39 protein-coding genes and 5 pseudogenes are annotated in these 46722 nt (G+C 58.9%); 25 read left to right on the top strand and 19 right to left on the bottom strand.

Going from position 1 to position 46722, the window contains the following annotated elements:
- Nucleotides 1–560: 560 nt before the first annotated feature.
- From CK228_RS33225 to CK228_RS33175, 11 genes are all read left to right on the top strand, one after another.
- Nucleotides 561–842, top strand: a complete 282-nt coding sequence (locus CK228_RS33225) for an acyl carrier protein (RefSeq protein ID WP_029356603.1) — start codon at nt 561–563, stop codon at nt 840–842.
- The gene (locus tag CK228_RS33220; RefSeq protein ID WP_095790554.1) at nt 843–2051 is read left to right on the top strand and encodes a beta-ketoacyl-[acyl-carrier-protein] synthase family protein; all 1209 of its coding nucleotides are present in this window, start codon (nt 843–845) and stop codon (nt 2049–2051) included. It abuts the gene before it with no gap.
- An 853-nt stretch (nt 2052–2904) separates the two neighbouring features.
- Nucleotides 2905–3495: a NodA family N-acyltransferase gene (locus CK228_RS33215; protein ID WP_063169401.1), complete on the top strand. Its 591-nt coding sequence runs from the start codon at nt 2905–2907 to the stop codon at nt 3493–3495.
- The gene (gene nodB / locus CK228_RS33210) at nt 3492–4151 is read left to right on the top strand and encodes a chitooligosaccharide deacetylase NodB (protein WP_063169400.1); all 660 of its coding nucleotides are present in this window, start codon (nt 3492–3494) and stop codon (nt 4149–4151) included. Before CK228_RS33215 ends, nodB begins: the two co-directional genes overlap by 4 nt.
- Nucleotides 4152–4166: 15 nt before the next feature.
- A complete protein-coding gene (gene nodC / locus CK228_RS33205; RefSeq protein WP_063169399.1) occupies nt 4167–5492 on the top strand; it encodes a chitooligosaccharide synthase NodC in 1326 nt (441 codons plus the stop codon).
- 261 nt (nt 5493–5753) lie between these two features.
- On the top strand, nt 5754–6668 hold the full coding sequence (nodI, locus tag CK228_RS33200) for a nodulation factor ABC transporter ATP-binding protein NodI (protein WP_024505873.1): 915 nt from the start codon (nt 5754–5756) through the stop codon (nt 6666–6668).
- 3 nt (nt 6669–6671) lie between these two features.
- A complete protein-coding gene (locus tag CK228_RS33195) occupies nt 6672–7460 on the top strand; it encodes an ABC transporter permease (protein ID WP_063169398.1) in 789 nt (262 codons plus the stop codon).
- A 283-nt stretch (nt 7461–7743) separates the two neighbouring features.
- Complete coding sequence (locus tag CK228_RS33190) at nt 7744–8505, top strand: sulfotransferase domain-containing protein (protein WP_063169397.1); 762 nt, start codon at nt 7744–7746, stop codon at nt 8503–8505.
- 392 nt (nt 8506–8897) lie between these two features.
- Nucleotides 8898–10181: a dicarboxylate/amino acid:cation symporter gene (locus tag CK228_RS33185; protein ID WP_210326678.1), complete on the top strand. Its 1284-nt coding sequence runs from the start codon at nt 8898–8900 to the stop codon at nt 10179–10181.
- 275 nt (nt 10182–10456) lie between these two features.
- The gene (locus tag CK228_RS33180) at nt 10457–11518 is read left to right on the top strand and encodes a LacI family DNA-binding transcriptional regulator (protein ID WP_051695606.1); all 1062 of its coding nucleotides are present in this window, start codon (nt 10457–10459) and stop codon (nt 11516–11518) included.
- 164 nt (nt 11519–11682) lie between these two features.
- Nucleotides 11683–12486 carry a TIM barrel protein gene (locus CK228_RS33175; RefSeq protein ID WP_063169395.1) on the top strand — a complete coding sequence of 268 codons (804 nt, stop codon included), beginning with the start codon at nt 11683–11685 and terminating at the stop codon, nt 12484–12486.
- 48 nt (nt 12487–12534) lie between these two features.
- Here CK228_RS33175 and CK228_RS33170 read toward each other — a convergent pair whose 3' ends face one another.
- Nucleotides 12535–13452 carry a LysR family transcriptional regulator gene (locus tag CK228_RS33170; protein ID WP_063170390.1) on the bottom strand — a complete coding sequence of 306 codons (918 nt, stop codon included), beginning with the start codon at nt 13450–13452 and terminating at the stop codon, nt 12535–12537.
- A 701-nt stretch (nt 13453–14153) separates the two neighbouring features.
- Between CK228_RS33170 and CK228_RS35085 the strand changes: the two are divergent.
- The 5 genes and pseudogenes from CK228_RS35085 to CK228_RS33140 all read left to right on the top strand — a co-directional run bounded on the left by CK228_RS35085 (nt 14154) and on the right by CK228_RS33140 (nt 20933).
- Nucleotides 14154–15377 (top strand): annotated as a pseudogene (locus tag CK228_RS35085) (IS110 family transposase).
- A 1218-nt stretch (nt 15378–16595) separates the two neighbouring features.
- Nucleotides 16596–16877, top strand: coding sequence for an acyl carrier protein (locus CK228_RS33155; RefSeq protein ID WP_029356603.1), 282 nt, complete (start codon nt 16596–16598; stop codon nt 16875–16877).
- The gene (locus CK228_RS33150) at nt 16878–18086 is read left to right on the top strand and encodes a beta-ketoacyl-[acyl-carrier-protein] synthase family protein (RefSeq protein WP_095790553.1); all 1209 of its coding nucleotides are present in this window, start codon (nt 16878–16880) and stop codon (nt 18084–18086) included.
- Nucleotides 18087–18858: 772 nt separating this feature from the next.
- Nucleotides 18859–19902: pseudogene (gene nifA, locus CK228_RS33145) on the top strand (nif-specific transcriptional activator NifA); the annotation flags it as partial.
- A gap of 464 nt (nt 19903–20366) precedes the next feature.
- The gene (locus CK228_RS33140) at nt 20367–20933 is read left to right on the top strand and encodes a sugar O-acetyltransferase (RefSeq protein ID WP_024505228.1); all 567 of its coding nucleotides are present in this window, start codon (nt 20367–20369) and stop codon (nt 20931–20933) included.
- A 307-nt stretch (nt 20934–21240) separates the two neighbouring features.
- On the opposite strand, the gene CK228_RS33135 is transcribed toward CK228_RS33140, so the two are convergent.
- The 14 genes and pseudogenes from CK228_RS33135 to CK228_RS33070 form a co-directional block, all read right to left on the bottom strand.
- Nucleotides 21241–22134 (bottom strand): SIR2 family protein, encoded by an 894-nt coding sequence (locus tag CK228_RS33135; RefSeq protein WP_024505229.1) that lies wholly within the window; start codon nt 22132–22134, stop codon nt 21241–21243.
- A gap of 34 nt (nt 22135–22168) precedes the next feature.
- Complete coding sequence (gene nifT, locus CK228_RS33130; protein ID WP_024505230.1) at nt 22169–22381, bottom strand: putative nitrogen fixation protein NifT; 213 nt, start codon at nt 22379–22381, stop codon at nt 22169–22171.
- Entirely contained in the window at nt 22378–22698 is a 321-nt protein-coding gene (locus CK228_RS33125; RefSeq protein WP_024505231.1) for a nitrogen fixation protein NifZ, read from the bottom strand. Before CK228_RS33125 ends, nifT begins: the two co-directional genes overlap by 4 nt.
- Nucleotides 22699–22783: 85 nt before the next feature.
- Nucleotides 22784–22978, bottom strand: a complete 195-nt coding sequence (locus CK228_RS33120; RefSeq protein ID WP_024505232.1) for a 4Fe-4S binding protein — start codon at nt 22976–22978, stop codon at nt 22784–22786.
- A gap of 29 nt (nt 22979–23007) precedes the next feature.
- Complete coding sequence (nifB, locus tag CK228_RS33115) at nt 23008–24489, bottom strand: nitrogenase cofactor biosynthesis protein NifB (protein WP_063169393.1); 1482 nt, start codon at nt 24487–24489, stop codon at nt 23008–23010.
- Between the two features lie 273 nt (nt 24490–24762).
- Nucleotides 24763–24849 (bottom strand): annotated as a pseudogene (locus CK228_RS35080) (helix-turn-helix domain-containing protein); the annotation flags it as partial.
- Nucleotides 24850–25540: 691 nt separating this feature from the next.
- Nucleotides 25541–26257: an alpha/beta fold hydrolase gene (locus CK228_RS33105; RefSeq protein ID WP_063169392.1), complete on the bottom strand. Its 717-nt coding sequence runs from the start codon at nt 26255–26257 to the stop codon at nt 25541–25543.
- Nucleotides 26258–26512: 255 nt separating this feature from the next.
- Nucleotides 26513–26812, bottom strand: a complete 300-nt coding sequence (locus CK228_RS33100; protein WP_024505235.1) for a ferredoxin family protein — start codon at nt 26810–26812, stop codon at nt 26513–26515.
- Nucleotides 26813–26824: 12 nt separating this feature from the next.
- Complete coding sequence (locus tag CK228_RS33095) at nt 26825–28129, bottom strand: FAD-binding protein (RefSeq protein ID WP_063169391.1); 1305 nt, start codon at nt 28127–28129, stop codon at nt 26825–26827.
- Between the two features lie 10 nt (nt 28130–28139).
- Nucleotides 28140–29249, bottom strand: a complete 1110-nt coding sequence (locus tag CK228_RS33090) for an electron transfer flavoprotein subunit alpha/FixB family protein (protein WP_024505237.1) — start codon at nt 29247–29249, stop codon at nt 28140–28142.
- Between the two features lie 16 nt (nt 29250–29265).
- Complete coding sequence (locus CK228_RS33085; protein WP_063169390.1) at nt 29266–30117, bottom strand: electron transfer flavoprotein subunit beta/FixA family protein; 852 nt, start codon at nt 30115–30117, stop codon at nt 29266–29268.
- Nucleotides 30118–30305: 188 nt separating this feature from the next.
- The gene (gene nifW / locus CK228_RS33080; protein WP_063169389.1) at nt 30306–30683 is read right to left on the bottom strand and encodes a nitrogenase stabilizing/protective protein NifW; all 378 of its coding nucleotides are present in this window, start codon (nt 30681–30683) and stop codon (nt 30306–30308) included.
- A 179-nt stretch (nt 30684–30862) separates the two neighbouring features.
- Complete coding sequence (nifS, locus tag CK228_RS33075) at nt 30863–32074, bottom strand: cysteine desulfurase NifS (protein WP_063169388.1); 1212 nt, start codon at nt 32072–32074, stop codon at nt 30863–30865.
- Nucleotides 32075–32421: 347 nt separating this feature from the next.
- Nucleotides 32422–32742: an iron-sulfur cluster assembly accessory protein gene (locus tag CK228_RS33070; RefSeq protein ID WP_029356570.1), complete on the bottom strand. Its 321-nt coding sequence runs from the start codon at nt 32740–32742 to the stop codon at nt 32422–32424.
- Nucleotides 32743–32952: 210 nt separating this feature from the next.
- Between CK228_RS33070 and CK228_RS35070 the strand changes: the two genes are divergently transcribed.
- Together CK228_RS35070 and CK228_RS33065 are read left to right on the top strand one after the other, a co-directional pair.
- On the top strand, nt 32953–33276 hold the full coding sequence (locus CK228_RS35070) for a hypothetical protein (protein WP_126066777.1): 324 nt from the start codon (nt 32953–32955) through the stop codon (nt 33274–33276).
- A gap of 51 nt (nt 33277–33327) precedes the next feature.
- Entirely contained in the window at nt 33328–34464 is a 1137-nt protein-coding gene (locus tag CK228_RS33065; protein WP_082826587.1) for a ChuX/HutX family heme-like substrate-binding protein, read from the top strand.
- Between the two features lie 156 nt (nt 34465–34620).
- On the opposite strand, the gene CK228_RS33060 is transcribed toward CK228_RS33065, so the two are convergent.
- The gene (locus CK228_RS33060; protein ID WP_063169386.1) at nt 34621–35853 is read right to left on the bottom strand and encodes an MFS transporter; all 1233 of its coding nucleotides are present in this window, start codon (nt 35851–35853) and stop codon (nt 34621–34623) included.
- Between the two features lie 1487 nt (nt 35854–37340).
- Here CK228_RS33060 and CK228_RS33055 point away from each other — a divergent pair.
- From CK228_RS33055 to CK228_RS33035, 6 genes and pseudogenes are all read left to right on the top strand, one after another.
- On the top strand, nt 37341–38519 hold the full coding sequence (locus CK228_RS33055; RefSeq protein ID WP_063169385.1) for a cytochrome P450: 1179 nt from the start codon (nt 37341–37343) through the stop codon (nt 38517–38519).
- Nucleotides 38510–38671, top strand: a pseudogene (locus CK228_RS36185) (ferredoxin); the annotation flags it as partial. The gene CK228_RS33055 and the pseudogene CK228_RS36185, both read left to right, overlap by 10 nt.
- 138 nt (nt 38672–38809) lie before the next feature.
- Nucleotides 38810–39397 carry a nuclear transport factor 2 family protein gene (locus CK228_RS33050; protein WP_050580531.1) on the top strand — a complete coding sequence of 196 codons (588 nt, stop codon included), beginning with the start codon at nt 38810–38812 and terminating at the stop codon, nt 39395–39397.
- Nucleotides 39398–39545: 148 nt separating this feature from the next.
- A complete protein-coding gene (locus tag CK228_RS33045) occupies nt 39546–41147 on the top strand; it encodes an SDR family oxidoreductase (RefSeq protein ID WP_063169384.1) in 1602 nt (533 codons plus the stop codon).
- A gap of 138 nt (nt 41148–41285) precedes the next feature.
- On the top strand, nt 41286–42338 hold the full coding sequence (locus tag CK228_RS33040) for an LLM class flavin-dependent oxidoreductase (RefSeq protein WP_063169383.1): 1053 nt from the start codon (nt 41286–41288) through the stop codon (nt 42336–42338).
- The gene (locus CK228_RS33035) at nt 42325–42951 is read left to right on the top strand and encodes a nitrogen fixation protein NifQ (protein ID WP_063169382.1); all 627 of its coding nucleotides are present in this window, start codon (nt 42325–42327) and stop codon (nt 42949–42951) included. The genes CK228_RS33040 and CK228_RS33035 overlap by 14 nt, the downstream gene beginning before the upstream one ends.
- Here the strand turns inward: CK228_RS33035 and rpoN are convergent.
- Together rpoN and CK228_RS33025 are read right to left on the bottom strand one after the other, a co-directional pair.
- Nucleotides 42948–44381, bottom strand: a complete 1434-nt coding sequence (rpoN, locus tag CK228_RS33030) for an RNA polymerase factor sigma-54 (RefSeq protein ID WP_063169381.1) — start codon at nt 44379–44381, stop codon at nt 42948–42950. The two genes, CK228_RS33035 and rpoN, sit on opposite strands and share 4 nt — an antisense overlap.
- A 68-nt stretch (nt 44382–44449) precedes the next feature.
- The gene (locus CK228_RS33025; RefSeq protein ID WP_063169380.1) at nt 44450–44983 is read right to left on the bottom strand and encodes a peroxiredoxin; all 534 of its coding nucleotides are present in this window, start codon (nt 44981–44983) and stop codon (nt 44450–44452) included.
- 1173 nt (nt 44984–46156) lie between these two features.
- On the opposite strand from CK228_RS33025, the gene CK228_RS33020 reads away from it, so the two are divergent.
- The gene (locus CK228_RS33020) at nt 46157–46429 is read left to right on the top strand and encodes a hypothetical protein (protein ID WP_199489650.1); all 273 of its coding nucleotides are present in this window, start codon (nt 46157–46159) and stop codon (nt 46427–46429) included.
- A 161-nt stretch (nt 46430–46590) separates the two neighbouring features.
- Here the strand turns inward: CK228_RS33020 and CK228_RS33015 are convergent.
- Nucleotides 46591–46722, bottom strand: a pseudogene (locus tag CK228_RS33015) (IS481 family transposase); the annotation flags it as partial.

Here is a 46722-nt window from a genome sequence, read left to right as displayed (position 1 = left end):
GGCCGCACTCATGACCGGCTGGGCTCGGTTAATCCTGCATGCCGCGCCCATGAGGTTACTTGTCCGGAGTGCGTCGAGCACAACGAGGAGATGTAGTTCACGATCTTTGAAAAGCGTGGTCAACCATCCAAAGTGTGGATGCCTTTCATCGAAACAAACGATTTCATCAATGTTCTGGAATCCTGCATGGGCAGAAGCACCTGATGGACACCGATGCCCCCACTGCCTCATGGCGTGGCGAGCGTCTTAAGAAACCGCCCGAAAGGAGATTTTTCATGCGCTCTACCGGGCAGTGGAGTGCTGGGAAAGGGAGTTGCAACTGACCGGCCATGTCAAACTGTCCGACTTCTTCCGAGCCTATGGACAGACCGGGAGACGCGCACGTGTAGCGGCTCACATCGTCATACTGCACCTACGCCACACACCGGCCGGACCTGATCCGGCTTTATGAGCATTGGGCTTTGTCAGTTGCCCAAGCGTGATGGCTTTCGCGACGCGGCGCGCCTCAGGAACTGAGCCGCGTCCAGGTCGAAACGCGGGAAAGAAAGACAGGAAACAGAATGGCCGATCAATTCGCAACGGACGTCATTGCCCTGATCAAGAAACGCGCCGAGTCGGAGAGCGGTGAGGGAATGCCTGCGTCATTCGTCGGCGAGATAACAATCGCCACGGAACTGGACGCGCTCGGGTTCGATTCGCTGGGTTTGGCGGACGTCCTCTGGGATGTGGAGCAGGCCTACGGCATCAAGATCGACATGAACACGGCCGATGCCTGGTCCAATCTCAAGAATGTCGGCGACGTCGTGGAAGCCGTCCGCGGCTTGCTTGCGAAGGAGGCTTGAATGGACAGGCGCGTCGTTATCACCGGAGTGGGCGGCCTGTGCGGACTGGGCACCGAGGCCGCCTCTATGTGGAAAGAGATGCGCGAAGGCCGCTCCGCCATCGGCCCGATCGCCAATTCCGAGCTTCATGACCTGGAGGGCATGACCGGCGCTGAGATCAAGGCGCTGCCCCAGCACGACATCAACCGGGGGCATCTCATCTCCATGGACCGCTTCAGCTTGCTCGCCGTGCTTGCAGCGCGCGAAGCCATGCGGCAGGCCGGACTTTCCTGCGACGAGGGGAATGCCCATCGCTTCGGCGCGACAGTGGGCGTCGGCGGCTTGGGCTGGGATGTGATGGAGGAAACTTACCGGGCCCTCCTTTTGGACGGCGCGAGGCGAGTTGGCATCCTCGCTGTACCCAAAACGATGCCAAGCGCCGCCGCCGGCCAGGTGAGCTTGAGCCTCGGCTTGCGCGGGCCGGTCTTCGGGGTGACCTCCGCATGTGCCTCGGCCAACCATGCGATCGCCTCGGCGGTGGACCAGATCAAGCTGGGCCGGGCCGACGTAATGGTTTCCGGGGGCAGCGACGCACCCTTCGCATGGGGCGTGCTGAAAGCATGGGAAGCAATGCGCGTGCTTTCACCCGATACCTGCCGGCCCTTCTCCGCCGATAGGAAGGGCCTGGTGCTGGGCGAGGGTGCGGGCATGGCCGTGCTGGAAAGCTACGAGCATGCCACGAGGCGTGGTGCCACAATTCTTGCCGAGATCGCCGGCGTCGGCCTTTCCGCCGATGCCTTCCACATTGCCGCGCCATCTGTCGAGGGGCCAGCGTCGGCGATGCGCGCCTGCCTTGCCGATGCCGGGCTGAATGCCGAGGACGTCGACTACCTCAACGCGCACGGCACCGGTACCAAGAGCAATGATCAGACTGAAACGGCGGCGATCAAGCGTGTGTTTGGAAACCACGCTTATTCGATGTCCATCTCTTCCACCAAGTCCACGCACGCGCATTGCCTCGGCGCAGCGAGCGCGCTTGAAATGATCGCCTGCGTGATGGCAATCCAAGAGGACGTCGTGCCGCCGACCGCCAACTATCGCGAGCCAGATCCCGCTTGCGACCTCGACATCACACCCAATGTGCCGCGGGAGCGCAAGGTGCGCGTCGCCATGAGCAACGCCTTCGCCATGGGCGGTACGAACGCAGTTCTGGCATTCAGGCAGGTGTAGAAGCCATGCAAGACGCCTCATTTGAGGTCACCTGTCGTATCTAGCTGCTTGCCGGACCACTATGTAAAGCGAGCGCTATTGGCTGCCTCTGCGATGCGGGAATTGGCAGCGGACGTCTCTCGATCAAACAGGCATCTTGCTTGTAGAATTCTTTTAATCGTGAAGCGGCGCGAGTGCGCTATCCGTTGAGGTGAGCAAGGCCGGCGCCCTGGGTGAGCGCTGGTGTCGGGTGGTGGAAAGTACAGGGGGAGCTGTGTGGCCCCTCTTTCTCGGCCTCGACGATGTGCGAAGGAGCCTGCGCGGCGAACGGGCCAACGCCCCAGGCTCAGAACCTGGGCGAACCTAACTCCCGCCAAAGGACAGCCCAGAGCTGGATACACGAAAGAGATACTGAACCCGCGAATCAGATTCTGATCAATCGTCGTGTCTGAGCTCCACTCGGCTCTTACGGAGATAATCGCGCGGCCCGGCAACGGCCGCGCGTGCCGCGGGCGTGAGCTTTGCGCTTCGTCAGAAGTGCCTCGAGCGTGACGACGATAATTGACCAGCCATATGGAACGCATTCGCCCAGTTATCCAAAGCGTGGATACCTTTCATCTAAACAAAGGATTTTACCGTTTTTGCTGCAGGTCCCATAGAAGCGCTTCAAGTTGGAAAGATAGGTAGTTCCGATGGTTGCGTTGGATCTGAGGAGCATCATCTGGTGTGCGGGGCGTACAAAGTCAGTCGCATCTGCATTGCGGCTTGGTCTTTCGGCGGTCCCCACAAGTTACGCCCCGTTGGCGCGACGCCAATTATTTAATCAATGCTTGGACATTTATCTCAACCAGACAGCTACAAGGTGAGGTCTTCCATGCGTCCGAATGTCGAGTGGAAGTTGTGCTGGGAAAATGAGCTGCAACTGGCCGACCATGTCGAACTCTCCGACTTTTTTCGAAAGACCTATGGACGGACTGGCGCCTTCAACGCGGAGCCATTCGAAGGCGGCCGCAGTTGGGCCGGCGCGAGGCCGGAATTCCGCGCAATCGGCTACGACGCGCATGGGGTAGCGGCTCACATCGGCATGCTGCGGCGCTTCATCAAAGTTGGCGAGGTCGACTTGATCGTCGCTGAATTGGGCCTGTACGCGGTTCGTCCGGATCTTGAAGGGCTCGGAATCGGTTTTTCGATGCGCGTGGCGTACCCAGTGCTCCATCAGTTGGGTGTTCCATTCGCTTTCGGCACGGTTCGGCACGCGCTGCGAAACCATGTCGAAAGATTCTGCAGAGCCGGCCTCGCGAACATTGTGTCGGGCGTTCGCGTACGGTCGACCCGTCCAGATGTGCATCCCGACCTGCCGCCCACGCGCCTGGAAGACGTACTCGTGTTGGTTTCGCCGATCGGACGCTCGATGGACGAGTGGCCGTCTGGTACCCTGATCGACCGGAACGGTCCGGAACTATGAAGCCTCTGGACTACATATGCGAAGGGCAGAGTGACAATGCCGATCGCATTGCAGAGCGCAGCGTCTATCTGACGTTTGACGACGGTCCCAATTCATTTTTCACACCGCAGATACTCAATGTGCTGGCGCAACATCAGGTGCCGGCGACCTTCTTCGTTGTTGGGGCCTACGCGGCCGACGAGCCGGAACTCGTTCGCCGAATTATTACAGACGGCCACGGTATAGCCAACCACACGATGACTCATCCGGACCTAGCTAAATGCGGGTCCGTCGAAGTCGACTGCCAGATAGTTGAGGCAAACAGAGTCATAGGGATGGCTTGCCCGCAGGCCATGGTTCGGTACTTTCGTGCACCCTATGGCATCTGGACCGAAGAAGTAATCGCTGCATTAGCGGGTGAGGCATTGGCGCCCGTCCATTGGTCCATTGATCCACGCGACTGGTCTCGCCCCGGCGTTGACGCCATCGTCGACAGAGTGCTCGCCGATATCCGGCCGGGCGCAATCGTGCTGTTGCACGACGGGTGCGCTCCCGACGAATTGCAACCAGGCAATCAAGCCAGTCTGCGCGACCAGACGGTGACAGCGTTGTCACGCCTAATTCCAGAATTGCACGGCCGCGGATTTGTAATCCGATCACTTCCTCAACATCCCTGAACAAACAGAGATCCTATGGACCTTCTCACCACAGCCAGTACTGTTGCCGTTTCGTCTTATGCGGTGCTCTCGACTGTTTACAGAGGCATGCAAGCGGTCTACTCCCAACCGGAAAATGTTACGCCGCCGTCGGAAAGCTTGTTCGGATCCGACCGTTGGCCGAGCGTGGATGTCATTATCCCCTGCTACAATGAGGACCCGCGCACACTCGCGGCGTGTTTAGCTTCCATTGCAAATCAAGATTACTCCGGAACATTTCAGGTCTATCTGGTTGACGACGGTTCTGGAAATCGTAATGCCGTCATCCCGGTACATCACGCCTACGAGGGCGACCCGAGATTCAATTTCATTCTGCTCCGCGAAAATGTTGGCAAACGCAAGGCGCAGATCGCCGCCATCCGCCGCTCATCTGGAGATTTCGTGCTCAGCGTCGACTCTGACACGACACTTGCGTCCGACGTCATCACGAAGCTTGCAGTAAAAATGCGGGATTCCATGGTCGGAGCGGCCATGGGCCAGCTGACGGCATACAACCGCAGCGACACTTGGTTGACCCGATTGATCGATATGGAATACTGGCTGGCTTGCAATGAGGAGCGCGCGGCGCAAGGTCGCTTTGGTGCGGTCATGTGCTGCTGCGGCCCATGTGCAATGTACCGCCGGTCTTGTCTCCTTTCTCTGCTGGATCAATACGAGACGCAGCTGTTCAGGGGGAAACCAAGCGACTTCGGTGAAGACCGTCATCTTACGATCCTCATGCTGAAAGCAGGCTTTCGAACCGAGTACGTTCCAGGTGCCGTCGCGGCGACAGTCGTTCCGGACAAGATGGGACCTTATTTGCGCCAACAACTCCGCTGGGCACGAAGCACTTTCCGGGACACGATGCTTGCGCGAGGTCTACTGCGTGGCCTGGATCGCTATCTAACTTTGGATGTGATGGGAGAGAATCTCGGCCCATTGTTGCTCGGCATCGCGGTAGTAACGGCGCTCGGTGAGTTACTATTTTCACATACAGTAAATTGGTGGACGGTGCTGGCTATTGTCACGATGACCATAATCAGATCTACGGTGTTATCTTTCCGCACTCGGCAGCTTCGATTCATCGGCTATTCAATGCACGCGTTAATCAGGATATTCCTGTTGATCCCCTTGAAGGCTTACGCCCTGTGTACATTGAGCAATAGCGATTGGCTGTCGCGTAAAAGTGTTCCCCTGCCCAACAGCAGCACAAAGGAAATCACAAGCGCGATGCCGCTTGGCGGAGCAAATGCTGCGGGCAATTCTGGAATTGCGGAGTCACTTCATACTGCAGATCTTTCGCTCACAGCTAGTGAAGTCTGACGGCCTTGCAGCGCCGAGTGACCGAGTAAGTTGTGTCAGTCGACACGGGGTGAAGCTTGTCGAGTTACCTATGGTCAGAACGGGGACTATGTGGAAGCGACACGTGGCATCTTGACGTTATTCTTTGGCGGAAGCGATACACACGTCGCTCCGGCCGCGACTTTCCAAAGGTGTCATCTCAAGGCGGTGGCCTGCTCTGAACCAGAATTCGCAAGTAAGCTGCCGGTGGCCAATCGGACTCATTCCGCTTGAGATAGACGCATGTCCAATGTAGCAATCGACCTTACCGGCGTAACCAAATTATTCGGAAACAAGCTCGTTGTGGACGGGCTGTCCTTCACCGTTGCATCGGGAGAGTGCTTCGGTCTGCTGGGGCCTAACGGCGCAGGCAAGAGCACGATTGCGCGTATGCTCCTCGGTATGACCCGGCCTGACGCGGGTGATATAACAGTCCTCGGTCTACCAGTGCCGGCACGCAGCCGCTTGGCCCGCAAGGGCATAGGCGTGGTCCCGCAGTTCGACAATCTCGACCTGGAATTTACGGTACGTGAGAACCTGTTGGTGTTCGGGCGCTACTTCGGCATGAGTACAAGAGAGATCAACGCCGTCATCCCACGGCTGCTCGAGTTCGCTCGCCTTGAGAGCAAGGCGGATTCACGTGTCGGCCTGCTATCCGGCGGGATGAAGCGGCGCCTGACGCTGGCACGTGCTCTGATCAACGACCCCCAGTTGCTTGTGATGGATGAGCCCACGACCGGCCTCGACCCGCATGCCCGCCATCTGATCTGGGAGCGACTTCGTTTCCTGCTGGCGAGCGGAAAAACGATCATTTTGACCACCCATTTCATGGAAGAGGCTGAGCGGCTTTGTGATCGGCTGTGTGTTCTCGAGCGGGGACGCAAGATCGCCGAGGGCAGTCCTCATGCGCTGATCGACGAGTACATTGGGTGCAACGTGATCGAGATCTTCGGCGGTAATCCACAGGAGCTGATTTCGCTGATCAGACCGTACGTTCAGCGTGTCGAGGTAAGCGGCGAGACGCTCTTTTGCTATGCGCCTGAGCCGGAGGATGTGCGCATCCAGCTTCGCGGTCGAGCGGGTCTGCGTATTCTAGAGCGTCCACCCAGTCTGGAGGACGTTTTCTTGCGGTTAACCGGACGTGAGATGGAGAAGTGAGCAATGGGTGAACGTTTTGCGGCCGCTCTACCCGCCAACGCCTGGAACTGGATGGCGGTGTGGCGCCGCAATCATCTGGCATGGAAGAAGGTGGCATTTGCTTCAATGCTCGGCACCCTTGCTGATCCGATGATTTACCTTTTCGGGCTCGGCACTGGCCTTGGACTGTTGGTAGGCCGCATCGAAGGTGCATCCTACATCGCCTTTCTGGCAGCCGGCATGGTTGCGACGAGCGCGATGACAGCATCAACCTTCGAAACAATTTACGCGGTTTTCGGTCGAATGCGCGATCAGGGCACTTGGGAAGCAATCCTGCACACACAACTTACCCTCGGCGACATCGTTCTCGGTGAATTGACCTGGGCAGCCACAAAGGCTTTTCTGGCCGGTACGACAATTGCGATTGTTGCGGCCGCGCTAGGTTATGCCGCGTGGACGTCGGTTCTCTACGTGCTACCGGTCGTCGCTCTCACCGGATTCGCCTTTGCGAGCCTGGCCATGCTCGTCATCGCGCTCGCGCCCAGTTATCACTATTTTATTTTCTATCAGACGCTTGTCATCACACCCATGCTGTTCCTTTCGGGCGCGGTTTTTCCAGTCGGCCAATTGCCAGGAGTGTTTCAGCAGATTGCGGCCTTCTCGCCCCTGGCGAATTCTATCGAGCTAATCCGTCCGGTGATGCTCGGCCGCCTGGGCGACAATGTAGGGCTGCATATAGGCGCACTTTGCATGTTCGCTGTATTGCCTTTTTTTCTGTCGGCTGGACTGTTTCATCGACGACTAATGCGTTGACGCTTGCTTACACCCATTAACCAGAAGGAGGTCCGCAATGCCGGATGCAAACTGCCCACAGCGGCCCGGAGGCATGCGTATGCTAGGAATCGCGAGTGGTACAACGCCGAAGCCGGGCGCCACCCAGCCGCTGCAGGCACCCGCCCAGCTTCGCGACCACACCTCGAAGAACAGGCTGGATGGTGAGGCGCGGACCCACCCGGAGCGTTCAATCGATAGCAGCCAAGCTTCTTGTGCGCGTCCACAGACCGTCGCGGCCATTATTTAGTTGGATACACATGCAATGACCCACAACGAAGCAACTCTTGAGCCTTTTGTGATCCTTGCTATGCCAAGGACCGGAACACACTATTTAGAAGAATTGCTAAACGAGCATCCGACCGTTTTGAGTAACGGTGAGTTGCTAAACGAATATGATCCCAATTGGCCCAGCACTGATCGCCTGCTAGGCACGGATCGCGAGCTTCTTGAGCTTGCCTATGTGCGCTGCCCTATGCGCGACTACAAGAATGTGACGCATCTTGGATGCAAGATCAATGAACCTCAGTTTCGCGAGCGTCCCGCATTCTTTGCGGAACTGGCTCGTTGGCCAGCACTCAAGGTCATCCTTGTTGTTCGCCGAAACGTATTGGAATCGCTCCGATCCTTTGTGCAGGCCAGGGAAAGCGGTCACTGGCTGAAGTTCAGCTGGGACAACGATACCGCTCGGCCACCGAGCGTCAGGTTGTCAATCGCCGACTGTGAGGCTTATTTCAAAGCCGCCGACGATTTTCACGCTCGCGTTATGGACTCCTTCACGTCGACCAACCTGCTTGTAATGGAATACGAGAGCCTACTTCACGAACCTGCCCAATGCCTGGGAGCGGTTTGGGATTTCCTGGGCGTTCCAGCGCTTGAGCCATCAGATAACGCCATCCTGCAGCGCCAGGAAACGCGACCGCTGGATCAAACGGTGGAGAACTTTGACGAGTTGCGGATTCACTTCGCACGGGGACCTTATTCAAGATTTTTTGACCTCGGAGATTCAATGCGCTCCTACGCTTAATCGCTTGTACCGCGTGCTCTGATGGGCGTGTAGGATATCCTGCAGTTTGCGCGCATTCCGTCGCAAAACTGACAAACCAAAGTCACCAAGACGACAGAGATATCGGCCGGCAGTCGATCTGCGGCAGACATCAAAGACACGGCCGCAAGGCGACCTGGTCAATTCCCTCTCTGGCGAAGCACTTCTTCAGACGCGATCTTTGGCGAGCCTTGAGTGCAAATTCCGGCAAAGGTGGAGGGTTCCAGTGCGCAACCCGCACCAATCTCGCTGGACGGGACAGGCCTCCAGTTGGCACGGCGCTTGCTCCGAGATGACAGCAGCGCTCGACCGGAGCGCAGCATGGGAGAAGGAGGAGCCCCCACCCCGATCCGGTCAGGGAGAGAGAAACGGTGTTGGTTCCAAGAGTCCCCCGCGCGATCGCAGCGCCCCGCAAGCCCCATTTTGCCCGGACCTACGTGCAGGTGCTTGCCGCCATAGTCCTGGGAGCCGCAATTGGCTACCTCTATCCGGAAACCGGCCAGAGCCTGAAGCCGCTCGGCGATGCCTTCATCAAAGTCGTCAAGATGATTATCGCACCTGTCATCTTCCTGACAATTGCGACCGGCATTGCCGGCATGAGCGATCTGCAGAAGGTCGGCCGAGTTGCCGCCAAGGCGATGGTTTATTTCCTCACCTTCTCGACACTTGCACTCGTTGTCGGACTGATTGTCGCGAATATCGTTCAACCTGGCGCCGGCCTCAACATCGATCCGGCCTCGCTCGATGTCCAAGCCGTTAAGGGCTATGTGGCCACGGCTCACGAGCAGTCCGTGACCAGCTTCCTGATGAACATCATCCCGTCAACGATTGCCAGTGCCTTCGCGGAAGGCGACATCCTGCAAGTCCTGTTCTTCTCGGTCCTGTTCGGCATTGCTTTGGCGATGACCGGAGAGACGAGCAGGCCGGTCGTTACCTTTCTCCAGGCGCTTACCGCCCCCATTTTTAAGCTCGTCGGCATTCTGATGAAGGCTGCACCCATCGGCGCCTTCGGCGCAATGGCCTTTACGATCGGCAAATACGGAATCGGTTCGGTGGCCAACCTCGCGATACTGGTCGCGACGTTCTATCTTACCGCCTTCCTCTTCGTGTTCGGGGTTCTCGGCGCGGTCTGCCGCTACAACGGCTTCTCGATCTTTTCTCTCGTCCGCTACATCAAGGACGAGCTGCTGCTTGTCCTGGCAACGTCCTCCTCGGAGGCCGCGCTGCCCTCGCTAATGGAGAAGATGGAGAAGGCCGGCGCCGCCCGTTCGGTCGTAAGTCTCGTCATCCCTACTGGATACTCATTCAATCTGGACGGTACCAATATCTACATGACGATCGCCGCCCTCTTCATCGCCCAGGCGACGAACACAGATTTGTCAATTGCCGATCAGATCCTCCTGCTGCTAATTGCGATGCTTTCCTCGAAGGGTGCGGCAGGCGTCACCGGCGCCGGCTTCATCACATTGGCCGCTACTCTCTCTGTCGTGCCGAGTGTTCCCGTTGCCGGAATGGCTCTAATTCTTGGCGTGGACCGCTTCATGTCGGAATGCCGCGCGCTGACGAATTTAGTCGGTAATGCGGTGGCATCGCTCGTTGTCGCTCGCTGGGAAGGCGAATTGGACCAGTCACGGATGGAAACCGCTTTCCGCGGTTAGGGTTACATCAAACTGGCTCCCCGCAAGCAAGATCGCAACAGCGCGACGTGTAAGTAGCGGCCTTGACACAACAGTCGAATTGCCAGCCTCCAAAGAGCGCTGGAAATAGAGTACTAACGCAGTGAGTAATACAACACCATGAAGCCCCTAAGCAAACGAACGGTTCACGGAGACTCATCTGGGTGCGCATGGAGCGCTGTTCGTCGAATGCGCTATCCGCGGGGTGGGGGAACTATTTCAGCTTGCCGCCCCAAGCCGTCGCGGGAGCGCACCGGATGATGGAGGACCGGCCGATCAGAATCGCTAGGGGAAAGCGCGTCACAATAGCCGATCTCGCCCGCGAAGCCGGAGTCAGCGTAGCAACAGTCGATCGGGTTCTGAACGTCCGCCTTCCGGTGCGAGAGGAGACCGCCCAGCGGGTCCATGCGGCCGCGCACGCGATCGGCTATCATGCTGCCGGTCTCATCAAACAGCGCTTGCAGCAGCACCTGCCGCACTACAAGCTGGGCTTCATCTTGAGAAAACCTACCCACGATTTCTACCAAGATTTCGCTCGCAAGATCGAAGAGTCGGTCAGTATGGCTAAATCCTTCCACGGCCTTCCGATCATCGAGTTCGCGCAGTCACATTTGCCGCGTGACCTGCTCCCGCTTCTTAAGGACCTTGGGAGCCGCTGCCAGGCGATCGCCATGGTGGCGGCCGATCACCCGAAAATCACAGCATCAGTCGAGGAGCTCAAGGCGAAAGGTATCCCGGTATTTTCGCTGCTATCCGACTTCGCCGATGGCGTGCGCGAGGGCTACATCGGCCTCAACAACAGCAAGGTCGGACGGACTGCCGCTTGGGTGTTTTCCAAGGCCGCAAAACGGCCCGGCAAGGTGGCGGTGTTTGTCGGAAGCCATCGCTTCCAGGCGCATGCGACGCGGGAAACGGCCTTTCGTGCGTATTTTCGTGAGAACGCGCCAAAATTCGAGGTGCTTGATGCGCTCGTGAACCTTGATGAACGGCAGCTCACTTACGAAAAATTGCTGGATCTTATGCAGCGGGAACCAGAGCTCGTCGGCTTCTATATGGCCGGCGGGGGGATAGAGGGGGCAATTTCCGCGCTCCGAGAAGAGGGGAGCGGTCAGGATCTCGTCGCGATCGTGAGTGAAATGACGCCGCAGTCACGTGGGGCGCTTGCGGATGACATCTTGACGATGGCGGTCGGCACGCCAATGCGCCGACTTTGCCAGGAGCTGATAATGGCAATGGAGCGGGCCATCAAAGCCGGCGTCGCGGAGAGCCCGGGGCAGACATTTCTGCCGTTCGACATTTATCTTCCGGAAAATATTTGACCTTGATGGATTTCTATCATGAGCGCCCATTTTCCTTTCACCGATGAAAGGAAAGCTCGATTGACTCGGCCGTCTCTGTCCGATCTGTGAACCGGCGTGGTTCCGTCTTGAAAGAAGCCGGATGCCGAAATGGCAGCCGCGCTTCATGGAAGGAAAGTCAAGCAATGCGCCAGGTATCGCCCCGCTTTGCACTCGATCACATGGCGGCGCCCCGCCTTGACGTCAGTGCGCTTTTCGCGCTTGCCCGTGACCAAGGCCTGACCGACGTCCAAATCCGTTACCCTCATTTCAGCAATCCTGTCGCACGCGGCATTCCGGCTGCGGACGTTCGGTTGGCCGCTACCGAAGCGGGCGTCACGATCATCTCTGTCAACGCCTTGCAGCGGTTCAACGACTGGACTCCAACGCGTCAGGCCGAGGCAAGCAACCTCGCCGATTATGCGACGGCGTGCGGGGCGGAGACGCTCGTGTTGGTGCCGGCCAACCGCAGCTCGTGGCCCACCAATAGCGAGCGCCAGGACAATCTTCGTTTCGCTCTAAACGAGATCAAGCCAATCCTCCAGTCGCGGGGTCTGATCGGTCTCATCGAGCCGCTGGGTTTCCGAACCTGCTCGCTTCGATCAAAGAAGGAAGCGGCCGAGGCCGTTGCCGCGGTTGATGGCCAGTCCGTCTTTCGCCTCGTGCACGACACGTTCCACCACACCCTGGCCGGGGAGACATGCCTGTTCTGCGAGCTTACCGGCCTGGTGCACATTTCAAGCGTAAACGACCCGACCTTCTGGATTTACCCCGATCGCTTTCTTGCAGGTTCCGACAATGGCAGCCAGATTCAGGCGCTGCTGGATGGCGGCTACGCGGGACCTTTCTCATTCGAGCTGGTCGAGGAAGTCCATTCTCTGGACGATCTCGCAGGCGCACTTGCCGCCAGCATCGACTTTATCCGGCGAGGGCTATTGTCGTCAAAGTAGATGGTGACAGGAGTAGTGACTATAGGTGCGCCTGAATTTTCCGTGGGTTCACAGCGGGGCAGCCATCCGAGATGCCTCCTGTATCATTATCTCCCGCATCCAGATGCTTGCCGGATCGCTATTGTGGAGGGCCGGCCATTGGAGGGTCTCGGTGAATGTGGGAAATGGCAGCGGAAGTTCGATAACCCGCAGGGGGAACGTTTTTTCGAAATGCCTGACCAGCCGTAAGGGCATGGTCGCTATACGAGCTGTGCCGGACACCATAGGTGGAATCATGCTGAAGCCCTGCACGGCGACCTCGACACGTCTCTTAAGGCCATGCTCAAGCAAAAACCATTCCTCGATAGACGGCTTCATCGTACGCCCGAACCTGACCGCGACGTGCCTCATCGACATGTATCTCTCGAATGTAAGCTGCTGTGGCAGCTGCTTGTTTGTGGGACAGCCTACGCACACGAGCTTCTCGTCAAACAGCGCAACGCTTGAATGCACACTCGACGTGAACATATCCGGTAGAATTAGAAAATCGACGTCACCGCGCCGGAGAAGCTCATCGGGGCTATCGTCGACAGGCAGCAGTTCGAAGCTGACGGCGGGGGCTTCCCGTGAAATACGCTCCACAAGCTTTTCGAAAAACACGAGCGTGACGAAATCGGAAAGAATGATCCTGAAGAGGCGATCGGCTCGAGCTGGGTCAAACGGATCCGAAGAAATAATCGAGCACTGGATGTGCTGGAGAGCGTCGCGAACTGCGGGGGCAAATGCTGCCGCACGCGGGGTTAGAAATCTTTCGCGACCTCTTATCGTAAACAGTTCATCGCGGAAATAATCGCGCAGTCGGGCGACGGCCGCACTCATGGCGGGCTGACTCAGGTTAATCCTGCGTGCCGCCGCCGAGAGATTACGCTCCGTCAGGAGTGCGTCGAGCACAACGAGGAGATTTAGATCAAGTCCTTTGAAACGCATGTCATCAGCCATCCATGGGATGGATGCCTTTAACCGAAACAAACGACTTTAACAATTTAGCATTCTTGCAATCTTTTGTCGCAAAAAGTTTATGATGGATGACGTTAAGGTCCGACATATGAGCCGCGTGATCTGCCGAAGCGAGCAATCGTTCGTACTGTGCAGGTCAGAGATTGGCAGTTTGAAACGCCGGGCCGATGGCGCCGGTCTATCAACCAGCGTCTTCGGCGGCCCCGACCTAGCTAGGCGTGGAACCTAATAGGGTGCACCTTTCCAGTCCGAGGCGACTGATGGGCGGTTTGATCCTAAGCTGCCGTGAGGCCTGTGCCAATTGTATCGGCGAGCCAATGCAGCAGTCCGGCAGCGTTTTTGAGAGCTGTTGTAGGCTCGGCCTAAGCCCATTGGCGCAAGCCTATCTGAACGAAGCGCTTGGCCTTGCCGCTATCCGGTATGTGATCTGTGGTGCCTTCTCGTCCTGCTGTTCTTGTTTTGGAACGCCCTTATGGTGAGCCCATCCGGGACGTGGGGCACCGGGAGCACAAAGGTGCAGGCAGGCCGTCAATAGACCGTGGGCTGAGAGCCCGAGCTCGTTACATGGCCGCCCCTCGCGACTTTCCCGGATGCGCTGCGAGCGCGGATCAGTAGATGTCGTGTTGCCCGCCAGCTCCCGTCTTTGACCGAGCCAAGAAGGAGGAACGGGCATGCTTATCATCGGACTGGATATTCACCGCGCCTTCGCCGAAGCAGTGGCATGGGAGGAGGGCAGGCTCAGGCGACTCGGCCGCGTCGACATGCGGCGCGATCTGCTGGCGGCGTTCGCCGCGAAGCTGTCGCCGAACGATGTCGGGGTGATCGAGGCCACCGGCAACGCGACGTCCGCTGCAGCTGTGGTTGCGCCGCATGTGAAGAAGGTGGGGATCGCCAAGCCGAAACAGGTGTTTATCGTTGCCTATGCCAAGATCAAAACGACGATCGACGCCGACGTTCTTGCGCAGCTCTATGCCAGCGGCTTCTTGCCAGAAGTCTGGATTGCGGACGAGCCGACGCAGGCTCTGCGTCGACAGGTGACACGGCGCAATCAGATTGTCCGACAGAGATCTCGATTGAAGAGCGTCATCCAGTCGATCCTTCATAGCCACCTGATCCGTCCTGCCCGCATGCTGACCTGTGCGGCGCCAAGGGTCGGACCTGGTTAATCGAGCAGGTCGTACCGCAGGACGAGCGCCTCGCGATCGATGGGCATCTGCGCGAGTTCGACCGATTGGGCGAAGACCTCCAGGTCATCGAACGCGATCTTGTCCGCTCGGCTCTCGAGGATGAAGGCGTGAAGCGGCTGATGACCATTCCCGGCGTCGACATCACCGTCGCGCTGGCGATGAAGGGCGGCGATCGGCGACGTGTCGCGCTTCGACGATCCGCAGAAGCTCGTGACCTATCTCGGGTTGAACCCAAGCGTCCAGCAGTCCGGCCAGGTCCGGCCTACCATGGGCGGATCACCAAGCAGGGCCGTGGTCATGCGCGCGGCATGCTCGTCGAGGCGGCCTGGGCGGCCGCTCGTGCTCCCGGACCGTTGCGAGCCTTCTCCCTGCGGCGTGCGAGCCCGGCGCGGACAGCATGTCGCGGCCGTGGCAACCGCACGCAAACTCTCTGTCGTGATCTGTCATCTGTTGAGAAGGGCGAGAGTTACGCGTGGGCTCGACCCTCCCTGCATGCCAAGAAGCTTGCGCGATGTGGAACTCAAGGCCGGGAGCAAGGCTGTGCGCGGCCAAAAGGGAGCGCACGCCTACAACATAAAGAGCCACCGGGAAGAAGAGCGCCGCTGGGTGGAGCAGGCCGAGGGCGCCTATGCACGCCTCGTCGCCGGTTGGAACCCACGAGGTCCGAAGAGGGTAGGCACGGATGCCGCAAACGAGGCGCGACGATAGAAGCTGCGCGGCAGGGCTCTCATCTCGGACCCTGCTCTTCGCCACGCGGTCGTCCGTGCGCGACAGGAGAATAGCGCAGATTTATCAAAAAGGCTCTTGTCGATCACATCAGTGGTCTTGGGCGCTGTACGGCCGGGTGAAGACTTTGCAGGTGGCCCGGAAAGCGTTTGACCTGCAGCGAAGCAATTGTCGTCATTACGCGCTCGACCCGGGCGCCCAGCTTGGCATAAGGGCTACGTGGCCTCAGGAAGCGTCGTCGCCAATGCAGACCATGGACGAATTCCCAGCCGATGCCGAGATGCCGGTCGACCGTGCCTGTCGCCGTCCGGTGATGCGATGCCCCCGAGCGGATGAGTTCGCCCCGGATGCTCCCGGTCACGACGCACGGGTTCGGGTTCCAAGGCGCTCAGTTTTGTTCGCGCCCAATCGGTGTAGGACGCGGCAGAAATACGAGCGTGACGAAATCGGAAAGAATGATCCTGAAGCGGCGATTCGGTAGAGCCGGGTCAAACTATCCGACGAAATAAACGATCACTGGATGGGCGGGGGAGCGTCGCAAACTGGAGGGCAAGAGCTCCCGGACGCAGCGTTAAGTTTGAATACCTCCGCGGACATGGTCGCGAGCTTATCGCGCAAATAAATCGAGCAGCCGAGCGCCGGCCGCACTCATGACCGGCTGGGCTCGGTTAATCCTGCATGCCGCGCCCATGAGGTTACTTGTCCGGAGTGCGTCGAGCACAACGAGGAGATGTAGTTCACGATCTTTGAAAAGCGTGGTCAACCATCCAAAGTGTGGATGCCTTTCATCGAAACAAACGATTTCATCAATGTTCTGGAATCCTGCATGGGCAGAAGCACCTGATGGACACCGATGCCCCCACTGCCTCATGGCGTGGCGAGCGTCTTAAGAAACCGCCCGAAAGGAGATTTTTCATGCGCTCTACCGGGCAGTGGAGTGCTGGGAAAGGGAGTTGCAACTGACCGGCCATGTCAAACTGTCCGACTTCTTCCGAGCCTATGGACAGACCGGGAGACGCGCACGTGTAGCGGCTCACATCGTCATACTGCACCTACGCCACACACCGGCCGGACCTGATCCGGCTTTATGAGCATTGGGCTTTGTCAGTTGCCCAAGCGTGATGGCTTTCGCGACGCGGCGCGCCTCAGGAACTGAGCCGCGTCCAGGTCGAAACGCGGGAAAGAAAGACAGGAAACAGAATGGCCGATCAATTCGCAACGGACGTCATTGCCCTGATCAAGAAACGCGCCGAGTCGGAGAGCGGTGAGGGAATGCCTGCGTCATTCGTCGGCGAGATAACAATCGCCACGGAACTGGACGCGCTCGGGTTCGATTCGCTGGGTTTGGCGGACGTCCTCTGGGATGTGGAGCAGGCCTACGGCATCAAGATCGACATGAACACGGCCGATGCCTGGTCCAATCTCAAGAATGTCGGCGACGTCGTGGAAGCCGTCCGCGGCTTGCTTGCGAAGGAGGCTTGAATGGACAGGCGCGTCGTTATCACCGGAGTGGGCGGCCTGTGCGGACTGGGCACCGAGGCCGCCTCTATGTGGAAAGAGGTGCGCGAAGGCCGCTCCGCCATCGGCGCGTTCGCCAAATCTGAGATTCATGACCTGGAGAGCATGACCGGCGCTGAAATCAAGGCGCTGCCCCAGCACGACATCAACCGGGGGCATCTCATCTCCATGGACCGCTTCAGCTTGCTCGCCGTGCTTGCAGCGCGCGAAGCCATGCGGCAGGCCGGACTTTCCTGCGACGAGGGGAATGCCCATCGCTTCGGCGCGACAGTGGGCGTCGGCGGCTTGGGCTGGGATGTGATGGAGGAAACTTACCGGGCCCTCCTTTTGGACGGCGCGAGGCGAGTTGGCATCCTCGCTGTACCCAAAACGATGCCAAGCGCCGCCGCCGGCCAGGTGAGCTTGAGCCTCGGCTTGCGCGGGCCGGTCTTCGGGGTGACCTCCGCATGTGCCTCGGCCAACCATGCGATCGCCTCGGCGGTGGACCAGATCAAGCTGGGCCGGGCCGACGTAATGGTTTCCGGAGGCAGCGACGCACCCTTCGCATGGGGCGTGCTGAAAGCATGGGAAGCAATGCGCGTGCTTTCACCCGATACCTGCCGGCCCTTCTCCGCCGATAGGAAGGGCCTGGTGCTGGGCGAGGGTGCGGGCATGGCCGTGCTGGAAAGCTACGAGCATGCCACGAGGCGTGGTGCCACAATTCTTGCCGAGATCGCCGGCGTCGGCCTTTCCGCCGATGCCTTCCACATTGCCGCGCCATCTGTCGAGGGGCCAGCGTCGGCGATGCGCGCCTGCCTTGCCGATGCCGGGCTGAATGCCGAGGACGTCGACTATCTCAACGCGCACGGCACCGGTACCAAGAGCAATGATCAGACTGAAACGGCGGCGATCAAGCGTGTGTTTGGAAACCACGCTTATTCGATGTCCATCTCTTCCACCAAGTCCACGCACGCGCATTGCCTCGGCGCAGCGAGCGCGCTTGAAATGATCGCCTGCGTGATGGCAATCCAAGAGGACGTCGTGCCGCCGACCGCCAACTATCGCGAGCCAGATCCCGCTTGCGACCTCGACATCACACCCAATGTGCCGCGCGAGCGCAAGGTGCGCGTCGCCATGAGCAACGCCTTCGCCATGGGCGGTACGAACGCAGTTCTGGCATTCAGGCAGGTGTAGAAGCCATGCAAGACGCCTCATTCGAGGTCACCTGTCGTATCTAGCTGCTTGAGGGGCGGGGCATTGTGATACAGGGAGGGCTGTGGGGTCCCTCCTTCTCGGCCTCGACGATGTGGGAGGAGCCTGTGCGGCGAAACGGGCTAGACGCCCCCAGGCCCAGAACTTGGGCGAAACCAACTCCCACCAAAGCACAGCCGCTTTAGTAGCCGAACAATGAAGCCTCGCTCGACGAGCCGCCGCCTCTACTGTCAGCGGCATCACGCGGTTGAAGCGAACAGCGCAGCGGCTACTGTTTCCCGCACAACTCGGACGGCAATTGGGACAAGTCCGCACATGTCGTCACGTAAGCTGAACGCCGCAGGTACAGCCAAATTGGGGGCGGGGCGTTTCTGCCGTTTTGATAGAATTCTATCAAACTGACAATTTTCCTTGCACGAATGCAAGGAGAGCTCGATTGACTCCCCTCCTTTCTTGTCAAGGATGGGTTTGCAGGCTGCGGTGCGGCAGAAGCCGGACAGAACGGCGACCGGTCGAGTAAAGGCCTGCGCAAACAAGCGCGCATATTGCGGGCGCCCGCACGGAGGAGAAGACGCTCGTCCTGGTGAAAGACAACGATGCTCAGGCGCCATTGCCATTTGCCGAGGGGGTCCGCGCGCCGGAAATTTCGAAGCAACAAAGGTGAGATCGAGAATGATGATGGCGAAATACAACACAGCTCACCGTCCAGTGCAGTTCTACCGGCGGGTGGCGGAGTGGGATGGGCTGCCAAATGGAACGTAAAAAGATCAGCAAGGAGATGCTTGGCGATAGTCAGGCGCTGCGCAAGCTGCGTGAGCACCTTGTCAAGGTGGCCAAGGCGAAGACTACGGTCCTGTTGCGAGGTGAATCCGGAACCGGCAAGGAGCTGGTTGCCAAAGCCATTCACGAGCTCTCGCCTCGCGCCAAGCAGCCCTTCATCAAGGTCAATTGCGCGGCGCTCACCGAGACGCTTCTGGAATCTGACTTGTTCGGTCATGAGAAGGGTGCCTTCACCGACGCGAGCAGTTTGCGCAAGGGGCGCTTTGAGGCTGCCGACAAAGGCACATTGTTTCTGGACGAGATTGGCGAAATATCAGGTTCGTTCCAGGCTAAGCTGCTGCGTGTCCTGCAGGAGCAGGAGTTTGAGCGCGTCGGCAGCAACCACACCATTAAAGTTGATGTTCGCGTGATTGCCGCAACGAACAGGGACTTGGAAACGGCAGTTCAACGCAAGGAGTTCCGGCAAGACCTCTATTATCGCATCAACGTCGTCACTTTACGCGTGCCGGCATTGCGCGAAAGGCGAGGTGATATTCCGCTCTTGGCCGCTCAGTTTCTCAAGAATTTCAATACTGAGAATGATCACACGCTGACCTTCGCTCCCGAAGCGATTGAGGTGCTAATGAACTGCGAATTTCCAGGTAACATCCGAGAGCTCGAAAACTGCGTTCAACGGACGGCAGTTCTGGCGACGGGTCCATCAATCCTCAGAACTGACTTTGCCTGTTACGCGGATCAGTGCTTGGCCGCGGCGCTGTGGAAGAACGGACAGCCGACGTCAGAGAAGTCGACTACGATCGAGCCTTCCGCCGCCTGTGCCGCCCCGCCCGTCGGCGACGGGCAAGCGCCGATAGGCCCTGCCACGACTCGTGGTAGGGTGCCCGATGCCGATACGGTCATTGCTGCCATGGAAAAGTGTGGCTGGGTGCAGGCAAAGGCGGCGCGCCTGCTCGGTTTGACCCCGCGCCAGATCGGCTACGTGCTGAGAAAACGCGGTATCGAGATCAAGCGTCTCTGAAACAACCCGCCGAGCAAGAGCTGGAGCAGGTCAAGCATTGGTGCTCTGGCGCCGAGCCCATCGGCCAGGCTTACGAAGTGGGTGTGAACAGCGCTGCCAAGATTCCGGCCGTGTGCTTTCTACCACCAGTCGTACTGGGGCTCTGCGACTGACAAACTAAAAAGGAGTAATCCTCTGGCGGGACCTGGTCGATACATTAGCTGATGGCTTACCGCTCGATATCACGCAATCTGAGATGGGCATGAAAGTGAGTTCGACCGCTGGACAGTTGCCGACTTCGTCAGGTATTGGCCCCTGCGACCGGTTGATCTCCGATATCCAAATTCTTGGAAGTTGGTCGAGACGAAACTGTCGCCCCGGCTCGTGACCGACCGCGCGCCCGGCAAGATCGAGTTACAAAGTTGCCGAGGCAGTTTGATGTGCGTTCCTGCATCACTGTACGGGACACGACCTGACGGGAGACTATGATGCGTAGCCAAAAAGAAAAGATGCTCGCAGGCGAGTTTTACAATGCGGCGGATCCGGAGATCCAAGCTGACCTGTTGGCAACCGGGGCTTGGCTCAAGCGGTACAATGATACGCTGGGGCAGACCACGGGGCATTGGCATGAGCTTTTGTCCGAGCGGCTGGGAGAGGTTGGGCGCGGAACGGTCATCCGTCCGCCCTTTTTTTGCGACTACGGATTCAATATCCGCATTGGAGCCAATGCCTACATCAACTTCAACTGCGTTATTCTTGACGTGGTAGAGGTCAAAATCGGGCAAGGAACGGCAATTGGGCCTGCTGTGCAGATTTATACCGCCGATCATCCACATGATGCCGAGCAGCGGCAGGCCGGCCTGCAGGTCGGGCGTCCTGTTCACATTGGCAGCCGTGTCTGGATCGGCGGTGGAGCAATCATTCTGCCTGGCGTCACGATTGGTGATAATGCAGTGGTAGGCGCTGGCTGCGTGGTCACACGAGATGTTCCCGCCGGGGCAAAGGTAGTGGGAATTCCTGCTCGCGTGGCCGACCCACATAAACAGGCATAATCAACCTCGTTGACCCTGGAGGTGCATGCGAACTGTCGAAACTGTGCCGAATTTTTGTCGAAGCCATTGAGCGCTGCATATGTTGTCGCGACTCGGGCGCTTCAGTTCTTTTGCCACGGGGGTCACAAGATCATGTGCGTAATGCCGCCGCAACGTGCTCACGTCCCGCAGCAGCGGACCCTTTCACATGGCCCAACGAATTCAGAGCCTACGTTGTGCTGCCACTAGCATTACTGCTCACGAATGTATTCCCAACTGAGTTTTCGCCCTTGGAGGCAAGCAGCGACTCACCAGCAATCGCCGGCCATTAATCCTGGCTAGCATCGACCCCGACGAGGCGAGCCGCGGCGTTGCGGATCGGCATGTCGATGACCGTGATTGCGCCTTCGGCAAGGAAACGACGTTCGTTTCTGGTCAGCGTAGCCGAATCGATCACCGCAAAATGTGGGCCAGTGGAGCGCTTCATCAGCTGTCTGGCATATGTGCGCAGCATCTGATCGTTGAAGCGGCAGCCCACGAAGAAAAAACCCCGGTTGACGCGCCGTTGCTTCACCGCGTCCGGGATCGGCGTCTGGATATCAATTTCGGTTAGGACTTCGACGTAATCGGAATCAGCCACGAGGAAGTTTGCCGCCGGCCTGACGCTGCCGTGCGGCGCATAGAGCACCGTCCTAGCCACTTGTTCGGCCTCGAGTTCTGTTCCTGACAAATCGTAAGTTCTCGTCCAGATGTTACCGATTCCGGTCGCGCGCGTCGTTCCTTGTATCTCGACAACGTCTGTTTGGCCGGCCTCTGCAAGGGCTGCTCGCATGGCGCCATCGTACCAGCTGTCGATGATGACAGACAGTTGAAGGGTTGCGAGCCAGGCGTGAAGAACGGTCGGCTCGGCGGGGGCTGCGAATATCTCCGCCATCCACGCTTGGAGAGTCCGACGATGTCGGCGCTGCTCGATAAACTGCGCGACCGACCACATATTGGTGCGAATCCTGGAAGGGGCAGGCGCCCGCTTGTTGAGGGCCGCGGCGACATCTTCAGGGGTGCAAGGTACAGGGGATTCCGGTGGGTTAAGCTGCAGAAGACCAGGACCGAGATAGGGGATCACTCGATCGGCCTTGAGAGCGCCGTTCAGCAGGTCAATCAGTTTTTTGGCAAAACTGCCCCGGACGACGACGAGATGGTCCCAGCTCAGCATCGTGTTCATACGCGTTTCCTCTCCGCCACTGAACCCACCGGCATCAGGCCCCGTCGGAAATCTTCATCGCCTCGACGGTGATCGGCAAACGCGTGTCGCGCGGAAGGTCGGGCAGCATGAGCCGCCAACCGTTCCTGAGCGTCACGGTCCCGCCCCATAAGTCAGCGTTCTCAATCTCGGTGATCGGCTCTTCGAGATCCTTCTTGGGGACATAAGCCGACAAGCCAGTAGCGGTCCTGCGAATCATTACTTTCATCCGGCTGTTCCCCCGTTGGAAATGCCTTCAGCTCCGCAGGGAACCTCGACTTTGTCGAGGCTAATGAGTTCGCGCGCTCGCATGCCGACGACCGTGCCACGATCGATCCATTCGACCGCATAGATGAAGAATTGCTGGAGAAAGGTTCCAATGTCGCGCACGTAGCCTTCGTCGCCCTTCCGCACGAGGTTTTCGCCGATCTCCTTGCCGGGATAGGTGCCGTCGTTTTTTATGTGGCGTATCGCACGGACCCGCTCACCCTGCATGAACCGTGGCGGTCTGCCGATTTCGACCTCCTGTTCGCGTCTGGACCACATGCTGTCCATTCCTTTCTCGAGGCTTTTGTTGTGGTCGCGGGTTGCAGGCGTCGTCGTGCGGCGAACCCGACCGTTTCGGTAGGAATCAAGCGGGAACGCAGGTTTTCGGTACCGGACAGACCGACACGCATTGCTGCGTATCGAAGGCCTCCTTGCATTCGGTGCACTTGTTTGGATCGATCACATAGGCGTCGCCCTTGAACTTGATCGCTTCCGAAGGACATTCGAACTCGCAGGCCCCGCATTGGGTACATTGGGATGCGATGATCTTTAAAGCCATTCTAACTCCTGGTTATCGGACGAGACGGCTCAGGCCGTCGCCGCTAGTGGTCTGATCCCAAACTCTGCCGCGTAAAGTGCGCTGACTGCGGTCTCGATGTAGTCATGGCCATAGGCGTCGGTTACGCGCAGTCCAACTCGCGAGAGTTGTTCCTTCGGGCGATTTCCGATCTTGGCGCATAGCACTATGTGTATGCCTTCGAGCGCTGCGATGACGCCCTCGAGGATGGCGTCTTCGCCCCCGCCTCCGAGGCAATACCGCTCGACCTTCCGATGCCCGACCAAGCTGATCCCTCTAGGCGAGACTTCATAAACCTGGAATTCCTTCGCGTGGCCGAAGTGTTCGTTGACCCGTCCACCTCCCTTAGTGGCCACCGCAACCAGAAGCGACTTTTCGGAGTCTGTTGCCTTGACCATACCGATGGCCTCGCTCCTCGCCGCCTCATGATCACGGCGCTCGTGTGCGACCACCTGCCGATAGGCCTGACGCTTGCCAGCATCGTAGGCGACATCGTCGGGAATACCGTCCAGCGTGAATTCCTGGCCACGATCTTCACCGAGCAGGCCGACAGCATCTGCCCGGCACTGCCGGCAGTGGCGCATCAACTTGGCGCCACCTTCAAGTCGATCCTGAAGAGCCATCATCTCCGTTGCCGTTGGGCCGCGCTGCCCGATGAGTCCGTAGTGGGTACCGTGCGCCGGGTCCGAAATCAGAGGCATCACGTTGTGCAGAAACGCGCCCCGCTCCCTGACCATTTTGTTCACCTCAAACAGGTGCTGGTCGTTCACTCCAGGAATCATCACCGAGTTGATTTTGGTGAGGATGCCGCGCGCGCTCAGCATCTCCAGGCCCAGCATCTGCCGCGCGTGCAAGATTCGAGCGGCTTCGATGCCGAAGTAGCGGCGATTTTCATAAAAGATCCATGGATAGATCTTCGCGCCGACTTCCGGGTCGACCATGTTGATGGTGATCGTCACGTGATCAACATTCATTTCGGCAAGCTCGGCGACATGGTCCGGCAGCACGAGCCCATTAGTGGAGACGCACAGCTTTATGTCGGGGATTTCCCTGATGACGCGGTCGAACGTTGCCTTCGTTTTCTCCCAATCGTAACAGGCATCCCCCGGCCCAGCGATGCCAAGAACCGAAAGCTGCGGAACTTTGTTGGCAACGGCGATGACCTTGCGTAGCGCTTGGTCGGGCGTCAACTTCTCAGACACAACACCAGGCCGGCTCTCGTTGGCGCAATCGTATTTGCGATTGCAATAGTTGCACTGGACATTGCAAGCCGGCGCGACCGCCACATGCATACGCGCGAAATAATGATGCGCTTCCTCCGAAAAGCAGGGGTGATCCTTGATCCTTTCCCAAATAGCCGGATCCTCTTCGCCCGGGCTGGTCGGCGACGAGCCGTAGGAAGACGATGCGCAGCCACCGGATTTCGCGGCTGCCAGAAGACCCTCGGATGTCGTGCTAGTCGGCCCCTCAATCGAAACTGTCGGTGAGGACATCAAACGGCTCCGTTGCTGGTAACGTCGCGGTTCAAGGTGCAAGAGCCATACCAACTGAAAAAAGCGGCTTCAGTTCACTATTCGGGTCGATATCGCATTGTGTCAGGCCGGCGCGACACAATTTTGTCCTGCTTGCGACAGTGCAAGTCCAAATCCGTTCAGAAGCACGAAGCACTCCTTGTCGCGCACAGGGCGCGCAAGACCACTGGCCTGACGATTGGCTCATCAGGCTCTTAGAAGTTCCTTCACCTCGATACTATGCCGGCGTATCGCCTAGCCGACTTGTCGCAGCTTGAGGCCGAGAATTCGAGCCGCATTAGCCTGAACCCAGCCGGCCTTCTCCATTGTGTCGATCAGCCGTCACGCTTCGTCCGCCGCGGTCCCAGCCCCCGTCCGGCCGTATCGTTAGAATCGCAAGTGGCCATCTCGTGTTCAGGCGGGCGCCGATGCGCCGAACCGGCATCGTGCTGGCCCGTGAGAGCTCGTCGATGACATTGCCACGTTCCGAAAGATTGGTTCCTTCCAGAGGAGAACGCCAAGCACGCAGTTCTCCGGCTCGCGGACGTTGCCGGGGAAATAGCATTGCGAGATCAGCTCAACTGCCGACGGCGCAAAGCCATGGTTCTCCATATTTCAAGGGTAAGCGCTGTGTCCTTCCAGGAGGACCCGCGATCTGTGGGCCTGCCGATTCTGAGGTGGATCGGAGATCGGCTTGTGTCTGAACTTGAACTTACGATTGACCCTGAGCGGCAGCCTCGGCGTTTTCGAGGGTGATCAACGGCGCTGTTGGTCGGCGGCATTGGTCGATGGACGACAAGGCACGGAGTCATCTCCGAGACCCTGGAGCCGACGCGGTGATCTCGGAGGTTGCCCGGCGCTACGGGCTGCGGCCGCGGCGGAACGCTCGCAAGCTTGCGACGTCGGCAGGACAGGCCACTCCCGCCTAGTGGTTTCGGTGGCGCCACCGGAACGACCCGTTGGGCCTACATCCTTGCACCAGAGCTCAAGGCCACGGCCTGAGAATCGGCCGCCGCTCCCCCTACTTGGTTCCTCAGCCGACAGCGCTAAGAAGGAGAGCAACTTCCGTCGGCGCGAGGATCATTGCGTCGTGGCCAGTGGCGAGTTCCTGCCACGCCCAGCCATCCTGCTTCGCGACCCATTCTCGCGCTCCCGCCATCGGCGGGTGGAGTGGATTAGTGCAGACGACATAGGTTCGGGGTCTGCCGTTGCCGAGCGGGTGCTCGAGCTTAAGTCCGCTTTCGTAGGTGCCTGCCGGATGCGGTGTTATCCGGCGCCGCACCCAGTCCGTGAGCGAGTGTCCCTCGGGAGTGCCGAATGCTGTTGGCGGCGGAGTCGGCATGAAGATACCCCGTCCTTCCTCCGCAACCAATTTTCGACGGGCGGCGACGATGTCGGGGGGCATGGTGCTGAATACACTTTGACCGCTCTCGACGATGGCGCCGTCGAGATAAACGAGATGGCTGATATGGTCGGGTATCCGGTCGGCGGCGCCGGTGATGCTGATGCCGCCTAGACTGTGACCGACAAGGATCACATCGCTCAGCTCTTCCGTTACAATGTGGTTGACGATGTCGGTCACGAATGTGTCGGGCGTGATGTCCTTGCACAGCAAACGTGCGCGTTCGCCGACACCTGTCTGGGTAGGCGTGGTCACGTGGCATCCCATCTTGCGAAGATTGGCGGCGACGTCCCGCCAACACCATCCGCCATGCCAGGCACCATGCACTAGCACATACGTCTTTATCATGGATTGTGCCGTTCCATTTGCTCACCGGCCGTTGTGGCTGCCATCCGGCACGATGGCCGGACATTGTCCAAAGGGGCTCGACCACGTTACCGGTGGTAAGTCCGGCACAGGCGCCCCGTGGCCTGAGGATACCCCTACCAAGTCGAGGAAACTTGAATTGCGAAACCCAATATTCACTAGCTCTTTGCAAGTGGATGGAGAGGCTCATGGTGTGCCGCAGTTGCTCGCTGCCGGCATGCTCTTGGCACCGGCTGATCATCCGAACTTGAACAGGACACCAAAGCCGCCGCGCGGATAGTTCCACTCGATGTCGCCGCCTTTCTCGCACAATATCCGGCAGGTGCCGCATTCCATGCAGCCGTCGGCGGTGATCTCGACTTGACCCTTGTCATTCAACTCATAGCATTTCGCCGGACAGACGTAGGTCAACGCAAGCAAGTTCGCGCTTGGCTTGTCGTGCGGTCGCACTATGATATGGGGGCGGCCGGAATCGACCAGATAGCGGTTCTGGTAAAGTTTGTCCTCGACACGAACCTTCGTCACTGCGATCGTCATCTTGTACCCTCTTCAGCGCCATGCCAATGCCAGGCGGACCGCGTCGCTGACCAACCCCCAGCGCGAGCGCGCGTTGATGAAGGCGGCCGTGGTGTTCTTTTCCTTCTCGATCTTCGGCGTGCCGTCGACACGCATGAAGGTCTGAGCGGCATGCGACATCAACCGCGGATAGCTGTCAAAAAAGTTGCTGGAATTGGTGTGGAGTAAGGCTGGCATGTCCTTGTATTTCTTAAGATCCTTGATCACAAAGGAGTCATCCAGCATCGTCTTGTAGAGCGCAAGGTTCGCTTTGGTCATAGGACCGTTGCGGCTTTTGACTTTGATGATCGCCTCAGCCGCGACACGACCCGAGGTCATGGCAAGGTTCGAACCCTCACGGTGAATGGCATTGTTCAGTTGCGCTGCGTCGCCGACGATGACCCAACCGTCGCCGAATAGCTGCGGAATGGCCCTGTAACCACCTTCGGGGATAAGATGGGCGGCATATTCTTTCACCTCCGAGCCAGCGATCAGCGGCCGGATCGAAGGATGGTTTTTCATCGCATCCAGGAGGGCGGACGGGCTCTCCATCGTCGCGGCGAAATCCGAGACCAGGCAGCCGATGCCGAGTGAAATCGACTCCTTATTGGTGTAAAGGAAGCCGAGCCCGGCCATGCTGCGAGAGATCGTGCCCACGGCCTCGATTACGCAGCCTTCATCGCCCTTCACCCCGAACCGCTGGCCAATGACCTCTTCGGGCAAGAAATGCATTTCCTTGACGGCAATCGCCACGGTCTCCGGCTTCGGCATCTCGCGCAGGCCTGCGCGAGTGCCAAGCAATCCCGACACCCCTTCTGCGAGAACGACCACATTCGCGAAGACCACTCCGCCAGCCCGGTCTGTGCGGACGCCGATCACCTTGCCATTGCCATCACGGACGAGTTCCGTCGCGGTCGTCTCACACAGGACCGTCGCGCCAGCCTCGCGCACCTTGCGGGAAAACCATTTGTCGAACTGGGCGCGGATGATCGTGTAGCGGTTGGGTTTCGCCTCATTGAAGTCGTCCGACCGGTAATGAATTCCGGTGTGAGACGTGTCGTCCATCACCCAAAGTCGCTGTTCGACCAGGTGCCGCTCGAGGGGCGCATCATCCCGGAAGTCCGGGATGATCTTCTCCAGCATGTTCGCGTACATTATGGCACCCTGGACGTTCTTAGAGCCCGGATATTCCCCGCGCTCCAACTGCAGGACCTTCAGCCCCTGGCTTGCCAAAGTGTAAGCAGCTGCGTTTCCAGACATGCCGGCTCCGACCACAATGGCATCGAATTGTTCAATCATGTCCTCTCCCTCAACTCGCAAGCTTGTCTCGACTGTGCGGCGACAGCCGCCGGGTGAAGGCTTCCGTCAGTGCGGGCAGGAAGCGGATTGCATCCGTGACGATCCCGAGGTGGGCGAACTCGAAAATCGGCGCGTTCGGATCGGTGTTGATCGCGACGATGAGATCGGCCCCCTCGACCCCAACTCGGTGCTGGATGGCGCCGGAAATTCCGGCCGCGATGTAAAGCTTCGGTCGAATGGTCTTGCCAGTTTGTCCAATCTGTCGATCAGCCGGCATCCAGCCCTTCTGGACCAAGGGGCGCGAACAGCCATGCTCGGCGCCGATCGCTCGGGCAAGATTCTTCACAAGCTGAAGGTTCTCCGCCGCTCCGAGACCGAGGCCTCCCGCAACCACGACATCCGCATAGGCAAGATTTGCCATTGCCGACTGGTTATCCGGTAGGAAGCCGAGGACTTTGGTGACGATATCGTCCTCAACGAGCGACAGCTTGTGCCGCATGACACGCCCGACCGGCTTATCCACCCGTTGCGGCATAGGCATGACCCTTGGTCGCACCGTCGCCATTTGCGGCCGGTAATTTAGTGTATAGATCGTACACAACAATGAGCCACCAAAAGTCGGACGGGTCGCGGCGAGTGAACCGTCGGAATCTACATCAAGTTCGGTGCAGTCGGCCGTGAGCCCCGTCTGCAGGGTCGTCGCTACCGAGCCTGCAAGATCCCTGCCCAGTGTGGTCGCGCCGAGAAGGAGGATTTCGGGTTTATGGGTATTGACCAGATCCGTGAGCGCCTTGGCGAACGGCTCGTTCCGGTAGTCGGCGAGCGGCGGCGCATCGACGATGTAGACAAGATCCGCCCCGTAAGCGAAGGCCTCGGCAACAGCGTCCTCGACCATCTCGCCCGGCGGTCCCAGCACGACGCCCGCGAGCTGGACTTCAAGCTTGTCGGCTAATTTGCGGCCTTCGCCCAGCAGTTCGAATGATACAGGATGCACATTGCCGCGTTCGAGCTCGAGGAAGACCCACACGTGCCGGTAGTCTTTGAAACGGTCGGGAAGTTCTTTCTTTACACCGGCACGGCCGGGGGCAATGCGAGGGGTAGTTTGGCTTGCGGTCGACATTTTCTGCTCCTGGCCGTCACGTGCCGCTGTTGAAGGCCAGCTCATGTTCCAGCGCCGGCCGGCGGGTTAAGATATCGGCGATGAGTTCATCGGCTATGTCCTGCAAGCCCCTTTCCGCGGTGTCGATCTGCGCCGCCCTTTCTGCCCGTGCGGTGGGGGCGAAAACACGCTTGACGACTGTAGGCGAGCCACGCAGACCGCACCGGGTGAGATCGTCAATGCCGGCGTCGGCTGCAGTCCACTTCACGACTTGGCTGCGCGCCGCGCACAGAGCCTGCTGGAGCGAGCCCCGGCGGATTTCGTTGGTGTCTTCCAGCATGGTAATGAGGCAAGGGAGTCTGCTCTTCAGCAACTGGGTGCCGCCTTCGGCGCGACGAGCGACTTCGATCTCTCGCGTATCGAGATCGATGGAGGCAATCTTCGCGACATAGGTAAGTTGCGATAAATCTAGGCGCTTGGCTATGCCCGGTCCGACCTGGGCGGTATCGCCGTCAATCGTCTGCTTGCCGGTGAAGACGATGTCCGGCCTGCCGAAAGTCTCCCCAATTTTTGCGATTGCTTGCGAAAGAGCAAAGGAAGTCGCCAGCGTATCGGATCCGGCAAAATAGCGGTCCGTCAAGAGAACTGCTCGGTCAGCACCGTAACCGAGCGCCTTTCGCAGCGAGTCCTCCGCCATGGGCGGACCCATTGTGAGCACAGTAACCTCGCCACCATGAACGTCGCGCAGTTTGAGCGCTTCTTCGAGGGCGAACAGGTCGTAAGGATTGATGATGGTCGGAACACCCTGACGCATGATCGTGTTCGTCACCGGGTGCACGCGGATCTGTGCCGAATCCGGCACCTGCTTGATGCAGACTACGATATGCATTGGCGGTTTCTCTAAGCTCCCAGTCCGGATTCGTGCTTGGCGGTTCACCTCATTGCCTGCATCGTTCATGCCAAGTCGTCTTCCTGCCTCTATTCCAGAAGGTGGCTTCGTTTGCTTCCGAGGAGGCGTCATGAGGACTGGATTTGTCGACTTCTCGACATTGTCGCGTCGCAGCCGTGTCGGGCTCATTACTTTCCGAACCGCTTCAGTGCAGAGTCGAGCGGGACGAAGGCGCGGCCAGGTGCGGGACATATGTTTGGATCGTGGTCCCTTAGCACCTTGAACACACGTTGCGTGAGCGGCGAGGAAGTCGCGAAATCTTCGTAGGCGCGTTCCAGCTTGGCGCGCACCCGCGCGGCGATTACCTGGTTAGGCAGACCGGAGAAATCTTCTTCGGCAAGGTATTGGCCCACGCGCTTCATGATATGGAGCCGCGAGACATTCATCACTTTCGGGTCGTAGGAGACGTCAAGGCAGGCGAAGAAGTCCTCCGCGGCCGACAGGCCCTTCAGTCGCGCTAGGATATCGGTGCGATCGATCGGGCGGCTATCAGCGGAGCAGTTCATTGTATTCTCCCGGCGCGAAATTGTGGTGTCGATGCATTGGTGACATTGCTGACGGCGTGCCGACCTCTGGCACGGCGGCTGGGCAAGAGACTTGGCGATCTCAAGCTTTTCTGAAGTGGTGAAGGCGACCCCGAGTTTAACTGCTCTCCTTGCGCAGGGTCGTCACGTTGAGGAAGACCTCACGGCTCGTCGGCTATTGTGCCGCTCGGACCCGGGCCGGAATGAAGCTGTTCTGCACCTCGCCCGCACAGTCCAGCACTGGGAACGGCCCGTAGCTTCTCGGTGATCGCAGGCAGGACCTCAAGCACGCGGTCTACGTCATCTTCGCCGTTGTCACGCGACAAGGAGAAGCGGACTGCCCCACATGCCGCGTTCATAGCGATCAGAACATGGCTCGGTTCCAGTGAGCCAGAGGCACAGGCGGACCCGGCGGAACAGGCGATTCCCAGCCGGCTCAGGACAATTGGAATTGCATCGCCTTCGATACCTTCGAATCCAATGTTTGCAGTGTTTGGCAATCGCTCTTGCGGATCGCCGTTGATGGATGTGTTTGGGATGCGCTGGATGATCCCGTTCTCAAGGCGGTCGCGCAACCATTTTATTCGTTTTGTCTCGTCCATGAATTTCAAGGCGAGTTCGGCCGCCATGCCCAGTCCGACTATGCCGGGTGTGTTTTCAGTGCCTGCACGCCGGTCGCGCTCTTGGTGCCCACCCTTGATCATGGAGGAGAAGCGCACGCCACGTCTTACATAAAGCGCGCCTATCCCCTTTGGACCATGCAGCTTGTGGGCGGAGAGCGACAGCATGTCGATCGCGGTCGATTTCAGCTCAATCGGAAGCCTTCCGACCGCCTGCACTGCATCAGTGTGGAAAAGCGCGCCGACTTCCCTGGCTAGATCGGCAAGCTTAACCACGGGAAAGATCGTACCGGTCTCATTGTTCGCCCACATTATCGAGACGATTGCCACTTGTGGGGTGAGGGCGGTTCTGTAGGCGTCCAGGTCGAGCCGGCCGTAGTGATCGACTGGGATAATGTGCACCTTGACGCCGCGCGTCTTCTCAAGGTGCGCGCACAACTTCAGAACGGCCGGATGTTCAACCGCGGAAGTCACTATTTCCGTTCGGTCGGGCATCACCTCCAGCGCCGAAAGGATGGCTGTACTGTCGCTTTCAGTCCCGCCCGAGGTGAAGATGATCTCGTCCTCGAATCCCGCGCCGATGAGGGCTTGCAACTGTTGCCTCGCCTTTCTCACGGCTTCAGCAACCGATGCGCCATAGGCGTGCATGGACGAATGATTGCCAAATTGCTCCGTAAAGAAAGGCAACATCGCTCCAACGACTGCAGGATCAACCCGCGTCGTTGCGTTGTTGTCGAGATAGACAGGGTTCATGGGAGTGATCCTTCAACTGCTGAAATGATTCAAGGGTAGTCGGGCCATTGAACCTCTGGCGCATATCGTATCTGGTAAGGTGGGCGGCCGGGGGAGCGATGGCTTGGCTGACCGGTCGCTGTCGACATTGCCCTTTGGTGGCGGCATCCGCCGGGAATTCAGCTGTTTCGGGCAATTTTGTTTGCTTGCCCACGGCAACGATCGATGATCGCGATTTGGTGCATCACCGAACGCAATTGTTCCGGGCCGACAGTGCGTGTCGGCCGGTTCCAGAGCGCCGGCGGTTACCGGTTCGACGCAGTATTCCTTGGCGTCGCTATAGTCGAACATAGCCTGTTCCCTCGCAATCATTTGCAGGACTTGCCGCAGCCGCACGTCTCACGCGCATTGGGGTTATCGAAAACAAAGCCGGATGTTTCGAGCCCAGTGACGAAGTCCACGGTCATGCCGGCGGCATGGGGTTGGGAGCCTCTATCCATGAACACCTTGAGCCCATCTCGCTCGATGATCGCATCGCCCTCACGTGAGACGCTCTCCAGGCCCATTGAGTATTGGAAGCCGGCGCAGCCGCCGGCATGGACCATGATGCGAAATCCTTCCGCCGGCTCGCTGGCGCGGTAAAGAGCGGCCTTGATGGCGGCAACAGCGTTGTCGGTGAGCGTAATCATGGCTCGATTTCTCCTCGGTCCGGCGTTTTCGTGGATCATCTCGCATGGACCGTGCCAAAGGGAAGACGTGTCAAAAACCGTAGGACATCCCGACGTCTCTTATGCTCGATTGCTGGGGAGACGTCCGACAACCGACACTTACTGTCGGGTTTGTCGCGTCCGCGTCACAGGAAGGGCGCCTGAGTTCGCGATGCACTCACGCGTAAAGCAATGAACAGAGCCAAAGATGTTCAGAGCTTGCCGCGGAGCAACTGGCACGATTTTTGTGAAGCCTTCGTTGCGGCGGCAAAATTGCCGGCCGATTCACCTTTGGGTTGCCCTCGCAATCGAAGAACGAAGGAAAGCAATATGATCCATCAGACCCGCCTTGGTGGGAAAGCAGCACCGCCGGTGGTACCCGAATGCTCGATCGGCCGATTGGCGCCGACCACCCAACAATCGCTCGCTACCGGCGATTGGCCGCTGACCGCCCGGAGACAGGATTCGACTGGCATGTGCCTGACGATCGATCGCGTCCGCCGTGCACATCCCTGAGGCCCGTTTTTCGATCGATCGTCAAAAGAAGAACGGGGCAGGGGTAAAAACATGGATCAGCGCAAGAAGCGGTCGCCCAACGAAATCCGGCGTGCGTGGGAAGTCTGTCCGAACATTCCCGCGCGTGATTTCGCCGCCCAATTGGCCATTTCGGAAGCGGAACTGGTCGCGGCCCATTGCGGTTTCGGCGCGGCACGCATCGACCCGCGCGTCAATCACCTTCTGACGGGCCTCGAATTCGTGGGCGAAGTGACGGCGCTGACCCGCAATCAAGGTGCCGTGCACGAAAAGATTGGCGTCTTCAACAGAGTGATAACCGGCAACAATCACGCCATGGTCCTTGGTGACGAATTCGACCTTCGCGTCTTCCCGCAGGCTTGGAGGTATGGTTTCGCTGTTGAAAGGCGCCATCGCGGCGGAATCCAGCGCAGTTTGCAATTCTTCGACGCCGCCGGCGCAGCAGTGCATAAGGTGCATCTCAGGCCGGTCTCCAACCTTCATGCCTATCGAAAGCTGGTGGCCGAGCTCGTATCCGCCAACCAGGAGCCGACCATGTCGCTTAAGGCGAGAGTAGCCGACCTGGGCGCGAGGACTGCGGACTGGGCCGGCACGGTGGACGACCTACGCGAGTACTGGAGCCGGCTGACTGACGTCAACCTTCTAAAGACGCTCAAGCTCAGCCGCTGCCAGGCTTTGCGCATGGTCGGCCAGGATTACGCTTGGCTGCTCGACAATGCCGCAGTTGGCGCCGTGCTCCAGCGTGCGGCCGAAGACGAATTGCCGATCATGTGCTTCGTCGGCAACCGAGGTTCTATCCAGACCCATTCCGGCTTAATCAAGTCGGTCAAGCAGATCGGGCCGTGCATCCATGTGCTGGACGAAACGTTCCGGCTGCATCTCAGGACCCACCAAATCCGTGAGGTTTGGGCCGTGCGCAAGCCGACCAATGACAGTCACGTCACCTCGCTCGAAGCATATGGGTCCGACGGCAAGATCATCATCCAGTTGTTCGGTGCGCGCAAGGAAGGCGAACGCGAGCGCGACGACTGGCGGGTTCTGGCGGAAAACCTGCCTCGTTTCCCCGACAGCTACATGAGAAAAGACCGATCGTCGTCGGTGGGACGCCGGCGCCCATCTGCCTCCGCAGCCAGTAGCCGGGCATTGAAGCCGAGACCGGGGACACGATGACGCAATAAGCGCGCTGTATTATCGCAACGCGATGAGCAGGAAGCAATTTGGCGCTGCCCCATCGACCGCATGGTTACGACGAAGCCGCGGCCTTTGGGCCGAGCTCAGAGGTGACAATAGCGTGAACGCCGCCGACCGTCACTCCCCACCAGGCGGTCAGGTTTTGCGGTTCGGGCCGAGCAAAAATACTGTCAAGACAGCGAGGAACGTGGCAACCGCGCTGTAGACAAAGACACTGGCAATACCCGTGTGATCCACCAATAGGCCACCGCAAGTTGTGCCGGCTGCGATGGCCACTTGGAAGGTTATGACCATCAGTACACCAGCGCTCTCGGCCTGTTTCGGAGCGGCGCGTAGCACCATCCATGTCTGCAATCCGACCGGGACCGCGCCAAAAGCAAAGCCCCATACGGCAACTGCAATTGCCGAGGTCAAGGCCGATGCTCTCATGGTCAGGAGCGAGACAGCGGCTACGGCAATGAGCAGGGGCGGCAGGGCCGCGACCGCCTTGAGACTGTGTTTGGTGAGGAATGCGCCGGCTAAATTGCCGAAGACGCCGGCCGTGCCAAAAGCAAGGAACACGAGCGGGATTGACTTCTTGTCGAGCGCAGGAACGCTCTCGAGAAAGGCGCGGATGTAGGCGAAGCTGGCAAAATGGCCGGAAGCGACCAATAGCACGACTAGCACCGCAACCTTCATCGCCGGATTCTTCGCGACATCCAGCGGACTGCGGAATCTGCGCACTTCGATCGGAGGCAGTGGCGGAATGGTTACGAGTTGCACGAGCAGCGCAACGGCACTCACGATTGCGGCGACCTTGAACGAGGCTCGCCATCCCCAAATGTCACCGACATAAGCGCCGATTGGAGCCGCGCAGACGGAGGCGACAGAAACGCCGGTGAGGATGACCGACATGGCGCGCGGCATGAGGTGACTTGGAACCAGCCGCATCGCCAACGCTGCCGAAATTGACCAAAAACCACCAAGCGATATGCCAAGGACGACGCGTGCCGCCAGCAAAACCGGCAGCGACCCCGCAACCTCCGCCAGAACGTTCGACAGGATCAGCAGGAGCGTCATCGCCCAGATGACGACCCTGCGGTCCAGACGCTTTGTCACGATGGCGATTATCGGTGCCGAGATCGCCGCGACGATTGCGGCCGCTGTTAGCGCCTGTCCAGCCGTGCCCGTGGTGATACGGAGATCATGCGCGAGCGGTGTCAGAACGCTGGCGGGCAGAAACTCTGCCGTCACAAGCCCGAAGGTGCCGAAGGAAAGCGAAATGATGGCACCCCATGCAGGGCCAGAACGTTGATAGGGACTTTCTGGGTCAAGCCGATCTCGGTCGAACAAAGCCGCGTCCACTAAATCTGTCGCCGATTCGGTCATGAATGAGTTCTCCGGCTAGGAGCTGTTGCAGCAGGGGTGGCTACATCGCCGGGGATCAAAGCCGCGAGACCTTCCGGCGGCGGCCAGTCGGCATCAGTCGAGGCCTCGGAGCCCGACGCATCCGAGGCCTCATCGGAGGGCCGACGGACCCAACCGTCGACAATGCGGGAGAGTTCTCGGCGCGGTCGCATCGATCGCATTCGTCGAAGTGCGGTCTGTTCACTGCGAACCAAGCAAGCCGAACGCGGTGTCCTCGATCGAGGCCTTGATGGGGGGATGATCGACGATCTCTATATTGCTTTGAAGCAGGAAGTTCCGTCGCCATATGTGGTTATCCTGGCAGCCAGAATTGAGCGGTTGTCGCAAGCACCAAGGCGGTCGCAATGAGTGCAACGAGGCGGAAGTCTGATCGATGGCTGCGGTTCGATGGCCGCGCGATCGACAAAATTGAGGTGATGAGTTATCCCTTTTGAAGCCGTTGCTCCCAATTCTGGGATAAGGTAATTGCAGGCGGTCCCAGCAACGTCGGGCGGCCTTTTTGGTGATCGAATTCATGGGACGACACTCTCGGTCCGTGACGCATCTGCGAATGACTCCGCAAGTTCCGTGCCATCAACGACAAATCTGGCTCTGCTGAGCGGGTGGTGGAGGCACGAGCGTGGGCTATCCCAAGAGCTTGCCGCAAGGTTGTTCGAAGTTGAGGTGCCGGATAGACCGCAAATATGTCGGGCGGCCTGGGGTTGGCCAACACGAAGATGCGCAAGTTCAAAAGGACGAGCTGAACCCTTGCCGATATCCATCCGAGGCTGATCTGGAGAAGGTCAAGAACTGCGTCTTGAAGGCTTCCGCCGCACCGGCAAATGCTAAGCCAAGGTGCTGGGCAAGATGGACAGGGCCATCCAACCCGTCGACTGGACGCTCATTAATGGCGTCGGTGTGGCTCTGTAGCTGGCGAGAAAAACGCCCTGCTGAAAGACAAAAGCTCGTGTGGCCGGCTCTGAAGGACGGCCAATGAGGCATGCGAGGAGAGGCTATAGTCCATTCGTGTAGACTGATCTTGTCCTACGGAGGCGGCTAACCACCCCGCCAGACATCATCGAGGGGAGCGCCACTAGGCTCACCCCAAGTGTTGGTCGTTTCCACCTGGTGACCTCGGCCAAGTCACCAAGCCGCTTAGCGCAAGCTTTCGAACTGGATGCTCCCCGGGCACATGATCGGCTAGCGATCCCACCAGTTGAGTTGCTCCAAGTCGCTGTCTAGCATTCTACATTCTGTGTCCGACGCTGGACAAGAATGTTGCAATCCCGACCAGCAAGTCAGCGCAGGCGCCACCTGTTGCCCAGCAAACGGCAAGGATTATCGAAAGACGAATTCGGCACGGAGCTTGCACCGACGATTGCATGCAAATGCCGACAGCATCTCATGAACGGTCTCTCGATTCTGGCGCGGTTAAATCGCGGCCGGTTCCAGATCATGTCCCGCCCGAAATGGTGAGGGACTTCAACCTGTTTACGTCGCCCGGCATGTTGCCGACGGCTAACGGGGATCCGCATGCAGCGGTTGCTTGCGTTCATGCCGGGCCTCCGATCTTTTATTCAACCAGCAACACGCGCGACGGTCGGGGTACCTGGGTCATCACTCGCGCGAGCGACCAGCGCCGGGTGCTGCAGGACACCGAAACGTTTTCCAGCCATCGCAGCATCTTCGCCTCTGTGCTCGGCGAGAGCTGGCCGATGATCCCGCTTGAGCTCGATCCGCCATTCCACGGTGTTTTTCGCTCACTGCTCAATCCGCTGCTTTCGCCAAAGCGGGTAATGGCATTGGAGCCGGCTGTCCGGGAACGAGCGATCAAGCTGATCGACAGGATCGCCGCATCAGGCACGAGCTGCGACATCATGAAGGATTTTGCAGTTCCGTTCGCGGTCAATATCTTCCTTCGCTTTATTGGGCTTTCGGACAACGGACTAGAAACATTTGTCGGCTGGGCTAGAGATCTGCTCCACGGCGATAAGGAGCAACGACCACCCGCAGCCCGGACGATCGTGGCCTTCATCGACGAACTTGCCACCGAGCGCCGCAAGGAGCCGGTCGATGATTTCATGACCTTCATCGTGAAGGCAAAGGTCGAGGGTCGTCTGCTCAGTGACGAAGAAGTCCGTGGCATCGGCGTGCTTGTGTTCGTCGCGGGACTCGACACGGTCTCAGCAGCCATATGCTTCGACTTGGCCCATCTCGCGCGCAACCCCAAAGATCAGGAATTGCTACGAAGCGAACCTGACCGGATTGCCGTCGCTGCGGAAGAATTGCTGCGCGCCTATTCGACCATTCAGATGATCCGAGTGGCAACGAAGGATGTCGACTTCAAAGGCGCGCCGATCCGCAAGGGAGATTATGTTTCCTGTGCCACGATGATTGCCAATCGTGACCCGGCGGAATTCGAATGCCCGAATGAGATCGATCTGGCGCGCGAGGACAACCGGCACGCTGCCTTTGGCTATGGTCCCCATCGTTGTCTTGGCTCACACCTTGCCCGGCGGGAGATTGTCATTGGCCTGGAGGAGTGGCTGGCGCGCATCCCAGCCTTTCGGATCAAGACAGGGACTGAACCTATCACCTTCGGCGGCCATGTGTTCGGGATCGAGAATCTGATCCTGGAATGGTCCTGAAGTTTCAGCCAACGACATTGGAGTTCGCTATGCGTGTCGTCGTACATAAAGCCAGATGCCAGGGTCATGCGCGCTGCTGGGCGCGGGCGCCGAGAGTCTTCAAGCTTGATGACGCCGGCTACATCTTGCCCGGTGATATTGATGTTGCCGATGGGGAGCAACTGCTTGCCTCAAAAGGGGTACGAGCCTGCCCCGAACAAGCTCTGGAAGTTGACGAGCCCCCCGCTAACTCAGTTGTAGAGAGAGACACACGCAAAGTGCAGACTGGCATCGGGAAGGACAAAACAATCATACAATTCGCGACAGACCCTGTCGACCACGCGAAAATTACCGAACTGCGTGACCGAGAGGCGATCCGCAACTGCCTGTATCGGTACTGCCGCGGGATAGACCGCGCCGATGAGGCGGCGCTGCGTAGCGCATACTGGCCCGAAGCGTATGACAGGCACGGTCCCTATTGCGGACCGGCAGAGGACTTCATCCAATTTGCTCTCGGTCTGCCGGGGCACCGTAACATCCATCAAATCACGAACAGCCTGATCGACTTCATCAGTTCAGCAGAGGCCGCGGTCGAGAGCTATTTCACCGCGCTGCAACGCGGACCGGATACAGACCAAGAAATACGTCAGACGCTGCTTTGCGGCCGTTACTGCGATCTGTTTCAGAAGAGGCAGGACGAGTGGCGAATTGCGGAACGGACAGTCGTCTACGATTGGGTTGAGGAGCAAATCCCGCCAGCGATTCTTGAGGCAGATAGGTTCGGCCGGCGACAGCCGATTGGAGCACCACATCCAGACGATCCCATCTACCAGTTGCTCAAGGGTCACATCCCCACCGACCAAGATGGCGTCGAGGGTCCCCAACTGGGAGCTGCATAAGTGGGTAGGAATGGAGGATGAGCGCCCTACGGGAACGACATCTGTGTGGGGCCGCGACTGGCGGTCACTGCAACGATTTGGCTCGGCCCTTCATTCCGCCCAAGGTTGATGGGCTGAGATCACAAGCGGTCATCGTGGAGAAGCTCTCGTGAAACTGGCAGCACGCACCGTAATCATCACAGGCGCTGCGGGCGGGATCGGCCGTGCCCTGGTCGATATCCTTGCCGCGGACGGAGACACTGTAGTTGCGGTGGACCTTCCGGGCAGTGGTGTGGTTGAACTGGCTCGGGATCTCGGGTCGCCGCACGTCGGTCTGGAGTGCGATGTGTCGCGAGAGAAGGACATGCTCTCACTTTTCGGCCAGGTCGAAGCACGGTTCGCGCAAATCGATGTCCTCATCAACAATGCGGCGGTTGGACCCACGATGGATAGGATCATCGACACCGCTGTCGATACCTTCCGACGCGGCGTGACAGTGAACCTTATTGGGCCATTCGTTATGGCCCGGGAAGCGGCGCGGCGCATGAAGCCGGGCGGTGCGATCGTCAATGTGGCTTCGATGGCGGGCGTGGTCGGCAATCCCAGGCGCAACGCCTACGCAGCCTCGAAAGCTGGCGTGATCTCGTTGACAAAGTCCCTTGCATGCGAGTGGGCTATGCGAGGAATCCGCGTCACGGCGGTGGCGCCGGGCTCCGTCCGCACCCCAATGGTCACAGAACTGGCACGCGCTGGCAAAATGGACCTCGCGGCGATACGCCGCCGCGTGCCGATGGGGCGCTTGGCTCGCCCCGACGAGATCGCCAGGGTCGTGCGTTTTCTGAGCAGCACGCAGGCGCGCTACATCACCGGCTCGGTGCTGGCAGTCGACGGAGGCTGGATGTCATTCAACCAGCCGGGGGATGCTCACCCGCCGGTGGATGGTGCGCTCCAAGCCGAGCTCTCCTGTCCGGCCGAATGCACAGATGCGCGAATCGTGCTCGTCACCGGTGGCGCAAAAAGCATTGGCGCGGCCGTCGCTCGCCGCTTTGCCGCGAACGGCGACACCGTCGTGATTGCTGATAAAGATGGCACTGCAGCGGCAGAGCTGGCTACATCGCTCCCCGGCAAGCATCTGGCGAAATCGCTGGACGTGGCCGTCGAGAGCGATGTGGTGTCGATGTTCGAAGAACTGAGGGGACGCTTCGGGTATATCGATGTTCTGGTCAATAGTGCTGATACCGCCGACAGGATTGTGCCTGCGATCGAGCAACTGTCGAAACAGCTCGAACACGTCCTGGATGTCAACCTTACCGGCGCCTTCACCTGCGCGCGCGAAGCGATCAAGGCTATGCGCCCGGGCGGCGTGATCCTCAATCTCGGGTCGATCGACAGCTTTCTGCCGTTCGCGCCGCGCCATGCCTACGGCGCCTCCAAGGCGGGGATGGATATGCTGACCCGTTGCATGGCGGCCGAACTCGGGCCGGTCGGAATTCGGACAGCCACCGTCGCTCCTGGCCACATCCGCACGCCCGCACTTGCTCAGTTGGCCAAAGCCGGCCGCATCGACCTGACAGCAATCGGACGACGCATCCCCATGGGCAGGATGGGACGGCCAGAAGACGTCGCAGATGCATCGTTCTTCCTTGCTTCGTCTGACGCCTCATACATCAACGGCTCGATCCTCTACGTGGACGGCGGCTGGACCTCGTTCGGTGATGCGGGAAACGCCAGCGAGCTCTATGACGAATGTTTTGCGGAGGCCGCAGGTTAATTGCCAGGCCTTCGCAGGGCGACCGGCCGAGCATTATGAAGCCTCGGCTCCACGACGCACCTGAGGTGCTTGAGATCCAAGCATGCGCATGCCGAGCACATTCCCGGTCGGCTGACGTGTCTATAACGAGGAGAAATCATGGAATTTGCCACTTTCATTCTGGCCGCCCAGCGTGGCTATCACCAATCCTCAGAAAGCGTCATCCGCAACTCCATCGAACAGGCCGTCGCTTCGGAGCAGGCTGGGTTCAACACCGCGTGGTTTGCTGAGCACCACTTCAACAATTACAGCCTCATACCATCCCCGCTGATGATGGTGGCGCACTGCGGCGGCTTGACAAGCACGATTCGCCTGGGCACTGCCGTCTGCGTGCTGCCGCTTTACCAACCGCAGCGCCTGCTGTCCGAGATCGGCTTCGCCGACATCGTTGCGAACGGCCGTCTCGAGCTCGGCGTAGGCTTGGGATACCAGCAGTTCGAGTTCGAACGGTTCGGCGTGGACATCGATGAGGCGCCGGCCGTCTTTTCGGAATACCTGGACATCATTCTCAAGGGCCTCAACCAAAACGTCTTCGAACACGACGGCCAGTATGAGAAGATCCCCCCAACAGCGATTTCGGTCCGCACAGTCCAGCAGCCGACGCCGCCTATCTGGATCGCTGGCGGAGCCGCACGGATGGCTCGGGCCTACCGCGAGGGGCACAATTTTTTTGTCACAGCCTTCCACGACGGCTTAGAGACTTTGACCACACTGCGTGAATCAGTCGAGAGGGCGGCGGCATCCGAGGAAAAGAACGTCACCGACGTCAAGATATCGCTGCTGCGCTGCTGCTATGCCAGCCACGACGAGTTGGAGATCAACAGCTATCTCGACAATGCCCGCTTCCAGCGCCGGCTTTCTGAAGCCCTGCATCAGCGTCGCCAACAGAGCCACGATGGCTACCTGCTGCAGGAGACACCGACCCAGCAGGATCTGTCCTTCGAGACCATGCGCAAAAATTTGCCGATTGGCAGCGTAAATCGCGTGATTGATCGCCTGCTGGAAGAGATCGATATCTTGAAACCGGACCAGATCGCAGTTCAGACTCAATTGGGCGACTTCGACCAAAAGACGATGCTGCGCCAGATCGAGCTCTGGGGCGACAAGATCATCCCTGCGGTCAACAAGGCGCTTTGTCATGCCGGAAGCTGAAGCCGGCCGTTACGATGATGGCTGCCTATCCAGCGCGCAATGGCGTGGGTCCGAGCTAGGGAGGAGCTTCGATCAGCATGTGCTGCCCTGCGTACATTCACGTTCGCTTGAGGAGGTCCAGGCGGGCGAGGTGTTGGCGACGGAGGGGACAGGCCTTTCGTCTGTCGAATTGCGTGATGTCTTGGCCGCAACTTTCCCGTCTACCTCCAGCAGCGTATTCGCTTTGGAGGAGTTGAGCGAGCCCGAGCCGGAACTGGAAGAGGAACTGCTACGCCGGCTGCTGCTAGCGCATGCTGCGCCGGCCGACCCGGCGAGCGCCCGCTTGGCCAAGATCATCGCCCGGCGTGCGATGCGCATGGACCATCTTTGGCGGGATCTTGGCCTCTCAAATCGCGCTGAGCTCAGCCGCCTGCTTGCCAGACATTTTCCCGCGCTGGCGGCAGGCAACACAGAAAACATGAAATGGAAAAAGTACTTTTACCGCAAGCTGTGTGAGGCCGAAGGCTTTTCGTCATGCACAGCACCCAGTTGCGGGGAATGCCATGACTTCGAAAGCTGCTTCGGCCCGGAGGAAGTTGAGAGTCGCCTCTCGCCGACCACGAATGTCGGTTAGTCACTTCGCTTGATCGCAGCTGCGGACAAACGCTTATCGCGGCGCCGTCGTATGGAGGAAGGGATGTTCATCGCCTCGCGATATTTGGTGACGGTACGGCGAGCGACATCGATGCCGGTCTCCTTGAGTTGAGCAACGATGTCTTCGTCGGAATGTACCTTGTCGAGCGATTCTTCGGCTATGATTGCCTTGATCCGATGGCAGACAGCTTTGGCGGAGTGCGCATCGCCGCCCTCGCAGGATGCGATTGGCGCAGCGAAAAAATACTTCAGCTCGAACACCCCGCGCGGAGTCAACATGTACCTGTTCGAAGTCACCCGGCTTACCGTCGACTCGTGCATGCCGATCTCGTCAGCGACATTTTTGAGACAGAGAGGCCGCAGATGGGCGGCGCCGTGTGTAAAAAAGGCATCCTGCTGGCGCACGATTTCGGTCGCAACCTTAAGGATCGTCTTAGCGCGCTGCTTGAGACTGCTGATCAGCCAGTTCCCTTTTTCCTGGCAATTGTCGAGAAACGCTTTGCCTTCCGGATTTTGCTTGGTCAGCTGCGAGATTTCGGCGACATAGGTGTGGTTGATCAACACTTTGGGCAGCGTGGCCGGATCAAGCTCCACCCGCCATCCACCTTCGGACTTGGGCATTACCCAGACGTCCGGTACGATGGTTTCCGGCGTCCCGGACTGGAACCGGTCTCCAGGCTTGGGATCGAGCGCGCGGATTTCGTTCCTCATGTCGAGGAGATCCTCCTCGTCGACTCCGCAACGCTGCTTCAATCCCTGAAAATCCCCCCGTGCAAGCATCTCGAGATTGGCGACCAAAGCTGCCATAGCCGGGTCGAACCGGTCTTGCTGGCGCAGCTGAATCTCCAGGCATTCGCTGAGAGTTCGCGCAAAAATGCCCGGCGGATCAAATTGCTGCAAGATTCCGATGACCCGTTCCACATCAGCTTGCCGAACGTTTAACGTCCTGGCCAGATCGAAAAGGTTTACCTGAAGATAGCCAGTGTCCTCCAGATGAGCGGCGAGCTGTCCGGCAATCAGCCGCTCCTGGGGGGTGAACGGGTTGAGGGCGACCTGGCGGGCGACATGGTCGTGCAATGTTTCGGTGTGGGCGGTAAACTCCTCGACGGCAGGTCGATCGTTGCCGCTACTGCGTTGCGACTTCCATTGCCCGCGCCCGCCAGACGGCCCGCCAATGGGCGATTCGCCGATTTCGCTTCTGCTTTGACTGCTCCGCTGATCCACCCCTGGCAGCGGCGAATCGTCGTCAAACGGGTCAGGCTTCAAAACGGGGTTCTTCTCGAGTGCCTGCTGCACGAGCTGATGGAGTTCAGTATGCGTCAATCGCAGCAAGCGAATAGCTTCAATGGCTTGAGGCGATAAGACCATACGTTGCTTCTGGCGTTGAAGCAGGCTTGCTGAGAGATGCATGTTGAACCGTGATCTGCCGAGGAGGCTCTAGTGTGTGCTTGGGTTGTGTGAGACTTTCCACTTCTGGGTCATGCCGCCGCCTTCAATTTGTCGAGAACGTTTTGCGGGGATGAAACGCCATAGGGGTCCGTCTCGCAGTTGTCACAGAAGCCTTCCTCCTCGAACCACTGCTCCACCACGCCATCGTCGATCAGAGCGGCGTATCGCCAGGAGCGCATGCCAAAGCCCAGATTGTCCTTCGCGACCAGCATGCCCATTTTGCGCGTGAACTCGCCCGACCCGTCTGGGATCAGCTCGATCTTCTGCAGCCCCAAGGACTTTCCCCACGCATTCATGACGAAAGCATCGTTGACCGAGACGCAGTAGATCGCGTCAATTCGCAGTTCCAGAAATTGATCATAGAGTTTTTCGAAATCGGGCAGTTGGAAGGTCGAGCAGGTCGGGGTGAAGGCGCCAGGCAGCGAGAACAGGATGATGCGCTTGCCCCCGAAATAATCGTCGGAGGTCTTGTTCTCCCACTGATAAGGATTTGGCCCCCCGATCGACTCATCGCGAACACGCGTGCGAAAGGTCACGAGAGGAACGTTCTTTCTATAGGTCATTGATTTGCTTCCAGGCCAAAGTGGTACGGTGCATTTTTCGGTTAAACTGAAGCGGCATCGACTTCGGTCGACAGTTCCGGCAGCCTCGCGCCTTGGCGTGGTTGCCTCGGACCGGTCTTGTGCAAGACCGCCCCCGAGCAGGCACGTTTAACGGCGACGAGCTTCCGCGGAGACGGGGAATTTTGCTCGCGTGCTTTATCGAGCTTTGAGAGGTAGGCATGGTCTGCAACCGTGATTTTGACTGCGTTCTATCGACCGAGTCGCAAGCGCCATGCCAATTGACCCGATGCCTTGGGTTCACTTCGGTTTTTGCAGCAACTTTCGTGTTGTGCAGTAATGCCGGTCGATATTATTGCTCAAGCAGCACTGGAAATTGGGTGCGACTCCGTTCGGCAAACCCGGCCTTTGTCCGAAGCCGGACACGAATGTCGGAAATAGCCAAACGCCAGGATCTGGGGCGGGTTAAGAAACGTTGCCGTGGGCACCGGCTTCAGCACAATTGCGCCACGCGAGCATGGCTCCCAGCGTCAATGCCGTGCAGCAGCGAGACGAAGTCACTGCAGAATATCAACCTCTGCGAAGTCGTTGAAACCCAGCATGTGCGAGCCGTTCGAGGCGCAGATCAAGGCATGCTCGAGGAAGAGCTCGTGCTCTCGGCAGCAAGTGTTGCGACGTCTGACAAGGATCGTCGCGCTTCAAGGAAAAGAACCTGAATGGTGCACGGCTTGTGAAGGCCGGCGCATGGAAATGGCTGGGCTGATCATCCTCCATGAGGGTTGAATGAAGAGCTGGCCCCTATCTCCCTCAGCTGCAACGGGGGGAGATAGGGCATGTCCGTCTATCGCGCTGGGTAACATTCCTCGGTGATGCAATAAGGGGGAGCAATTTCTCATTTCGGCAGACACGACCCAGCTCTCCTTTCATGCGCTGATTCCCCCAGGGGAAATCGCGACTCCAGGCTTCCTATGCAGCGAATCGCGGTGCTGTCCGATGTCCGACAATGTCGGATGCGGATCGTAGCTGGGCTAGATCCGTCACTTTGCCTCGATGGTTTCCCACTGGCCTTATATCTGCTTCGCCCAAATGCGGCGACATAACCTGTGCGGCATCTGTGAATGGATCGACTTCAATCGAGACCTCGGAGGTCCCGATGCGCGAAGGGAGCTTGCCGATATGACGGCCACCATAGCGAACCACGGTCCGGACGACGAGGGGACTTGGATCGGCGGGCCTGCGGCGCTGGGACACCACCGCCTGGCAATCATCGATATCCAGGGCGGCCGCCAGCCGAGGATGCTCCAGGGGGATGGCCGACCTGACTTGGTGCTCGTCTACACGGGTGAGACTTACAACTACCGCGAGCTGCGTCAACAGCTGGCCGGCCTAGTCCATCGCATGAACACGAGCAGTGACACCGAGGTGGTGCTGCACCGCCCCCGCGAGTAGGGCTCTTCGGCGGGTACACTTTTTTCACGAAATCCGTGAATGTTTCTCGCGACATCATCCCGCAATCGGTGGTGCAGCGGGTGAAGAGCCCGTATCCGGCTATCCAGAATGCCGCCTACGACAAAATACTACGTACGCGGTTCACTGTGATGCTGGACGACCTAGTTGTGGAGCTTCAACAGGTTGTCCTCGATCAGGGCGAGGCGACTGATAGGCGTTTTTGACTTTAGGCTGCCATGTGGACGATGCCAATTGTATCTGTGCAGCCAGACAGGCAGTTCGGCGGCACGATG

The organism is Mesorhizobium sp. WSM4312 (genome assembly GCF_002294875.1).
Lineage (GTDB): Bacteria > Pseudomonadota > Alphaproteobacteria > Rhizobiales > Rhizobiaceae > Mesorhizobium.
The sequence above is the reverse complement of the archived record's forward strand: the minus strand, read 5'-3'. Positions and strand labels throughout refer to the sequence as shown.

What these genes read in the sequence shown, in the direction of transcription:
- CK228_RS33225 (WP_029356603.1), top strand. Translation starts at nt 561, where the DNA reads ATGGCCGATCAATTCGCAACGGACGTCATTGCCCTGATCAAGAAACGC.
- CK228_RS33220 (WP_095790554.1), top strand. Translation starts at nt 843, where the DNA reads ATGGACAGGCGCGTCGTTATCACCGGAGTGGGCGGCCTGTGCGGACTG.
- CK228_RS33215 (WP_063169401.1), top strand. Translation starts at nt 2,905, where the DNA reads ATGCGTCCGAATGTCGAGTGGAAGTTGTGCTGGGAAAATGAGCTGCAA.
- nodB (WP_063169400.1), top strand. Translation starts at nt 3,492, where the DNA reads ATGAAGCCTCTGGACTACATATGCGAAGGGCAGAGTGACAATGCCGAT.
- nodC (WP_063169399.1), top strand. Translation starts at nt 4,167, where the DNA reads ATGGACCTTCTCACCACAGCCAGTACTGTTGCCGTTTCGTCTTATGCG.
- nodI (WP_024505873.1), top strand. Translation starts at nt 5,754, where the DNA reads ATGTCCAATGTAGCAATCGACCTTACCGGCGTAACCAAATTATTCGGA.
- CK228_RS33195 (WP_063169398.1), top strand. Translation starts at nt 6,672, where the DNA reads ATGGGTGAACGTTTTGCGGCCGCTCTACCCGCCAACGCCTGGAACTGG.
- CK228_RS33190 (WP_063169397.1), top strand. Translation starts at nt 7,744, where the DNA reads ATGACCCACAACGAAGCAACTCTTGAGCCTTTTGTGATCCTTGCTATG.
- CK228_RS33180 (WP_051695606.1), top strand. Translation starts at nt 10,457, where the DNA reads ATGATGGAGGACCGGCCGATCAGAATCGCTAGGGGAAAGCGCGTCACA.
- CK228_RS33175 (WP_063169395.1), top strand. Translation starts at nt 11,683, where the DNA reads ATGCGCCAGGTATCGCCCCGCTTTGCACTCGATCACATGGCGGCGCCC.
- CK228_RS33170 (WP_063170390.1), bottom strand. Translation starts at nt 13,452, where the DNA reads ATGCGTTTCAAAGGACTTGATCTAAATCTCCTCGTTGTGCTCGACGCA.
- CK228_RS33155 (WP_029356603.1), top strand. Translation starts at nt 16,596, where the DNA reads ATGGCCGATCAATTCGCAACGGACGTCATTGCCCTGATCAAGAAACGC.
- CK228_RS33150 (WP_095790553.1), top strand. Translation starts at nt 16,878, where the DNA reads ATGGACAGGCGCGTCGTTATCACCGGAGTGGGCGGCCTGTGCGGACTG.
- CK228_RS33140 (WP_024505228.1), top strand. Translation starts at nt 20,367, where the DNA reads ATGATGCGTAGCCAAAAAGAAAAGATGCTCGCAGGCGAGTTTTACAAT.
- CK228_RS33135 (WP_024505229.1), bottom strand. Translation starts at nt 22,134, where the DNA reads ATGAACACGATGCTGAGCTGGGACCATCTCGTCGTCGTCCGGGGCAGT.
- nifT (WP_024505230.1), bottom strand. Translation starts at nt 22,381, where the DNA reads ATGAAAGTAATGATTCGCAGGACCGCTACTGGCTTGTCGGCTTATGTC.
- CK228_RS33125 (WP_024505231.1), bottom strand. Translation starts at nt 22,698, where the DNA reads ATGTGGTCCAGACGCGAACAGGAGGTCGAAATCGGCAGACCGCCACGG.
- CK228_RS33120 (WP_024505232.1), bottom strand. Translation starts at nt 22,978, where the DNA reads ATGGCTTTAAAGATCATCGCATCCCAATGTACCCAATGCGGGGCCTGC.
- nifB (WP_063169393.1), bottom strand. Translation starts at nt 24,489, where the DNA reads ATGTCCTCACCGACAGTTTCGATTGAGGGGCCGACTAGCACGACATCC.
- CK228_RS33105 (WP_063169392.1), bottom strand. Translation starts at nt 26,257, where the DNA reads ATGATAAAGACGTATGTGCTAGTGCATGGTGCCTGGCATGGCGGATGG.
- CK228_RS33100 (WP_024505235.1), bottom strand. Translation starts at nt 26,812, where the DNA reads ATGACGATCGCAGTGACGAAGGTTCGTGTCGAGGACAAACTTTACCAG.
- CK228_RS33095 (WP_063169391.1), bottom strand. Translation starts at nt 28,129, where the DNA reads ATGATTGAACAATTCGATGCCATTGTGGTCGGAGCCGGCATGTCTGGA.
- CK228_RS33090 (WP_024505237.1), bottom strand. Translation starts at nt 29,249, where the DNA reads ATGTCGACCGCAAGCCAAACTACCCCTCGCATTGCCCCCGGCCGTGCC.
- CK228_RS33085 (WP_063169390.1), bottom strand. Translation starts at nt 30,117, where the DNA reads ATGCATATCGTAGTCTGCATCAAGCAGGTGCCGGATTCGGCACAGATC.
- nifW (WP_063169389.1), bottom strand. Translation starts at nt 30,683, where the DNA reads ATGAACTGCTCCGCTGATAGCCGCCCGATCGATCGCACCGATATCCTA.
- nifS (WP_063169388.1), bottom strand. Translation starts at nt 32,074, where the DNA reads ATGAACCCTGTCTATCTCGACAACAACGCAACGACGCGGGTTGATCCT.
- CK228_RS33070 (WP_029356570.1), bottom strand. Translation starts at nt 32,742, where the DNA reads ATGATTACGCTCACCGACAACGCTGTTGCCGCCATCAAGGCCGCTCTT.
- CK228_RS35070 (WP_126066777.1), top strand. Translation starts at nt 32,953, where the DNA reads ATGAACAGAGCCAAAGATGTTCAGAGCTTGCCGCGGAGCAACTGGCAC.
- CK228_RS33065 (WP_082826587.1), top strand. Translation starts at nt 33,328, where the DNA reads ATGGATCAGCGCAAGAAGCGGTCGCCCAACGAAATCCGGCGTGCGTGG.
- CK228_RS33060 (WP_063169386.1), bottom strand. Translation starts at nt 35,853, where the DNA reads ATGACCGAATCGGCGACAGATTTAGTGGACGCGGCTTTGTTCGACCGA.
- CK228_RS33055 (WP_063169385.1), top strand. Translation starts at nt 37,341, where the DNA reads ATGGTGAGGGACTTCAACCTGTTTACGTCGCCCGGCATGTTGCCGACG.
- CK228_RS33040 (WP_063169383.1), top strand. Translation starts at nt 41,286, where the DNA reads ATGGAATTTGCCACTTTCATTCTGGCCGCCCAGCGTGGCTATCACCAA.
- CK228_RS33035 (WP_063169382.1), top strand. Translation starts at nt 42,325, where the DNA reads ATGCCGGAAGCTGAAGCCGGCCGTTACGATGATGGCTGCCTATCCAGC.
- rpoN (WP_063169381.1), bottom strand. Translation starts at nt 44,381, where the DNA reads ATGCATCTCTCAGCAAGCCTGCTTCAACGCCAGAAGCAACGTATGGTC.
- CK228_RS33025 (WP_063169380.1), bottom strand. Translation starts at nt 44,983, where the DNA reads ATGACCTATAGAAAGAACGTTCCTCTCGTGACCTTTCGCACGCGTGTT.
- CK228_RS33020 (WP_199489650.1), top strand. Translation starts at nt 46,157, where the DNA reads ATGACGGCCACCATAGCGAACCACGGTCCGGACGACGAGGGGACTTGG.